Here is a 57,671-nt window from a genome sequence, read left to right on the forward strand (position 1 = left end):
GACGGTGAGCCGCCGGATGATGAGGACCTGCGTGCGGATGCGGCGGGCCTGCCGGTTGTCGGGAACGTCGATGCGGAACCGGTGGAGGCCGAGGTCCTCGAGGAAGATCGCGATCTGGCACGCCAGCCAGCAGCCCACCGCGATCGTGACGATGAGGAACCCGTGCACGACCTCGTCGCGCCACGGGTACGCGTCGGCTTCGCGCGGGACGCTCGAGGTGAACGCGATCCAGAGCAGGACCACGAGCAGGGTGGTTCGGAACGGGTGCTTCGCCCGGCGCGAGAGCACGCCGGCCCACCGTTCCCGTCGCGCGACCGTCCGCAGCACCAGGTGCAGGACGACCGCGGCGACGGCGGTGATGAGGAGGGCGAACCCGATCGCGACCAGGAGTCGGAGGAGGATGTCCATCCGTCCATGCAAGCAACGAAACGACAGTCGTCGTTCAGAAAACCGGCCCCGGACGCGACGGCGGCCCGGTGCGCACGACGCGCACCGGGCCTCCTGTCCGACCTGCTGACTACTTGCCGGACGTGAGCGAATCGACGAAGTCCTGGTGCTCGGAAGCCCACTTCTCGGTGATCGCGGGGTACTCGCTGGCCTTCGCGCCGCTGTTCACGAGCGCGTTCTCGAGCGAGTAGAGGGTGTCGGAGTCCATCGAGAAGTCCTCCATCCACTTCGACGCCTGCGGGAAGTCCTGCTCGAAGTCCTTCTTGGCGATCGTGTGGATCTCCTCGTTCTTGCCGAGCGCACCCTTCGGGTCCTTCAGGTCCTTGATCGGGAAGGCGTCGTACGCCCAGTGCGGACGCCACAGCGTCACGACGACGTCCTCCTTCTTCGCGATCGAGGCCTTGAGGTCAGCGAGCATCGCCGGCGTCGAACTCGTGATGAAGTCCATGCCGTCCAGGCCGTACTGCGGGATGACCTGCTCGGACACGACCTTCGTCTCACCGGCGGCGGGCTCGATGCCGATGATCTTGTTGCCGAAGTCGGACGCGTGCGCCTTGAGCTCGTCGATCGAGTCGATGTCCGAGTACTCCGGCACCGCCAGTTCCAGCGACGCCTGGTCGTTCCAGGCGCCGAGGTCCGTCAGGTCCTTGCCGTACGTGTCCATGTACTCCTTGTGCGTGTTCGGCAGCCAGGTGTCGAACACCACGTCGTAGTCGCCGGATGCCAGGCCCGTGTACGCGGGTGCGACGTCGGAGTTCGTGAGCTGGACGTCGTAGCCCTTCTGCTCCAACACGTGCTTCCAGAGGTAGCTGGCGGCGGTGTCCTCGTCCCAACCGTTGAAGACGACGACGTGCATCGACTTCTGGTCACCGTTGTCGACGGTGCCGGAGGCCCCGTAGTAGCCGGGCGGCATGCAGGCGGACAGGCCGACGGCGGTGGCGACGGCGAGCGCGGCCGCCGCGAGGGTGCGCTTGGTTCGCTTCATGATCTGTTCCTTCCTCACGCGTCGACGGTCTGGCGGTCGCTGACCGCTTCGGTGGTGGCGGCGGTCTGGGCGGTCGCCGCGTTCGGCGTCGCGGTCACGGTGGGCTTGCGCCCGCGCCTCCACGGCCGGGAGGCACTATTCGCGTCGCCGCCGAGCGCTGCGGTCAGGCGGTCCAGCAGGATCGCCAGGACCACGACCGACAGACCGGCTTCGGCCCCGAGACCGACGTCGATGCGGTTCAGGGAGGCGACGATCTGCTCGCCGAGCCCACCGGCGCCGACCATGCCGGCGATGACGACCATCGAGAGAGACAGCATGATGACCTGGTTGACGCCCGCCATGATGCTGGCCTTCGCGAGCGGCAGCTGGATCTGGCGGAGGATGCGCCACGGGCTCGACCCGAAGGCGGCACCGGCCTCGACGACCTCGCTCGGGACCCCGCGGATGCCGAGCTCGGTGAGGCGGACACCCGGAGCCATCGCGAACACGATCGTCGCGACGATGCCGGGCACGACGCCGACGCGGAACAGCAGCAGCGCCGGGATCAGGTAGACGAACGCCGGGGTCGTCTGCATGAAGTCCAGGACCGGGCGGATGATCCGGCTCGCGGCGTCGGACCGGGCGGCCCACACCCCGAGCGGGATGCTGAGGACGACGGCCAGGCCTGCGGCGACCACGACGAGCGCGAGCGTGTTCATCGCGTTCGTCCACTGCCCGACGCTGACGATGAACAGCAGACCGATCGCAGCGCCGAGCGCGAGCTTCCAGCCCTTCGCCAGGAACGCCAGCACGACGAGGACCGCGACGACGACCCAGAACGGCGGGGTGGACAGGAAGTACTCCATCCACGCGTCCATCCACGTGAACACGTAGCGGACGACGTCGAAGAAGCCGGACAGGTAGGTGGTGATCCAGTCGACGATCGCGGCGACCCAGGTGCCGAGGGGCAGGTGGAAGTCACCGAAGGAGTTGGTACCGGGGGTGATCATGCGTGGTCTCCTTCGGTGGCGGGCTCGCCGGTGCGGGCAGCCGTCTCGCCGGTGCGGGCAGGCGTCTCGCCGGTCGCGGCGAGGGTCGAGTCCATGTCGGAGTCGGAGATGCGGGTGACCGGTTCGAGCACCGGGATCGGCATCGTCGCGGTCGGCACGTTGCCGAGCGCGGCCAGCAGGGTGACGCGGGGGACGACGCCGAGCAGGCGCTGCTCGTCGTCGACGACGGCGATCGGCAGGGGCGACTCGACGGCGAGCTCGAACAGGTCGGTCAGCGCCGTGTCGGGGGCGACCCGGGCGTACTCGGTGTTCACGATCGCGTCGAGGTTCGTGTCGCCGGCCTTCACCTGGCGCATCACGTGCCGGTCGCGGACCCAGCCCTCGAGCTTCCGGCCACGACCGGTGACGAAGAGCGCGGCGGTCTGCAGGTCGCGCATGGTGCGCAGTGCACCACGAGGACCCACCGTCAGCGGGACGGTGGCGCGGGCCGGCTCCATGACGCTCGCGGCGGTGAGCACGCGGGCGCGGTCGACGTCCTGCACGAACTGGGCGACGTAGTCGTTCGCCGGGTCGGTGAGGATGTCCTCCGGCGACCCGATCTGCACGATCCGGCCGTCGCGCATCACGGCGATCCGGTCACCGAGGAACATCGCCTCGTTGAGGTCGTGCGTGATGAAGACGATCGTCTTGCCGAGCCCCTGCTGCAGGTCGACGAGCTGCTCCTGCATCTCACGGCGGATGAGCGGGTCGAGCGCGCTGAACGCCTCGTCCATGAGCAGGACGTCGGTCTCGGCGGCGAGCGCACGGGCGATGCCGACGCGCTGCTGCATGCCACCCGACAGCTCGTCGGGCTTCGCGTCCGCCCAGACGTCCAGGCCGACCAGGTCGATGACCTCGCGGGCCTTCGCGAGCCGCGTCGTCTTGTCGACACCGTTCACCTCGAGGCCGTACGCGACGTTCTCGAGCACGGTGCGGTGCGGCAGCAGGGCGAAGTGCTGGAACACCATCGACACACTGGACCGGCGGATGTCGCGGATCCCCTTCGGCGTCGCGCCGGTGACCGTGCGGCCGCCGATCTCGACGCTGCCGGCGGTGGGCTCGAGCAGGCCGTTGAGCATCCGGATGAGGGTCGACTTGCCGGAGCCGGACAGCCCCATGACGACGAAGATCTCGCCGGGTCGCACGTCGAAGGACGCGTCGATGACCGCGGCGGAACCCTGCTCGCGGACCTCGTCGCGAGTGGCACCGGCGGCGAGACGGCGGACGGCCTCGGCGGGTCGGCGGCCGAACACCTTGTAGACGTCGCGGACGCTGACCGCCGGCGACGTGGTGGGGTCCGGCGACGGGGTGTGCCGGCTCTGGGGTGGTGCGATGGACAACTGGGCTCCTCGCGTCGCCACGGCGGACGGAGCGCACGTGCGGCGACGGTGTGGTTGCGAACGGGTCGTCCGGGACGGTGCGCGCGGCCACGTCGAGCCCGCGCAACGGCGCAGGGCGAGCGATCACGCACGCGGGGACCACGCTCGGGGCGGTCCCGGTCCGGCCGACCGTACGGCTGCGGCGCTGCTGGCCGCGGACGCGTTCTGGTCGTCGTGCCCCCGGCCGTCGGGCCTGTGGGGACGTTCAAACCTAACGGTCTCCTGTCCCCCGATCACAATCGACGTCCGCCGGAATCCCGGCACCGCTGTACCCCGACGTCGGCGTGTCGCCCACGTACATGGGGATCGCGATCGTGACCGTCCTGTTACAGATCAGCCTCGTTCGGAGGTTTGTGTGCCGCCCCGGTTCCGTGCGCATGTAGGTTGGCGCGCATGACAGCGCAGAACGACACGGGCGTGAACCGTGCTCCGGCGAACGACTTCTCGCACGAGCAAGAGGGCTACCAGCACGGTCTGAAGCCCCGGCAGTTGCAGATGATCGCGATCGGTGGGGCCATCGGCACCGGACTCTTCCTCGGTGCGGGTGGACGACTCCACACCGCGGGCCCCGCGCTCGCGCTGACCTACCTGATCTGCGGCATCTTCGCGTTCTTCATCCTGCGCGCCCTCGGCGAGCTCGTGCTGCACCGTCCGTCGTCGGGGTCGTTCATCTCCTACGCGCGTGAGTTCTACGGCGAGAAGTTCGCCTACGCCGCCGGCTGGATGTACTTCCTGAACTGGGCGATGACCTCGATCGTCGACACCACCGCCGTCGCGATCTACCTGCAGTACTGGTCCGCGTTCACCGCCGCACCGCAGTGGCTCCTCGCGTTGATCGCCCTGATCGTCGTGCTCGCCGCCAACATGGTCGCGGTCAAGGTGTTCGGCGAACTCGAGTTCTGGTTCGCGCTCATCAAGGTCGCCGCTCTCGTCGCGTTCCTCGTCGTCGCGATCATCTGGCTCGTCTTCGCGTTCCCGGTCGAGGCCGGCGGCGAAGCCGTCCGCACGGGCTTCTCGATCTGGGGCGACAACGGCGGGCTGTTCCCGAACGGGCTGCTCCCCGCGGTCATCGTGATCCAGGGTGTCGTCTTCGCCTACGCGGCGATCGAGCTCGTCGGCACCGCGTCCGGTGAGACGCAGAACACCGAGAAGGTCATCCCCCGCGCGATCAACTCGGTCGTGTTCCGCATCGCCGTCTTCTACGTCGGGTCGATCATCCTGCTCTCCCTGCTCCTGCCGTACACGGCGTACAAGGAGGGTGAGAGCCCGTTCGTGACGTTCTTCTCGTCGCTCGGCAACCCGCAGGTCGGGTCGATCGTCGGCGGCATCATGAACTTCGTCGTGCTCACGGCCGCGCTGTCGTCGCTCAACGCCGGTCTGTACTCGACCGGTCGCGCCCTGCACTCGATGGGCATGAACGGTTCGGCACCGAAGTGGACCACCAAGATGTCGAAGGGCGGTGTGCCGTACGCCGGCATCCTGCTCACCGCCGGCTTCACCGTCGCCGGCGTCGTCCTGAACTACTTCGTGCCGAGCCAGGCGTTCGAGATCGCGCTGAACATCGCGAGCCTCGGCATCATCACGGCGTGGGGCACGATCATCCTCTGCCAGATGCGGCTCCGATCGTGGGCGAAGCAGGGACTGGCGAAGGAGCCGTCCTTCAAGCTGCCGGGGGCCCCGGTGACCGCGTGGCTCACCCTGGCGTTCCTGGCGTCGGTCATCGTGCTGATGGCGATCGACTACCCCGTCGGCACCTACACGATCGCGTCCCTCGTCATCGTGATCCCGCTGCTCGTCGTCGGCTGGTTCCTGCAGCGCGACCGCATCCTGCGGATCGCGTCGCTCCGACAGGGCGTCACCGGCCCGTACCCGATCGGCGTCCGTGACCCGGCGAACCAGGTCCGTCGCGACGGCGAGGACGGCAACGAGCACAAGGGGTCCGACGACACCGTCTGATCTGTCCCCGGAGCGCAGCACGTCGCGCGCCGAGTGCAGTGGGTCCGGCACCCGTCGGTACGATCGGCGGGTGCCGGACCGCTCTGTCTCCCCTGCGTCTGTTCCACCCACCCTCGATCTCCAGCTGAGCTGGCGAGGCGCGTACGGACGCCTGCGGGTGTTCCCCGACCGCCTCGAGGCCGAGACCGACTACGAGTGCGAGGCGCGGGTCTCCGTGCCGATGGACGCGGTGTCGGGGTGGCGCCTCGGACCGTGCGACGAGGACGCGGTCTGCGTCGAGTTCGTCACGGAGCAGGAGACCTTCCGCGTGCTGCTGGACACCTCGGACGAGCAGCTCGCCGCGCTGGCGATCCAGAAGGTGCTCGGGCCGCCGCTCACCACCGGCTGACGGTCGGGTCAGTCGTCGGTGTCGACCTGGTCGGTGACGACGTCGCCCGAGCCAGCGTCGATCCGGACGCTGTGCTTGGTGCCGGACCCGTCGACGACGTCACCCTCCCAGACCACCGTGCCGAGGTGGTCGTCGAGGCCGAGCTCGGTGATCGAACCGGCGTGCAGGTCCTCGAAGGCGCTGACGGCCTTGCTGACGTCGAGGTCGGCCGCTGCGACGAACCGGTCGTGCTCGGCACGGTCGTCGGCGTCGGCGGTCTCGGTCTGCGGGGTACCGGTCACCCCGGTGCCGGCGGCATCGGTGTGCAGCTCATGCTCGGTGCCGTCCTTCGTCACGACGAGGACCTCGTACGCGCTGCCGCGCTGCTCCTGCTCGACCGAGATGACGGTGCCGGAGCCGGAGCCGACGCTCCCCGCGCGGTCGCGACGGCGGCCAGCAGCGCGTCGTTCGACGTGGCCGAGGCGGCGGTCGCGGACGCGCCACCCGACGTGCCGGTGGTGGCGTCCGTCGCGGCCGACCCGTTCGAGGACGATGCCGCCGAGTCGGACGAGCCGTTGGTGGAGCAGCCGGTGAGGGCGAGCGCGGCCACGACCGGCAGGGCAGCGAGGGCGGCGATGCGGCGGGCTGAGGGCTTCTGGAGCTGGGTGCGGAAGGTCATGGGACGAGCATGTCGGCGGGGTGCTGAAGCAGACCTGAAGCCGCCTGTTCAGCCGCCGAGTGCGATGCGCACGACGAACCGCGCCCCGCCGAGCGGTGAGTCCGCCACCGTCGCCTCGCCGCCGTGCGCCCGGACGGCGTCCCGCACGATCGCCAGACCGAGGCCGGCACCACCGGCGTCGCGGCTGCGGGCCTCGTCGAGCCGGACGAACCGCTCGAACACCCGGTCACGCTCGGCCGCCGGGATCCCGGAGCCGTCGTCGTCGACGGTCAGCACCGCGGCGCCGTCCTGCTCGACGAGGGCCACCGCGACGCGCGACGTGGCGTGCCGGACGGCGTTGTCGACGAGGTTCCGGACAACGCCGGTGAGCAGCCGTTCGTCGCCGAGCACGCGTGCGGCGGAGATCCCGGAACCGTCGACCCGGATCGCACGGTCGCCGGTCGCGCCACCCGGCACCCGCGCCCGCGCCCGCGCGACGGCGTCGAGTACGAGGTCGTCGAGGTCCACGGGACGACGGACACCCGTGCCGCCCTCGTCGAGCCGTGACAGCTCGAGCAGCCCGGTGACGAGGTCCTGCAGGCGCACGGCCTCGGATCGCACGACGTCGGAGAACTCGGCGACGTCGGTCCGGTCCGGGTACGCGACGGCGACTTCGGCGTGCTGCCGGAGGGACGCGATCGGCGACCGCAGCTCGTGCGAGGCGTCGGACACGAACTGCCGCTGACCCGCCGCGGATCGGTCGAGCCGATCGAGCATGGCGTTCATGGTGGTCGCGAGCCGGGCGATCTCGTCGCCGGTGTCCGGCACGACCACGCGGGCATCGGGCTGCGCGGCACGGATCGTCTCGACCTCGGTACGCATCCGTTCCACCGGCCGCAACGACCGCCCGGTCACGGACCAGGTCACGATCCCGAGCACGAGGACGAGCACCGGCACCCCGACGGCGAGGAGCACCACGGCGGTCCGGATCGCGGTGTCGGTCTGCTCGAGGGAGACGCCGTACACCAGGGTCGCCTCACCCCCACCGGGCAGGTCGACGTCGTCGGCGACGAGCAGCCAGCGTTCGCCGTCGTGCGACCACCGGGACTCGTCGGCGGTCGGCAGGGCCGGCGCGTCGGCGTCCTCACCGTGCGCGAGGACCGAGCCACCGTCACCGACCACCTGCACGAGGACGTCCTCGTAGTCGGTCACCGCACCGGCACCGTCGGACTCGACCCGCGACGACACCTGTTCGAGTCCGGCCTCGGCGGACGTCCGCACCCCGTCGAGCAGCACCAGCCGGAGCACCACGACGAACCCCACGGCACCGACGACCAGGGCAGCGAGCACGACCAGGCCGGCGCCGAGCGTGGTCCGCGCGCGCACGGACCGGAAGCGGCGCGTGCGCCGCGCCCCCGGTCAGCCACCGTCGGCCGCCAGCCGGTAGCCCGCTCCGCGGACGGTCTCGAGCGACGTCCGTCCGAACGGCCGGTCGAGCTTGCGCCGGAGGTGCCCGACGTACACCTCGACGATGTTCGGGTCGCCCTCGAAGTCGACGTCCCAGACGTTCTCGATCACCTCGCGCTTCGAGCACACCTGCCCCGAACGCCTCGCGAGGTACTCGAGCACCGCGAACTCCCGGCTCGTCAGGTCGACGGGGGTCCCCGCACGCGTCACCGTCCGTGCAGCCGGGTCGACGACCAGGTCGCCGAGGGTCAGCACCGCCGGACGCTCCCGCGCACCCCGGCGGACGAGCGCACGCAGCCGGGCGACGAGGACCGGGTGCGAGAAGGGCTTCGTGACGTAGTCGTCGGCGCCGGCGTCAAGGGCCTCGACCTGGTCCCACTCGCCGTCCTTGGCGGTGAGCATGAGCACCGGCGTCCAGTCCTGGTCGGCACGGAGCTGGGCGCAGACCGCCCATCCGCTCATCCCCGGCATCATCAGGTCGAGGACGATCGCGTCGTAGCCGAACTCGCGGGCGTGCCACAGACCGTCGACGCCGTCGTGGGCGACGTCGACCGCCCACCCTCGGCCTCGAGACCGCGACGGACGCCGTCGGCGAGCCGCACCTCGTCATCGACCACCAGGACACGCATGGCGACGATCCTGCCGTGCCGCCCTGAAGCAGCGCTGAAGCGACGCCCGACGGCGAACGGCTCAGACCAGCAGCAGGATCCCGGCGACGACCGCGGCCACGGCGATGGCGAGCGCGATGAGCAGCAGCACGAGGTGCACCGTGTAGAACGTCGTCGGCTTGCCCGCGGCGTCCCGCGCGCGGGTGTCCTTCGCGACGCGCTGGAAGAAGCGCGGCCAGGTGACGACGTTGAAGACGGCACCGATGAACAGGACGACTGCAGCGAAGACGAGCACCGTCCGAGTCTAGACAACGAGTGTCGGTGGTGCTCGGCCGCCCCCAACGCGGCCGAGTCCCACCGACGAGCCACAGGATCTGTAGCACTTGCTACAAACCCTACACGGGCGTCGGCAGACCGTCGAGCCACCCCTTCGGGCTACGCGGAGTCGAGCGCTGATTCGGCCTCGGCGAGGACGGCTCGCTCGGCATCGGTCAACGGCGTGCGCGTCCGCCGGAGCCCGTCGTTGACCTCGACGATCGCGCGGCTCAACCGCGTGGCGGGGTCATCGGTCGACGGGTAGGCGTTGTCGGCACCGATCCGCGCGTGCAGCGGCGCGAGACGTCGCAGCGCCGCGTCGACCTGCCGCGTGCGCCGACGTCGCGAGACCCGGTGTCCGACGACGAGCAGCAGCATCCCCGTCGAGACGCAGATCACGGCGCCGGGCGTCGTGACGTCGTACGGCAGCGCGAGGGCGCGCATCCGGTCGAGGTCGCCCAGGACGTGCGCCAGGTCCATGACCACGACGACGACCATCCGGACGGCCCCCAGCACGCCGCCGAGCACCAGCACCCACAGCCCGACCAAGTCCGTCGTCGTCCGGGCCTCGCGCAGGCGGAGGACGCAGATGAGACCCGTCGCGCCGAGCGCCACCCCGAGGTACACGGTCTGTGCGATCGAGTAGACGGTCGCGGCCGGGTGCGATCCGGCATCGAGCATGAACGTCGTCGTGGTCGCGGGCTTGTCCAGCACCGCGAAGGCGACCACCACCACGACCACCACCGCGGCGCACGACACCACGATCGTGTTGCGGAGCCACGGCCGCGCAGCGCCGACCGCCTTCGCAACACCCCAGAGCAGCGTGCTCGTGCCGGCGACCATCAGGCAGTCGCTGACCACGGTGACCACGTTGGAGCCGCCGAGCAACGGGTCGAGCCACCGGTACAGCGGATCGACGTTCGTGACGATGGTGCCGGCGAAGAGCAGGAAGGTCACCGCCAGGGTCCGGTCCTGCCCGCGTTGCAGGACGAAGAGCGCGATCGTCCCGGCGATGAGCAGCACCGCCTGGACGACGGCGACGATCACCCGAAGACCCCGCGGAAGGCGCTCGGGCGGCCGCGGTGCCGCCGGATGAGCGTCGCGAGCGCGTCGGCGAAGACCTCGGCCTCGTGCTCGTACGCGTTCGAGAACATCCCCCGCGCCAGCGCCCGCTCGACCTTGTACTCGGGCAGGTCCGGGATGACGTCGCGGATGTAGGCCGACTGCGGCGCATGCTCCTGGTGCCGGTGCAGGACGTGTCCGAGCTCGTGGCCGATGACGAACGCCCGGAAGGTCGGCGACGCGGTCGGCGAGATCATGATCAGGTGGGCGTGCTCGAGCGTCGCGACGAAGCCGCACACGGGCTCCGTCGCCAGGAACGCCTCTTCGCGGACGACGATGGGCTTGTCCACGACGACGGCCGCGGCGGCGACGGCCTGGTCGACGTCGGACCACCCTCGACCGCACCGCGTGCCCAGAAGGACTCGAGCAGCGGGTCGGTCACGCCACGCTCCCGCGCTGTGATTCCTCCTCGAGCACCTCGGCGATGCGCCGCAGCGCCTCGGGTGAGAGCTCGCCGGGGAACGTGCGTGCAGCGAAACCGCTCACGCGGGCGGAGCGCAGGGAGCGGACGAGGGCGAGCTGGGCGCCGATGCGCTCGGGGACGTCGCTGTCCTCGAGCAGGAAGCGCTCGTCGACCTCGAAGTACCCGGCGAGGAGCCGCAGGAGCTCGGTGTCGCGGTTGCGTCGGCCGTCGCCCGAGAGCATGTAGGTCCACTTCGCCCGCGAGAGCGAACCGCCGCGGGCGGCGACGTACTCCTCGATCGAGGCGAACGGCACCGGGGCACCGCGCTGGGACTCCTCGAAGTCGAGGAGCAGGTTGATGCGCCGTGCGAGTTCGGCGGCGTCCAGGACCCCGCCCCTCGGATCACCGGTCTCCATGTCGGACTCCTCCCCAGCCGTGCGTGCACGACATCGTAGCGCGGCGGACACGGTGCACGCCGTTAGCCTCGTGGGCATGGCCCGCAGCTTCCCCGCCACGATCGCCGACCCGGTCGAGCACGAGATCGTCATCACGAAGTCGCGGTTCATCACCACGGTCGCGCCCGTGTCGGACGTCGCGGACGCCGAGCGGGTCGTCGCCGAGGTGAAGCGCCGCCACTGGGACGCCCGGCACAACTGCACCGCGATGGTCACCGGCACGCTCGGCGACCAGGCCCGGTCGTCGGACGACGGCGAGCCATCGGGCACGGCGGGCGTGCCGATGCTCGAGGTGCTCCGACGCCGCGACCTCACCGACGTGGTCGCCGTCGTGACGCGCTACTTCGGCGGCGTGAAGCTCGGCGCCGGCGGACTCGTCCGCGCCTACTCGACCTCGGTCTCCGAAGCCCTCGACACCGCCGCGCTCGTCCGGCGCGAAGCGCTCACGCAGGTCCGCTTCGACGCCCCGCACGCCGAGGCCGGCCGGCTCGACAACGTCCTGCGCGACTGGGTCCGGCACCACCACGCGACCCTCGGTGCGACGACGTACGGACGCGAAGCGACGTTCGAGGTCTGGGTGCCGGCCGATGCGCTCGCGACCCTGACCGCCGACCTCGCAGCGGCCTCGGCCGGCGCCGTCGACCTCGTGGTCGGCGTGGAACGGATCGTCGACGTCGCCGAGTGAATTCGACCGCCGGAAGCACCTCGGGCGTGTCTCGCTGGGAACTCGTGCACACCCCGGAACGCACGAAGGCCCCGACTCGATGAGTCGGGGCCTTCGTGCTTGTGGTGCACCCCTCGGACTTGAACCGAGAACCCACTGATTAAGAGTCAGTTGCTCTGCCAATTGAGCTAGAGGTGCATGTTCCGGCTTCCGTGCCGCAACGGGAATCAACAATAGCATGGGTTCTGCGCGCTCACGACCACTCGTGGGCACGGAGCGAACAGGAGCACCATGACCGACCGTCTCGCCGCCGGCGACACCGCCCCCGACTTCACGCTGCCGGACCAGGACGGCGTCGAACACTCGCTCGCCGCACTGCGGGGCAAGAAGGTCATCGTGTACTTCTACCCGGCCGCGTCCACCCCCGGCTGCACCACCGAGGCCTGCGACTTCCGCGACAACATGTCGTCGCTGCAGGCAGCCGGCTACGAGGTGCTCGGCGTCTCGAAGGACGAACAGGCGAAACTCAAGACCTTCCAGCACGAGCAGGCACTCACGTTCCCGCTGCTGAGCGACCCCGACCTGGCGGTGCACAAGGCCTACGCCGCGTGGGGCGAGAAGAACAACTACGGCAAGATCGTGACCGGCACGATCCGCTCCACGATCGTGGTCGACGAGGACGGCAGCGTGCAGCTGCCGCTCTACAACGTCAAGGCGACCGGACACGTGGCGAGCCTGCGGAAGAAGCTCGGCCTGGTCTGAGGACCGGACTACAAGGCGGACGGGCGCGCCCCGCTCTGCCGTGACGCGCCAGCGTCACGCGGGGCGCGCCGACCGAGCCTGCGAGGGGGGTGGCGGCGTCGCCACGGGCCTCCCGTCCGTCTTTCGGTCGCGTCTACTCGGCCGGACGCGCGAGGGCGGCCGTCACCGACCGCGACAGCACGAACGTGATGCCGAGCAGTGCGGGGATCAGCAGGACCCAGCCCACCGCCGGCTCACGGAAGACACCCTGGAACGCGCCGATCGCGATCGCACCCTGCAGGACCTGCCAGACGATGATCCCCGAGCGCACCCAGGCGCGACGCTTCCACAGGCCGTTCAGGAGCGCACCGAGCCAGAGCGCCGCGACGGCCGACAGGATCGTCAGCGCGATCCCGGACGCCAGGCTCGACGCCGGCGCGACGATCAGCTCGACGACCAGGACGACCGTGACCACGACGAGCGCCGCGAACTCGAGGCCGACCACCACCAGCAGGCCGATCAGCGCGCGTGAGCGTCGCTCAGGACGGTCGACCGCGGTCGGGTCGTCATCGTGCACAGTGATCCTCCAGCATCGGAACCCTTGATTTGCCCCTACCAGTATGGAACGATATTCGAGGTCGTTTGGACGGCACGATGTGGTGTGCGTCTCCCGTGGTTCGTCGCTCCTCCCCCGAGCGTCACGCGGGCGTCAGACTCGCTTCCAGCGGACTCCTCCCCACAGTTGTCCCCTCATGCCTCATGCATGGTCAGCGTTCCGATCCCCCGAACCCCGGCCCCGGCCTGCCGTTCGAGCATCGACATCAAGGAGCACCACACATGGACTGGCGTGACAAGGCAGCTTGCCTCACCGCGGACCCCGAGCTCTTCTTCCCCGTCGGGAACACCGGGCCCGCCGTCGATCAGATCGAGAAGGCCAAGTCGGTCTGTGCGCGCTGCACGGTCACCGAGATGTGCCTGCAGTACGCACTCGAGAACAACCAGGACTCCGGTGTCTGGGGTGGCCTCAGCGAGGACGAGCGTCGTGCGCTGAAGCGACGCGCCGCCCGCGCCCGCCGCGCTTCCTGACCCGGGCCGGTTCCCGCAGGACACACCGACGCCCGTCGTCCCTCCGGGGGCGGCGGGCGTCGTCGTGCGCGTGGGCGGCAGCGACCGGAGCGCGGGGCGACGGGCGTCGTCGTGCGCGTGGGCGGCAGCCGCTGCGCGGGGCGGGGCGGCACGCCGTGCGCTGGTCCTCGGGGTTCCACGACATGCCGCGCGCCGACCGTCGAGGTTCCACAACACGCGCGATCGCACGCCGAGATGCGCAGATCTCGGAACCTCACGAGCGGGCGCGAAGGCGGGTGCCTCGCAGAAGCGGGGTGCCCATGCGCGCCTCCGCAGGGGCATTGCGCCCCGAAGAGCCGGGGCGCAATGCCCGTGAGCGGGCGCGAACCCGACGCGCAACTCCCGCGGGCACGGCACGGCGCGGCGCAGGGGCTAGGCGGGAGCGGTCAGCCAGCGGAACGGGATGGTGATCGTCACCTCGGTGCCGCTGCCGGTCAGGGTGTGCCAGTCGATCGTGCCGCCGAGCTCACCCTGGATGAGCGTGCGGACGATCTGGGTGCCGAGACCCGAACCGACCTTCCCCTCCGGCAGGCCCACGCCGTTGTCACGGACCTCGATCTCCAGGTGGTCGTCGAACCGGCGGGCGACGATCTCGACCTCACCGTCGCGGCCGTCCAACCCGTGCTCGACGGCGTTCGTGACGAGCTCGGTGAGCCCGAGTGCGAGCGGCGTGGCAGCCTCGGACGGCAGCACCCCGAACTCACCGGTCTTCTTCGGGTGCACGGTCGTGTTGTGCGACGCGGCGACCTCGGTGACGAGCTTGAGCACCGAGTCGAAGACGTCGTCGAAGTCGACCGTCTGGCTCAGGCCGCTCGACAGCGTGTCGTGCACGACCGCGATGGCTGCCACCCGGCGCATGGCGTTCTGCAGCGAGGTCCGTGCCTCGTCGGAGTGCGTGCGACGAGCCTGGATGCGCAGCAACGACGCCACGGTCTGCAGGTTGTTCTTGACGCGGTGGTGGATCTCGCGGATCGTCGCGTCCTTGGTGATGAGCTCGCGCTCCTGGTGCCGGAGCTCCGACACGTCGCGGCAGAGCACGATCGCACCGATGCGGTCACCGTGGTCGCGGAGCGGGATCGACCGCAGCGACACCGTCACGCCCTTCGACTCGATGTCGGCCCGCCACGGAGCGCGACCGGTGACGACCAGGGGCAGTGACTCGTCGACGTCGAGCTGCGCACCGATGAGCTCGGTGGTGACCTCGGCGAGGGACTTCCGCTCGAGCTCCCCTCGAAGCCCATGCGGTTGAAGGCGCTCAGGCCGTTCGGGCTGGCGAACGTCACGATGCCGGCGGTGTCGAGTCGCAGCAGACCGTCGCTGGCGCGCGGCGCCCCGCGGCGCGGACCGGCCGGGGCACCGAGGTCCGGGAAGTCGCCCGTCGCGATCATGCCGAACAGGTCGTTCGCACTCGCGGTGAAGTTCAGTTCCTGACGGCTCGGCGTCCGCATCTCGTCCTGGTTGGAGTGCCGCGTGACGACGGCGATCGGCCGCTCGGTGGTCTCCGCGGTCTTGGCGCTGAGGCGCCGCAGCACCGGGATCGCACGGACCCGGGTGGGGGTGTCCTCGTACCAGTCGGGCTCGGCGGAGTCGACGACACGGGACCCGGCGAAGCTCTCGGTCACCTGGCCGCGCCACTCCTCGCGGATCTCCTGCCCGACGATGTCGCGGTAGAACAGCGTGGCCGCGGAGCTCGGACGGGCGTGTGCCACGGCGACGAACGAGCCGTCCTCGGCGGTGGGCACCCACAGGACCATGTCAGCGAAGGACAGGTCGGCGAGGAGCTGCCAGTCCCCCACGAGCAGGTGGAGCCACTCCACGTCGGCTTCGGAGGAACGGCCTTGCGCGAGGACGAGGTCACTGAGGGTCGACACCCAGCCAGTCTAGGTGCGCCGACTTGTGGAGAACGTCGTCCTCTCCACAGGCCCAATGCCTTCGTATTTCTCATGTTGCACGCCCCATACGCTCGCTCCAGCAACGGAAGGGGCAGGGGTGGCGGAGCAGGCACGCCGGATCGACCACACGACGACGACGGCGCACTCGCCGCCGCTCACGATCGTCGAACCAGAGCCGGTCGAGGAACCGGCGAGCGGTCCACCGGACCCAGCGGACACCGCACGCGCCCTGGGACTGTGCGTCGCCGAGGTCCTGACCGGGGCCCGCGAGGTCGACAGCATCGCCCGCTGGATCACCGACGACGTCCACCGACACCTGCAACAACGTGCAGCCGTGGCCGCGCACGCCCGATCGGTGCGCCGACGGTCACGGAGCCGCCCGGTGCTGCAGGTCGGCAGCGTGCTCGTCTGTCGGCCCGCCGATGGCGTCGCCGAGGCGACCGTCGTCGTGCACACGCGCTCTCACGCACGCGCCGTGGCGATGCGGTTGGAGACGCGGGACGGCAGGTGGCGGGCGACCGCGATCGGCATCCTGTAGGTGCCCGACGCGGACGGGAGGCCCGTGGCGACGTGGCCACGGGCCTCCCGTCCGCCGTCGGCGCGCTTGGCGCGCTTGGTGAGCAGCAATGGTCGGGTCCCGAGGCGAGACCCGACCATTGCTGCTCACGATGCGCTGTCGCGCACGCGGACTACTTCTTCGACGCCTGACGGCGCTCGGCACGGTTGCCGGCCGCGGCGGCCTGGCCGGAGGCCGTGGCCGCGTTGCCGAACGCGGAGCCCTGCTCAGGCTCGGCAGCCGCTTCGGCCTCGGCCTGGGCCTGCTGCGCGCGCGCCGTGGCGGCCTGCTCGAGGCGGCCCTTCTCGTCGCGCACCTCGACCTCACCATCGATCGACGGTGCCGAGTACTCGAGGCCGGAGACCTCGTCCTCGCCGAGACCCTTGGCCTCGATGACGGCGTTCTCGCCGTCGGACTGCACCTGGACCTCGAGGTTGAACAGGTAGCCGACCGACTCTTCGCGGATCTGGCCCATCATCGTCTGGAACAGCGCGTAGCCCTCGCGCTGGTACTCGACCAGCGGGTCACGCTGCGCCATCGCGCGGAGGCCGATGCCGTCCTTGAGGTAGTCCATCTCGTACAGGTGGTCGCGCCAGCGGCGGTCGATCACCGACAGGACCACACGACGCTCGAGCTCGCGCATTGCCTCGTCGCCGAGGAGCTCCTCACGCGTGGAGTACGCCAGCTTGGCGTCGGAGAGGATCTCGCGGCCGAGGAACTCACGCGACGCCTTGCCCTTCGAGCCGGCCTCGGTGATGACCTCGTCGATGGAGATCGAGATCGGGTAGAGCGTGCCGAGCTCGGTCCACATGGCATCGAGGTCCCAGTCGTCCGGCGAGCCCTCACCGGTGTGGGTGTCGATCACGTCGTCGATGACGGCCTTGAGGAACGACTGCGCGCGGTCGTGCAGGTCGTCGCCCTCGAGGATGTGGCGGCGGTCGCTGTAGATCGCCTCGCGCTGCCGGTTCAGGACGTCGTCGTACTTCAGGACGTTCTTGCGGATCTCGGCGTTCCGGCCCTCGACCTGTGCCTGGGCGGAACGGATCGCGCGACCGACGAGCTTGTTCTCGATGGCCAGGTCGTCCGGCACGTTCGAGCGACCCATGAGGCTCTCGGCGGCACCGGAGTTGAACAGGCGCATCAGGTCGTCGGTGAGCGACAGGTAGAACCGGCTCTCGCCCGGGTCACCCTGACGACCGGAACGACCGCGCAGCTGGTTGTCGATGCGGCGCGACTCGTGGCGCTCGGTGCCGAGGACGTAGAGCCCACCGGCCTCGCGGACCTTGTCGCCCTCGACCTCGACCTCGGCCTTGACGCGGGCGAAGACCTCGTCCCACTCGGCTTCGTACTCGTCGGGGGTCTCGGTCGGGGACAGGCCCTTGGCGTGCATCTCCTGCACCGCGAGGAACTCGGAGTTGCCGCCGAGCATGATGTCGGTGCCTCGGCCGGCCATGTTCGTCGCGACGGTGACGGCACCGAGGCGACCGGCCTGGGCGACGATCGCGGCTTCACGCGCGTGGTTCTTCGCGTTGAGGACCTCGTGCTTCACGCCCTTCTTGGCGAGGAGCTTCGACAGGTACTCGGACTTCTCGACGCTCGTGGTGCCGACGAGGACGGGCTGACCCTGCTCGTGGCGCTCGGCGATGTCCTCGGCGACCTGCTCGAACTTCGACTTCTCGTTCTTGTAGACCAGGTCGGTCTGGTCGATGCGCTGCATCGGCTTGTTCGTCGGGATCGGGACCACGCCGAGCTTGTAGGTCGACATGAACTCGGCCGCTTCGGTCTCAGCGGTACCGGTCATGCCGGAGAGCTTCTGGTACAGCCGGAAGTAGTTCTGCAGCGTGACCGTGGCGAGGGTCTGGTTCTCCGCCTTGACCTCGACGTTCTCCTTCGCCTCGATCGCCTGGTGGATGCCCTCGTTGTAGCGACGGCCCATCAGGATGCGGCCGGTGTGCTCGTCGACGATGAGCACCTCGCCGTTCATCACGACGTAGTCCTTGTCGCGCTTGAAGAGGGCGACGGCCTTGATGGAGTTGTTGAGGAACGAGATGAGCGGGGTGTTCGCCGACTCGTACAGGTTGTCGATGCCGAGGTAGTCCTCGACCTTCTCGATGCCGGGCTCGAGCACGCCGACGGTGCGCTTCTTCTCGTCGACCTCGTAGTCCTCGCCCGGGGTCAGGCGCTTGGCGATCGAGGCGAACTCCGTGAACCACCGGTTGGCCTCGCCCGAGGACGGGCCGGAGATGATGAGCGGCGTGCGGGCCTCGTCGATGAGGATCGAGTCGACCTCGTCGACCACGGCGAAGAAGTGGCCGCGCTGCACCATGTCGGAGGCCTGCCACGCCATGTTGTCGCGCAGGTAGTCGAAGCCGAACTCGTTGTTCGTGCCGTAGGTGATGTCCGCCGCGTACTGCTCGCGGCGCTCGGCCGGCGTCTGGTTCGCGATGATGCAGCCGGTCGTCATGCCGAGGGCGCGGAAGACCCGACCCATGATCTCGGACTGGTACGACGCCAGGTAGTCGTTGACCGTGATGACGTGCACGCCGCGCGACGGGATCGCGTTGAGGTAGGCCGCCGTGGTCGCGACGAGGGTCTTGCCCTCACCGGTCTTCATCTCGGCGATGTTGCCGAGGTGCAGGGCCGCCCCGCCCATGAGCTGCACGTCGAAGTGCCGCATGCCGAGGGTGCGCTTCGCCGCCTCCCGCACGGCGGCGAACGCCTCGGGGAGCAGGTCGTCGAGGGTCTCGCCGTTGGCGTACCGCTCGCGCAGCTCCTTCGTCTCGTCCTGGAGTTCCTCGTCGGTGAGGCTCGAGAAGTCGTCCTCGAGGTCGTTGATCGCCGAGGCGTACGCCTTCAGCCGGCGGACGGTGCGTCCTTCGCCGATGCGGAGGACCTTCTCCAGCACGTTTGCCACGTGAGCTCCTTACGGGGTCGTCGTGCGCGACCTGCGCGCCCGATCGACCAGTCATGCTAGCAACCCCCGGTACCGAGCGCTGTGAGGGGCGTCGGTGTGGGGGCAGCGGTGTGCGCGGCCCGCGAACGGACCGCGCACACCGGGTCGGACGGAGTCCGGAGCGATCGCGTCAGGCGAGCGCGGCGGCCGGCTCGGCGTCCGCCGCGGCCGTGACTCCGGTCTGGTCGTCGATGCCGATGACCCCGTAGTCCCAGCCCTTGCGTCGGTAGACGACGCTCGGGCGGCGGGTCTCGGCGTCCACGAACAGGTAGAAGTCGTGGCCGACGAGTTCCATGAAGTACAGGGCGTCGTCGACGGTCATCGGGGCGGCCTCGAAGACCTTGTGCCGGATGACCACGGGGCTGTAGACCTCGTCGTCCTCGTCCTCCGGTGCGTCGGCGTCGACGACCGGGACCGCGCCGGTGGCGACGTCCTCGATGAGTCGGCCGTCGGCGGGGACCACCCCCATGCCGTCGAAGCCACTGCCGGCTGCCTCGGCCACCGAGGTCGGGCGGTGACGACCGTGGTGCACCTTGCGCCGATCGCGAGCACGACGCAGCCGTTCCATGATGCGGGCGAAGGCGAGGTCGAAGGCCGCGTACTTGTCGGACGCGGCGGACTCCGCCCGCACGAGGGGCCCGGGACCGATGAGCGTCAGCTCGATGCGGTCCTCGCCCTGGCTGCCGCCGGACTTCTCGTGGTGGCGGCTGATGCGCACCTCGAAGGCGAGCGCACGGTCAGCGAGCACGTCGATCTTCTCGGACTTCTGTTCGACGTAGGTGCGGAATCGGTCGGTGACCCCGACGTTCCGGCCTGTGATCGTCACGTCCATGTCGCGGCTCCCATCGAGCTTCGGCGCGTCGCCTCCATCCGGCGAACCCGAACGCCTTGCCGCGAGGCTAGACCCGCCGCAGCTCCGGCGTCACGGTGCGTCGGCGAGTCCGCAGGACACCCACCGGACGCACAGCGGTCACCCGGTGTTCATCGATCCGTCAGTCCTCGACGCTCGCGACGGCCACGCACCGGACGACCCGGCCGCCCGCGGCGCGGACCGCCCGCACCCCTCGGCCATCGTGACGCCCGTCGTCACGACGTCGTCCACGAGCACCACGTCCCGCCCGTCGACCCCGCACGCCCGCAGCGTGCCGACGGTCGCGGCGACCCGTTCGATCGCCGTCCGCTCCTTCTGGCCCGGTCCACCGCTCGCCGCCCCGCCCCGGACCCGCACCCGCCGGAGCCGCCCGGTGCCGCGGACGCCACCGCGGGCGAGCAGCAGCACCACGGGGTCGAACCCCCGACGCCGTGCCCCCGCGCGCGACGGCGGGACCCGCAGCACGACGGTGCCGACGGGCGCCTCGGCGAGCGCGGCACGCACGAGCGAGCCGAAGCGGGCGCCGAGCGGTCGAGCGACGTCCACCCGGCCGCGGAGCTTCAGCTCGAGCAGCAGGGTGCGGACGAGTCCCTCGTACTCGAAGGCGGCGTCGAGCCGCACGCCCGCGACGAGTCGGACCCGACGCGGGCGTGCGGCCAGGGCGGCACGGCAGGTCCGGCAGAGCGCACGGTCGGGGCGTCCGCAGCCCAGGCACTCCACCGGCAGGAACAGACCGAGCACCGCGAGCGCCGCGTCACGCCACGGCGTGAGGGGGCCCGCGGTGAGCGGGTCCTCGGTGGGCGGGTCCTCGGTACGCATGCGACGAGTGTGGTGGCGACCGCACGGCGGGCGTGGGCCGACGGAGCGGACGGTGGGCGGGCCTCCCGGCCGGTGTGGGTGTGGAGGGGTGACCGCGTCGTCAGCGCTGGACGCCGAGCACGTCCGCGGTCACGCCGGTGGTGTCCCAACCGCCGCCGGTGGACTGCAGCACCGATCCGCTCGACATCCGGAGCAGCAGTGCGCCGCCGCTCCCACCGCTGATCGAGGTCGCGCGGCCGTCGGGCTTCGGCAGGGTGCTCGACTGCCCGCCGATGGTGGTCCGGACGACGTTCGGCCCGGCCGTGGTCTGCCCGACCGACGCCACGTCGGTGTCGCTCACCCACGTCGCCCCGACCGCGTCGCCGGTGGCCGCCTGCACGCGGACGGCTGCGCCGAACGACGTCGGGGACCGGTCGGACCCGCGGATGATCGCCATCACGTACAGGCCGGGACCGTCGGCGGTCTGGATCAGGGCGAGTGCCCGGGTCGAGTCGCGGGACACCTGGAACGACACGAGGTCGCCGCGCGGCAACGACGTCGCGACCTGGTGCGGGTCGCCGCCGAGGCCGTAGGCGGTGATCCGGCGGGTGTCCGACGATTGGCCGACCCAGACGAACCCGAGGTCGTCGATCGCGGGGGCGACCAGGTCCGCGCGGGCGTCGACGCGCAGGTGGTCGTCGCCGCGGACGACGACGGCACCGTCGCGATTGCCGACGGCGGCCGTGGTGCCGGAGGCGGAGAGCGAGATCGAGGTCGGGTCGAGGCCGGCCACGGTGTCGCCGACGCCGCCGCCGAGCTTGGAGACCTTGCCGGTGCCCGAGGCCGCGTAGCCGACCACACCGTCCTCGTCGACGAGGGGGCGGGGGTCGACGTCCGGGTTCTGCTGCGCGTTCGCCCCGCTCGAGTCGGGCACGGACAGGCTCGCACCCTCGATGGTCATCGACACCGACGAGATGGTGGCGACCGAGGCGAGCGACTTGCTCAGCTGCTCGCGCATCCGGACGCGGTCGACGGTGCTGGCGCGCAGGGCGTCGCTGGACAGGTCGACGAGTGCCGTGCCGCTGTCGATGGTGACCGCGTTCAGGGAGAGCTGGGTGCCCTCGGGGAACGACGAGACCACGGCGCCCTTCAGCCAGTCGGCGGGACCGGCCATCAGGGCGCTGGCGATGCGGGTGCTGGTGGACGAGCGGGCGAGGAACCATCGCTCGTCGGGCACGAGGAACCGGAACGTCGGGTCGTAGAAGTACAGGGCGTGCTGCTGGAAGACGGAGTCGAAGCTCACCGGGGACAGGATGATGCCGTCCGGGGCGTAGGCGATGCGCCACTCGCCGTCCTCGCGGGTGAACTGGAACGTCAGCGTGGACGAGGTCGGGCGGACCGCCTGGGTGTACTCCCCTCGGAGTCGACCGTCGCACTCGCGGTGAGCGTGTACGTCAGCTCGCGGTCGTCGGCGCGCTCGACGGTGCCGCTGCCGTCGCGGATCGTGACGCCCTGCCGCGGGTTCCACTGCTGCGAGAAGTCCGAGGCGAGGAACTGGCGGGCGATGGCGTAGTTGTCCTGCGCACCGGTGGCCGCCGCGATGAACCCGCGCAGGATCGCCGTCTGGTCGGAGCCCGTGATCGGCTTGTCCGGCCGGAAGTCGACGCCGGAGAGCGACTCGTCCTTGATCGTCTGCCCGGTGCGGACCGCACCGTCGACGGGGATGGCGGCGCAGGCGGTGATCGCCAGCACACTGACCGCCGCCAGTGCCGCGGCGACGACGTGCCGGAAGCGGGGACGGAGACGGGGGCGCATCAGGACTCCTCTCGCACGGCGCGGGGGCCGTCGTACGACTCGTCGAGCTCGGGCAGTGGGATCGCCGACGTCGCGGCGGTGACCTGTTCGTTGCGCGGCAGGGTGAGCACGAAGGTCGACCCCTGGCCGGGACGCGACCACACGTCGATCCGACCACCGTGCAGCTTCGCGTCGCCCAGGCTGATCGCGAGACCGAGGCCGGTGCCGCCGATGGTGCGCTTGCGGCTCGGGTCGGCACGCCAGAACCGGTCGAACACCCGTGCTGCGTCCTCCGGCGGCATGCCGATGCCCTGGTCGCGCACCGCGATGGCGACCGTGCGGGCGTCGCTGTCGACGACGACCTGGACGGGCTTGGCGTCACCGTGCTCGATCGCGTTGCCGACCAGGTTGCGCAGGATGCGGCGGACGCGCTTGGCGTCGAGCCGCATCGTGGTGTGGCCACCGGGTGTGGCGAGCTGCAGGTCGATGCCGGCGCGTTCGGCCAGGGGCGGAACTCCTCGACGATGTCCGCGGCGAGCGCCGCCGGCACCGACGGCTCGGTGTCGAGCTGCACCGCCTGCGCGTCGTAGCGGGAGATCTCGAGCAGGTCGGCGAGCAGCAGCTCGAACCGCTCCACCTGGGCGTGCAGGAGCTCGGCCGAGCGCCCGACCGACGGCTCGAACGCGTGCCGCGAGTCGAAGAGCATGTCGCCGGCGAGCCGGATGGTGGTGAGCGGCGTCCGCAGCTCGTGGGACACGTCGGACACGAAGCGCTGCTGCACGCGGGAGAGCTCGGCGAGCTGGGTGATCTGCCGGCTGACCGCCTCGGCCATGCCGTTGAAGCTCCGCGCGAGGGTCGCCAGGTCGTCCTGGCCGCGCACCGGGATGCGTTCGTCGAGGCGGCCGGCGGCGATCTTGCGGCTCGTCTCCGCCGCCTCGCGGATCGGGACGACGACCAACCGGACCACGAGTGACGTCACCAGGGCGATGAGCACCATGAGCGCGACGCCGCCGATCGAGAGCGTCTGCGACACGAAGTCGAGGGTCTGCTGGGCATCGGACAGGTCGTAGACCAGGTACAGCTCGTACTGGCCGGCGCTCGGGATCTGCAGCGTCGAGCCGACGGCCAGCCCGGGCACGCGGCGGCCGTCGTCGTCGAGCTGCACCGGCTGCAGGCTGAGCTTGCCGGTGTTCGCGCCGACCTCCTTGCGCAGGGCGTCCGTGATGACGGCGTCCGGGAAGTCCTGGCTCGCGATGGTCTGCAGCGTCTGCGGGGTGGACTGGTCCGGGCTCCGCTCGATCGCGATGCTCGTGCCGCCGGGGCTCGTCGTGTTCGACAGGATCGCCTGCTGCGCCTCGTTCTGCAGCGTCTCGAGCTCGGACTGGTTGTTGTCCTCGGCAGCGGTGGCGGCGTCGAAGATCCCCTGCGCGACGATGGTCGCGCGGGCCGACTCCGACTCGATCTGGTCGCGGCGCTGCGAGTAGACGTTCGTCGAGATGCTCACCATGACGGCCGTACCGATGATCCCGACCGCCAGTCCGGTCGTCATCACGGTGATGGCGACCGAGCGGAACATCAGGGACCGACGCCACACGTACGCGACGGGCCGCCAGCCACGACGGACCCAGCGGCGCATCCGTCGTCGGCCGCGGCCGACCACCCCGATCGACACGGTGGCCGTGCCGGGGGCGGCACCGGCTGCCGTGCCGGGAGCGGTGCCGGCGGGCGGGGCGGGCGGCACGGTGGTCAGGCTCCTCCGGCCCGGTACCCGACGCCGCGGACCGTGGTGACGGTCTTCGGGTTGTCCGGGTCGTGCTCGATCTTCGCGCGCAGGCGCTGGACGTGCACGTTCACCAGGCGGGTGTCGGCCTTGTAGTGGTAGCCCCAGACCTGCTCGAGCAGCATCTCGCGGGTGAAGACCTGGTTCGGCTTCTCGGCGAGCGCGCGGAGCAGGTCGAACTCGAGCGGGGTGAGCGCGATGACGGTGTCGCCGCGGCGGACCTCGTGCCCGGCGACGTCGACGGTCACGTCACCGACGTGCAGCACGGTGGCGTCGGTGGCGCTCGGCCGCAGCCGCGTGCGGATGCGGGCGACGAGCTCCTTCGGGTTGAACGGCTTGACGACGTAGTCGTCGGCACCGTTCTCGAGGCCGAGGACGACGTCGGCGGTGTCGCTCTTGGCGGTGAGCATGATGATCGGCGTGCCGCTCTCGGCACGGATGCGCTTGCAGACCTCGATGCCGTCGATGCCCGGGAGCATCACGTCGAGCAGGACGAGGTCCGGCTTCGTGCTGTGGAACGCGTCGACGGCGTCGTTGCCGTCAGCGCTGAACTCGGGTTCGTAGCCCTCCGAGCGGAGGACGATGCCGATCATCTCGGCGAGGGCCTGGTCGTCGTCGACGACGAGGATGCGCGGTGTCATGTGATGTGGACTCCGTGTGGCGTGCGGGTGGTGCCGGGTCGGCACGTGTCCCCACACGATAGCCGAGGCCCCGTCACGCGGCGTTTTCCGCCAGGATGGAGGTGGACCGCGCGTCGCAGCGCGGACCGACACGACGAAGGGGGCCGAGGTCATGTCCGATTGGCAGACGCCTGGCGGTGGTCAGCAGGGTGCCGGGCAGCAGGGTGCGTGGCAGGGACAGCCGGGAGGCCCGCCCCGGTTCTCCGCGCCGCCGCCGCCCACCCCGGGGCCGGGTCGACCCCCGGCGGTCGTCCGCCGTCCGGCTCGCGTCCGGTGATCCCCCTGCGCCCCCTCGGGTTCGGTGACGTGCTCGGCGGCGCCTTCACGGTCTTCCGCCGCAACGCCCGCGTCCTGCTGCTCTGGAGCGTGCTGCTGAGCGGCGTGCTCGGGCTGCTCTCCACCCTCGTCAGCACGTTCGGCCAGCAGGCGCTGCAGTCGCGGATGATGACGGCGTTCGACGGCAGCGGTGGTGGCGACACGATCGTCGCGGGCTCGGTGACGCTGTGGATCCTGCTGACGATCGGCCTGCCGTTCCTGGCGTACCTCGGTCGCGGCTTCCTGGTGGCACCGGTCGCCGCGGACACCGGCCAGCGGGTCCTCGGCCGTCGCGCGACCTTCCGGGGCCTGTGGGCGCTGCTCGCCGGGCGGCGGTGGCCGGTGGTCGCGTGGATGTTCGTGCAGATCGGCGCGGGGCTCGTCGTCGGCATCGTCGTCGCGGTGGTCTTCGTTGCGTTCTTCGCGGCGCTCGGCGCCGGGGACGCCGGCGCCGGGTGGTTCGTCCTCGCTGTCTTCGTGATGGTCCTCGGCCTCGGCGTGGTCCTGACCTGGCTCGGCATCCGCTTCGCTTTCACGGTGCCGACCATCGCGCTCGAGGGTCGACCGGTCTTCGCCGCCGCCGCGCAGTCGTGGCGGCTCACCCGCGGTGCGTTCTGGCGGACCTTCGGCGTCCTGCTGCTCGTACAGGTGGTGTTCGGCGTCGCGGCGTCGATCGCCACGGCACCGCTCACCATCGGGGCCGTGCTCGTCGGCGGGGTGTTCGACCCGCTCGGGCTGACCGACGCGTCCTCGGGCATCGGTGCCGGCGCCCTCGTCCTGATCGTCATCGGCAGCCTGCTCGCGATCGCGGTGCAGTGCGTCACCGACGTGCTGAGTGCGGCGGTCGTCACCTTCCTGACCATCGACCGGCGGATCCGGACCGAGGCCCTCGACCAGCGCATCGCGTCGCACCTCGACACCGGGCAGCCGGCCGACCCGTTCGCACCGTCCGCGCCGGTCGCCCGTCCGCCGTGGCCGCAGCAGCCGTGGGCGGGGCAGCAGCAGTGGCCCGGCCAGCCGGGGGCCAGCAGCAGTGGCCCGGCCAGCAGCAGCAGTGGCCCGGGCAGCAGCAGGGGCCTGGGCAGCAGCAGGGGCCTGGGCAGCAGCAGGGGCCTGGGCAGCAGCAGGGGCAGCACCGCCCGCCGGACGGGACCGCATGACCGCGGTCGACCCCGACGAGGCCCGCCGTCTGCTCGAACGCGAACTCGACCGGCCCACGTACGACGGCGCGCACGTGACGTGGTGGGACCGTGCGTCACGGACGTTCCTGGACTGGCTCGGGTCGCTCCGCGCCGACGGACTCGACTCCCCGTCGCGGCCCGCACGGCCCTGGTGATCGCGATCGTGGTGCTCGTCGCCGTCGTCGTGCTCGTCGTCGTGGCGCGCGGGCTCCCCGACGTCGTGCACGCAGCGATGCGGACGACACCGGCGGGGTGTTCGACGACGACGACCTCCGGTCCGCCCGCGAACTGCTCGACGCCGCACAGTCCGCGATCCGCCGGGGCGACTGGTCGGCCACGGTCCTCGACGGCTTCCGTGCGACCGCCCGCGGCCTCGGCGAGCGCGACCTGGTCCCCGACGTCCCCGGGGCGACCGCACGCACCATCGCCGCCCGCGCAGCCGCGCCCTTCCCCGCCGAGGCCGCGGCGCTCGACGACGCCGCGACGGCCTTCGACGCCGTCCGCTACCTCGGGCTCGACGCCGACGAGGCCACTGCTCGCCGGGTCCTCGACACCGAGCGTGCCGTTCGCCAGGCCCGTCCGGCCAGGTCCACGGGGCCGGTGGTGCCAGCATGAGCACCGCCACGGACGTGCCGCGCACGGCCGCACCCCGACCGGAGCAGCGCGAGAGCCGACGGTTCCGGTTCGGCTTCTGGATCGCCATCGTGCTCGTCGGGATCGTGCTCGCGGTGCTCACGGCCGTGGTGCAGGGTGCCCAGCCGCCGGAGCGACGCCCCTCGACCCGACCTCGACCACCGCGAGCGGGTCGGCCGCGCTGGTCCGGGTCCTGGAGCAGCACGGCACCTCCGTCCGGGTGACCGACCGTGCCGACGGGATCGACGGTGGCACGGTGTTCGTCGACGACTCCGACGGCGTCCTCGACCCAAGCGTCGGCGAGCGCATCGCCCGGACCGCCGAGCACGTGGTCCTGGTGGGCGTCGACTCGACCCCGTTCGCGTCGTTCGGCCTCGACGTCACCACGGCCACCGCTCCCGAGGGCGGCGACACCGTGTCCACCGCGTCCTGCGCGATCCCGGCCGCGGCGTCGGCTGCGCGCGTGTCCACCGACGGGTACGGCTACACGGTCGACGACCCCGACGCGGACCGCTGCGCGCCGTCCGGCAGCGGCGACGACCGAGCCTGGGGCCTCGTCCGCACGGCGACCACCGGCGGTGACGTCACCCTCGTCGGCACCACCTCGGCCTTCCGCAACGACACGATCACGACCGCCGGGAACGCCGCACTCGCCCTCGGCCTGCTCGGCTCGGACGACCGCCTCACGTGGTACACGCCGACCGTCGGCGCCCCCGACGCCGTCCCGACACTCGGCGAGCCTCGCACCGCCGTGGGTGCCGAGCGGCCTCGCGCTGCTCGCCCTGGTGGCCGTCGCCGCCGCGGTGTGGCGGGGCCGACGTCTCGGGCCGCTCGTCGTCGAGCGGATGCCCGTGGTGGTCCGCGCCGCCGAGACCACCGAGGGCCGGGCCCGGATGTACGCCCGCACCCACGACCGCACCCATGCCCTGGACACCCTCCGCGTCGCCGCGGTCCGTCGGATCGGCCGGCTGCTCGGACTCCCCGGTCCGCGCACGTCGACGACGTCGTCCGCGCAGCGGCCCGGGCCACCGGCATCCCGCACGACCGCGTCGGCGCCGTCCTCGTCGGCGGTCCGACCCCCGACGACCGCGCCCTCGTCGACGGCACGAGGGCGCTCGACGACCTCGAACGGGCCGTCCGACGATCCACGTCGGGCGACCGTCCCAGCACCGACCGAGACCGACCAGGAGCACGACCGTGACCGACCTGCCAGTTGCCCCCGACCCGCACGACCCCACACCGGCCGACCGCGCCCCGCACGACCGGAACGAGCACGACCCCGGGCTCCGCGACGCCTTCGGGCGGGTCCGGGCCGAGGTCGCCAAGGCCGTCGTCGGACAGGAGGGCGCGGTGTCCGGCATGATCGTCGGACTCCTGGCGCAGGGGCACGTGCTGCTCGAGGGGTGCCCGGCGTCGCCAAGACCCTGCTCGTCCGCAGCCTGGCCGCCGCGATGTCCCTCGACACGAAGCGGATCCAGTTCACGCCGGACCTGATGCCCGGCGACGTGACGGGTTCGCTCGTGTACGACGCCTCCACCGGCACGTTCCCGTTCCGCGAGGGCCCCGTCTTCACCAACGTGCTGCTCGCCGACGAGGTGAACCGCACACCCCCGAAGACCCAGTCCGCCCTGCTCGAGGCGATGGAGGAACGCCAGGTCAGCGTGGACGGCGACGCGCGGCTCCTGCCCGACCCGTTCTTCGTCGCCGCGACCATGAACCCGATCGAGTTCGAGGGCACCTACACGCTCCCCGAGGCGCAGCTCGACCGCTTCCTGATGAAGCTGACGCTCGACATCCCGCCGCGCGACGTCGAGTGGCAGGTCCTCCGCCGGCACGCCGACGGCTTCGTCCCGCGGGACGTCCGGTCAGCGGGCATCACCCCTGTGGTCGGCGTCGACGAGGTCCTCGCCGCGCAGCGCGCCGTCCGGGCCGTCGGTGCCCGTGACGACGTGCTGGCGTACATCGTCGACCTCGCCCGCGCCACCCGTCAGGCACCGTCCGTCCGGGTCGGGGTCAGCCCGCGCGGTGCGACGGCTCTGCTCGCCGCTGCGAAGGCCTGGGCGTGGCTCACCGGCTACGACGCCATCACGCCGGACCACGTGCAGGCGATGGCCCTGCCGGTCTGGCGCCACCGGCTCCGGGTGGCCGCCGACGCCGAGCTCGAGGGCGTCGGCGCCGACGGGGTGCTCCAGCAGGTGCTCGAGCAGGTGCGGGTGCCGATCTAGTGGCGGTCTCCGGCCGGTTCGTCGCGCTGCTCGCCGTCGCCATCGTGCCCACCGTGCTGCTCGCCAACGGGTGGGCCGGCCTGGCGTGGGTCGTGGTCGTGCTGCTCGCCGCGGCCATCGACGTGCTGCTCGCCGCCGACCTGGCACGCGTGCGGGTCGAGCGGCGGATGCCGCGACTGGCCCGTCGGGACAGCACCGCCGACGGCACGCTCGTGCTCGCGAACGACGGCGGGCGGGTGCTCCGGAGCATCGTCCGCGACATGTGGGAGCCCTCCGCCGGACACCGGCCGCGCCGGGTCCGGATGACGGTGCCCGCGGGCGAACGCCGGACCGCCCGCATGCGGTTCACCCCGTTCCGCCGCGGTCGACGCCGCACGGCCGGCGTCGCGGTCCGGGCGTTCGGTCCGCTCGGTCTCGCGGCCCGGCAACGGGTCGTCACGGCGCCGGGCGAACTCGTCGTCACCCCGCCGTTCCGCTCGCGACGGCACCTGCCGTCACGGCTGGCCCGGTTGCGCGAACTCGACGGTGAGACCACCCTGCAGCTCCGCGGCCACGGCACGGAGTTCGACTCGCTGCGCGACTACGTGCGGGGCGACGACGTCCGCTCGATCGACTGGCGAGCGACCGCCCGACGACAGGACCTCGTGGTCCGCACCTGGCGCCCGGAGCGCGACCGGCGGGTCGTGGTCGTCGTCGACGCCGGGCGTGCCGGCGCCGGACGGGTGGCCGACGAACCCCGCCTCGACACCTTCATCGAGTCCGCACTGCTCCTCGGCGCCCTCGCCGCGGCCGCCGGCGACCGGGTCGACCTGGCGGTCCTCGACGACACCGTCCACGACCGTGTGCACGGGGCGACCCGCACCGACGTGGTCCAGCGCTTCGGCGAGGCCCTCGCGATGGCGGAACCCGGACTCGCCGCGACCGACTGGTCCGCCGTGCCGGCGCTCGTCGACTCGATCACGACCTCACGGGCGCTCGTCGTGCTGGCGTCGAGTCTCGACTCGGTCGGTGCCTCCGGCGACCTGCTGGCGGTGCTGCCCCGGCTCACCCGGCGGCACGCCGTGGTGGTCACGAGCATCGAGGACCCGGCGGTGCAGCGGACCGCACGCGGCGGGGTGGACCCGGCCACGACGATCCGCACGGCGCGGGGCGGACGCGTGCCGGGCCTCCCCACCGGCGCGGAGCGCGACGTGTACCGGCGGGCCGCCGCCGAACGCACCCTGCTCGATGCCGACGGCGTCGCCGACGTCGCACGCCGGAGCGGCGCCGAGGTCGTCCGTGGCGCACCGGAGGACGTCCCACCGCTCGTGGCCGACGCCTACCTGCGCGCGAAGGCGACCGGCCGGCTCTGAAGCCGGGCGGACGCTACCCGGCGACCAGGGCGGACGTGCCGCGCTCGAACTCGTCGAGGTCGCCGCGCTCTCCGGCCCGGTGCGCACGACCGCCGAGCACCCACTGGTACGCCAGGACCGCGGCGAGCGCGATCGTCCCGATGCCGATCTTGACCGGCCACGGCCAGTCCTGACGGGTGACGATGCCCTCGACCAGGCCGGACAGCAGCAGCGTCAGCGTCAGGCCGACCGCGATCGTGATGAGGGCTCGGCCGTCCTCGGCGAGGGCCTGCGCGCGGGTCCGGTGCGGCCCCGGAGCGACCCACGACCAGAAGATCATCAGGCCCGCCCCGCCGGCGAGGAAGACCGAGTACAGCTCGAGCTGGCCGTGCGGGGCGATGTAGAGGAAGAAGTCGGCCAGGCGACCCTGCGAGTGCATGATCGCCGCGGAGACACCGAGCCCGACGGCGTTCTGCATGATCGAGAACGGCACGAAGACACCCGTGATGCCGAACGCGACCATGGTGGCCGCGATGAAGGCGTTGTTCGTCCACACCTGCGCCGTGAACGCGCCGAGGCCGTGGTCGGAGTAGTAGTCGACGAAGTCCTGCGTGGCGTACTGGCGCAGCGCCTCCGGCGTGCCGAAGGTCGCCGTCGCCCCCGGGGTCGTCGTGATCCAGACGGCCACGATCGCGCCGATCGCGACGGTGGCCAGCGCCACCCAGATCGTCACCCAGCGGATCCGGTACAGCGCCGCGGGCAGCTGTCGGGTGAAGAACAGGGCGACCGCGGTGAGCGGGTCGACCGGGGTGCCGGTGAAGCGCAGGCGGGCGCGGTACAGGGTGAGCGACAGTCGGTCGCCGGTCGCGGTGCGAGGTGCGGCGCCGCGGATGCGGGCGAGGTCCGTCGCGGCGGCCTGGTAGCCCGAGACGAGCTGGTCGACGTCGGCACCGGTGGTGTGCCGGGCGCGCGCGAGGCGGTCGAGCTCCTGCCACCGGTCGCGGTGCACCTCGGCGTAGGCGTCCAGGTCCACGTGTCCCCCTCGTGTCGGCCGACTTCCGACAGAATGATCCCATGTCGAAGCCCCGCACGCCGCGCGACCTCGCCGACGCTCGGTTCTCGCTCGCCCTGGACGAGACCGCCGACGAGCTCGTGGTCGGCGAGGCGGTCGCGCTCGACGTGCAGCCGGCCGGACTCGTCCTGCGGTTGGCGTCGGCGCTCCTCGACGGGGTGTGCCTGCTCGTCCTGTACCTGCTGCTGGTGTTCGGGGTGTCCCGGCTGTGGCCGAGCGGCCTCGACGAGGCGTGGGGCGCCGCGCTGGGCATCGCCCTGTTCGTCGCCGTGCTCGTGCTCGTGCCGGCCGCCGTCGAGACCGTGACCCGGGGCCGCAGCGTCGGCCGGTACGCCGTCGGCACGCGGGTCGTCCGGGTCGACGGCGGTGCGATCGGCTTCCGGCATGCCTTCACCCGCGCGCTCGTCGGGCTGTTCGAGCTGTGGACGACGTTCGGGTCGGTGGCGCTGCTCGTGGCGTTGTTCGGCAGTCGTCCGCGGCGCCTCGGGGACCTGCTCGCCGGCACCGTCGTGCAGCACGAGCGGCTGCCGAAGCAGCGCGACCCCCAGGTCGTGCTGCCACCCGAGCTGACGGCCTGGGCCACGGTCGCGGACGTCTCGGCGCTGCCGCAGCGACTCGAGAACCGGCTCGGCGCGTTCTTCCGCGGGGCTGCCGTGATGCGCCCCGAGCTCCGGGAGTCCGCCGCCCGCGCGCTGGCCGCGGACGTCGCGCCCTTCGCCCACCCGGTGCCGCCGGTGCCCGCCGAGGTGTTCCTCGCCGGGGTCGTCGTGCTGCGCCGTGGGCGGGACGTGCAGGCGCTGCGCTCCCGCGTCGGGCTGCTCACCGCGGCGGGGGCGTCGGCGTCGGCGCGGCCGCCGGGCTTCCCGCGCTAGCGCGGCGCCCGGCGCGCCTCGGCTCAGTACCGGTAGTGCTCCGGCTTGAAGGGGCCCTCGACCGGCACGCCGATGTACGCCGCCTGCTCCGGGCGCAGCGTCGTCAACTCCACCCCGAGGGCGCCGAGGTGCAGGCGAGCGACCTTCTCGTCCAGGTGCTTCGGCAGCACGTAGACCCCGGTCGGGTACTCGTCGCGACGGGTGTGCAGCTCGATCTGCGCCAGCACCTGGTTCGTGAACGAGTTGCTCATCACGAACGACGGGTGCCCGGTCGCGTTGCCGAGGTTCATCAGCCGCCCCTCGGACAGCACCAGGATCGAGCGGCCGGTCGGCAGGCGCCACTCGTGCACCTGCGGCTTGATCTCGACCTTCTCCACACCGGGCAGCGACTCGAGGCCGGCCATGTCGATCTCGTTGTCGAAGTGGCCGACGTTGGCGACGATCGCCAGGTGCTTCAGCCCGAGCATCTCGTCGACGCCCACGACGCCGAGGTTGCCCGTGCACGTGATGACCATGTCGACGGTCTCGATGACGTCGGCCAGACGGGCCACCTGGTAGCCGTCCATCGCGGCCTGCAGTGCGCAGATCGGGTCGACCTCGCTGACGATGACACGGGCGCCCTGGCCACGCAGGGCCTCCGCCGCACCCTTGCCGACGTCGCCGTACCCGACCACGAACGCGACCTTGCCGCCCATCAGGACGTCGGTCGCACGGTTCAGGCCGTCGGGCAGGGAGTGGCGGATGCCGTACTTGTTGTCGAACTTCGACTTCGTCACGGAGTCGTTCACGTTGATCGCGGGGAACCGCAGCTGTCCGTTCCGCGACAGCTCGTACAGGCGGTGTACGCCCGTGGTGGTCTCCTCGGTGACGCCCGCGATGTCCGCGGCGATGCGGGTCCAGCGGTCGGACGACGTCTCGAGCGACGCCGCGACGGTGTCGAGCACGATCTCCCACTCGGCACTCGCGTCGGCGCCGGCGTCCGGTGCAACACCAGCGGCTTCAGCGTCGGCTCCGGTGTGCACGAGCATGGTGGCGTCACCGCCGTCGTCCAGGATCAGGTTCGGACCGGCCCAGTCGGCTCCGACGGCAGCGGCTTCGGCGGTCCAGTCGAAGATGCGGCTGGTGCACCACCAGTACTCCTCGAGCGTCTCGCCCTTCCACGCGAACACGGGGACACCGGCAGGCTCGTCCGGCGTGCCGGTCGGGCCGACCGCGATCGCCGCGGCGGCCTCGTCCTGCGTGGAGAAGATGTTGCAGCTCGCCCACCGCACCTGCGCACCGAGGGCGACGAGCGTCTCGATCAGGACGGCCGTCTGCACCGTCATGTGCAGCGACCCGGCGATGCGCGCTCCGGCCAGCGGCTGCGACGCCGCGAACTCCTCGCGCAGGGCCATCAGGCCCGGCATCTCGTTCTCGGCGAGGCGGATCTGGTGGCGGCCCGCCTCGGCGAGCGAGAGGTCGGCGACGCGGTACGGTGCTGCGGTCTGGGCTTCGGTGGGCATGCCATCAGTCTTCCATGCCGGGAGGCACGGGTCCCCAGGCGACGTCGGTCACGTTCCACGGGCCTCCCGTGCACCGCCGCTGGTGCGTCGCGCAGGCGAGCCGTCAGTCGGTCTCGCGCTGCAGCGGCTCGCGCCGCACCACCTGCCAGCCGCGCGGGACGCGCAGGCCGGCGGCGTGCCGGGCGCAGAGGTCGTAGCCGTGCGGTTCGACCCGCGTGGAGAGCGGCCCGACGACGACCATGGAGTCTCCGTAGTCGTAGGTCAGGGTCGCCGAAGCGCTCGCGGCGCACGCGACCTTGCTGCAGATCCTCACGTCCATGTCGACACGGAGCCTAGCGGAGCGCCCGGGAGCACCCGGTGCGCGCGTACGATGTGGGGATGCGTCGCAAGCCCCGCCTCGTCACTCCCGTCGACCGCGGTCGAGGCCGGTCCCGGCACGGACGCGGCGGGCGGTCGAGCGTGACCGGTCCGGAACTCGCGCCGATCACGACCCGCGCCGAGGCCTTCGACCGCATCGTCGGCGACAGCGCCCACTACCTGATCGGGCTGTGGCCCGACGAACTGGCGGGCGTGGTGTTCCAGGTGGCCGACATGCCGACCGATGCCACCCTGCCCGACGCGATGCCCCGGTGGCGGATCGACCGCGACACCCGCAGGGTCACCGTGTTCCGGATCCCCGTCGAGCGGGTGAACCGCAGCCTTGAGAAGGACGACGCGGACCGGCGGATCATCATCGAGACGGCCGTGTTCCGGGCCGTCGGCGAGCTGATCGGCAAGGACCCGTGGGACCTGGCGCCGGACCGCTACCGCCACTGGTGACGCCGCGGCACCCGGGGGCGCCGCACCGTCCTCGGCGTCAGGGGTAGACCCGCACCGGCGTGGACACCTGGGTCGAGGGCCGCACCGGGAACCCCGCGATGCCGTCGTCCCCGAGGTAGGTCACACCGGCGACGACACCGTCCGTCCCGGAGAGCGACAACTGCTTCGCGGTCTGCACCGGGACGGTCGCCGTGGCGCCGGACAGCAGCTCGACCGTGCGCTTCTCGTCCCCGGAGCGGATCGTGACCGTCCGGTCCTCCTGCGTGGGGTTGACGAGGTTCAGGCGGACGCCCTCCCCGGCGCCACGGCCGTGATCACCCGGTCGCCGAGGGGCTCGGCCGAGGCGAACCAGCCGAGGTCGCTGCCGTCGTCCGCCGTCGGGGTGGTCGTCCGGGCACCGGCGACGACGGGCTGCGTCGAGGTGACGGTGAACGAGTACCGGCCGTCCGGGAAGTCGTCGAGCGCGACGTCGGTCACGACCCCGGGCTCGGCGGTGGCGTTGACGGTGGTACCGCCGCCGTCCGCCGTGGAGATGCCGAGGGTGACCCGAGCCGACTGCGTGCCGGGGACGAACAGCCGGACGACGGGAGCGGCGTCCGCGGTGTCGTCCCCGCGCTGTGCCTCCTGCGCACCGGCGAGCACGACGCCGGGGATGACCTGCGACCGCGACGGCGCGGCGCCGCCGGAGACGATGTCGTAGCCGCCGGGGGTCAGCGTGCGGACGACGGTCTCCTGCATGTGGGCCACGATCTGCCCGCCGGAGGACGACACGTGCACGACGGTCGATCCCTGGTCGGACACGAAGCCGGACAGCGGGACGACCTTCTGGGTGTTCGGGGCGACGACGATGCCCGTCGTGCCGGGGGCGCTGACAGTGCCGGCGCCGTCGTAGATCGCCAGGTCGACCGTGGCGTTCACGTCCGTCGGGTTCGACAGGGTGACGAGGCTGGTGCGCCCGGTCTCCGTCGAGCCGCCGACGAGCCAGGTCGACTGCGACGGGTCGTCGCACGACGCCGCGCCCGCTCCCACCAGGTCGCCGCTGGACACGCTCTGGTAGCTGCTGCCCGCGACCTGGGGCGTGCTGTCGCCCGCGGGGGCGGTCAGCAGGCGCGGGTCACTGCCGCCGGTCGACGACGGGTCGAGCGCGGACCGTTCGACGGTCGACCCGGTCGTCGCCGTGGACACGGTCGCCGACCCGACGGTGCTCGCCTGGGTGGCGTCGTTGCCGGAGTCGTCGGACAACCGCAGGGCGCTGCCGGCGCAGACGCGCTCGGCGTCGGCGGGCACCGGGGTGACGGTCCGGCCGGCCGGGCGACCTGGCTCGGCTGCGGTGCCGTAGGCGTGCGCAGCCGTGACGGCGCCGGCAGCGACGACGACGGCGATCGCGGTCGCGGTGCCGCGGACGACCCAGCGCCGGACGGAGCGGGTGGTGGTGCTCATTCGTCGCGCTCCTCGTCGAAGGTGGTCGCGGGTTCCTCGGCCTCGATGACGTTCGAGGTGGCCCGGCGGCGGCGCGGGGCCGTCGGCACGGCGAGCAGCGCCGCCGCCCCGAACACCACGCCGAGCACGACCAGGTAGAGGACGTGCGTGGCACGGGCGGCGGCCGAACCGGTGCTGGTCCGGTCGACGTCGCCCTCGTAGTGGAACAGCTGACCGTTCGTGGTCTCACCGATGCTCGTGAAGAGCGCGTTCTGCCCGATCGCGCCCGCGGCCCGGTCGTGCACCGTCTGCGCCTCGGGGTCGTCGCCGGCGTCGTCGAGCAGGACGAAGCTGATGCCGAGGTCCTGCAGCGCCGGCCGTGGGTCGTAGCCGCTGCGGCTCGCCAGGTTGCCGGCGAGCGTCGTGAGCCGGGCGCCGGACTCGCTCAACCGCAGGGCGGTGGCGTCGAGGGTCGACTGGTCGTCGAGGGTGGCGCCCTGTCCGCGTTCGAGCGCGACCGCGAGCGACCCGTCGTCCTGCGGCACCACCACGAGCGTGCCGACGTCGGGGTTGGCCTGCGCCTCGGCGTTCACGTACGCGCTGAGCACCCGGCCGGTGGTCGGCTGGATGGCGGCGTTGCCGAGGTAGAACGCTGCGAAGGCGGGGGCCACCGCCACACCGGCGAGCACCGTCGCGACGAGCCCCGTGACCGGCGCGGCCTTGGGCAGCACGTCGATCCCGATGCAGGCAGCGACGACGATCGCGAGCCAGTACACCGACAGCCCGCTGCCCGGCCACACGATGGTGGTGGTCGAGCCGACGCCGGTGACGGTCACGTGGGTGGCGGCGAACGCGGTCCCGAACCCGAGCAGCGCGACGACGAGCGCCGAGCCCGCGACGGCCCAACGGTGTCCGAGCATCGCGCCGATCGCAGCGGCGGCGATCGGGACGGCCAGGACGGCCATCACGATCGGGAGCCACGTGCCGACGGCGGCGAGCCCGGAGGTCGCGGGCAGCCACCCGCTCCAGTCGGGCAGCGGCTGGCCGATCGCCAGTTGCAGCGCGGACGGAGCTCGGGTGGCCGAGGGGACGCCGGGGTCGGCGAAGACGGCGAGGACGTTGCCGCGGGCCACCTGGGCGAGGACGAGCGGCAGGAAGAGCACCGCGGTCGGCACCGGGATGAAGACCCGACGGTGTGCACGGCGCCACCCGACGACGAGCGCGACGAGCCACCCGACCAGCAGGACGGGCAGCAGCGACGGTGCCGAGGCCGCCGCGACCGCGAACAGCAGCGAGGCGCCGGAGGCCCACGCCCACGAGCGGTGCGCCTCGAGCACGGCCACGAACAGCCACGGCAGCACCAGGTGCGCGATGACCGCGCCGAGGTGCCCCGTCGTGACCGCGCCGACGAGCGAGGGCGCGATGGCGTAGAGCGCGGCGCCGATCACCGGCACCCACGTGCGGGTTGTCACCTTGCGGACCGCGAACCAGGCGCCGAGGGCGGAGACCGGGAACGCGACGAGCATCACGAGCACGACGGACGTCGAGGGCGACCAGAACACGATCGAACCGAGGACCGCCAGCACGGCGGCGAACGGGTCGGACGGACCGGTGAACCCGGTGCCGAGCGAGTGCCAGCCGTACCCGACGTTCTGCCAGAGCTGCCCGACGCTCGTGCTGAGGGGCAGCAGGCCGCCGCCGGTCAGCGCCGGTGAGCCGAGCAGGGGTAGAGCGTGACGACGCTCAGGACGGCCGCGGCCAGCACGACCCAGATCCCGCCGTCGCCGAGGAACGACGCCCGCGCGATCGGGGCGTCCTCCACCCGGGCGAGTTCGACGTCGCGCGAGGTGGTGCGGTGCTCGTGCACCCGACGCCAGCTGACCCGGAGCGGTTCGACGGCGGCCCAACCGAGCTTCTTCGTGCGGGCGAGGTTCCTGCGCGCGCGACCGGTGCCTCCGCCGAAGGCCACCGCGAACGCCGCGGCGAGCTCGGGGACGACGGCCGCGGGGTGCTTGGCGACGAGGTGGCCGATCGCCCGGCCGAGTGCGAAGGGGACGAGGGTGAGCCAGTGCAGCCAGAGCAGTCCGAGCGGCGCGTAGGTCATCCGGCGGTGCAGCTGCGCCTGCCGGTGCATGCGGACGCGGCGGGCCTCGGACACGCGCTTGCGGCCGAACTCCTCGACCGGACCGGCGGTGGTGACCTTCGCCTCGGGGACCACTGCGACGCGGTGCCCGGCCAGGCGGACCCGGACGCAGAAGTCGAGGGCGGCGTCGACGTCGGGCAGCGCCGGGTCGAAGCCGGCGAGCTCGGTCCACACCGAGCGGCGAACGAGCATGCCACCGGCGGCGACGCCGAGCACGTCGGTGTGCCGGTCGTGCTGGCCCTGGTCGAGCTCGTCCTGCACGAGACCGATCGAGCGGCCGAAGCGCGTCATGCTCTCGCCGAACGCGCGGATGAGCGAGGGGTCCTCGTCGGCGACGAGCTTCGGACCGGCTACGACCACGGACGGTGCGATCTCGACGGCGGAGAGCAGGTCGGCGAGCGCAGTCGGCGACGGCGCGTTGTCGTGCCCGAGCAGCCACAGCCACTCGTCGACGGGCTCGTCCACGACGGCGGGCGGCGCCTCGCGCTCCCCGCGGGCGACGGCTTCGCCGAAGGGGCGTCCGGCCGGCAGGCGCAGGAGCTCGGCGGACCCGCCGAAGGACAGGCCGGCGGTGGAGCCGTCGGTCGATCCGACGTCGACGACCACCAGGTTCTCGGGGTGGCGGGTCTGGGCCGCGAGTGCGTCCAGGGTCCGGTCGAGGTGGGCCGCTCCGTTGGCGGCGACGAGGATCGCGGTGACTCTGGGCTGCATGACGGGCGTCACTCTACGGTCTGGAGGCACGGCGTCCGCTGCGGACGGCGGCGCGCCGTGAACCTGCGCGGCCGAACGGGCACTGCGCGCCAGCGCCGTGTGAGGGCGCGCCGAGGAGCCTGCGACGAGGTTTCATGGGTCGCACGGTGTGCGCCGGACGCGCACCGTGCCTCCCGGCAGACGGGGTGCGCTCCTACGCCCGCTTCCTGAGCTTGCGGCGCTCGCGCTCGGACAGGCCGCCCCAGATGCCGAAGCGTTCGTCGTTCTCGAGTGCGTACTCGAGGCACTGCGCGCGGACCTCGCACGACGTGCAGATCTTCTTCGCTTCGCGCGTGGAGCCGCCCTTCTCGGGGAAGAACGCCTCCGGGTCGGTCTGTGCGCACAACGAGTCGACCTGCCACGCGAGCGGGTTCTCCTCGTCGTCCGTCTCCGGCCGTCGAACACCCGGGACGCCGAGCGCCACGGGGTCGACGTGCCAGTCCTCCGGAACTCCGGCGTGGAAGTCGGAACCGTTCACCCTGATCACCCCTGACGTCTCGATAACGGGACCACAACGATTGAAGTCGTTGCCTGTAATTACAGCGGTGTCATTCGTCTGAGTCAAGTCGCGGATCATAGAAGGCACTGACCGCTTCGGCGTGTCATGTCCCCCGTCTGGGCGTGTCGCGCCCGGTCTGTCGGGGTTTCGGGGGACAACTGACACGTCCTCAGCCGCTACGAGGCGCTGCGGCGGGCCTCCCACGCACTCGTGACCATCTCGTCCAGGGTGTGGCGCATCGCCCAGTCGAGGTCGCGCGTGGCGGCCTCGCCGGTGGCCACGATGCGCGCCGGGTCACCGGGGCGGCGCGGCGCGATCTCCGGGTCGAAGGCGATCCCGGTGCCCTTCGCCATGGCGTCCATGATCTGCCGGACGCTCACACCGTCGCCGCTGCCGAGGTTGTACGCCTGCTCGAGCGGCTCCCCGCCTCGAGCTTCTGCGCCGCGACGGCGTGCGAGTGCGCGAGGTCGGCGACGTGGATGTAGTCGCGGACGCAGGTGCCGTCCTCGGTGGCGTAGTCGTCGCCGTTGATGCGTGGAGTTCGGCCGGCCAGCAGTGCGTCGAACACGAGCGGGAACAGGTTGTGCGGGCTGGCGTCGTACAGGTCGGGCTCACCCGACCCGACGACGTTGAAGTAGCGGAGCGAGGTCGTCGTGAAGCCGGCGGCGACCTCCATGTCGCGCAGCAGCCACTCGCCGATGAGCTTCGACTCGCCGTACGGAGACTCGGGCGCCTTCGGGGTCGACTCCACGACGACGTCGACGTCCGGGGTGCCGTACACCGCGGCGCTCGACGAGAAGACGGCCTTCGTGACGCCGTTCTCGGCCATCGCACGGAGCAGCGTGGCCATGCCGGTGACGTTCTGCTCGTAGGTGTGCAGCGGACGCTCGACCGAGACGCCGGCGTACTTGAAGCCCGCGACGTGCACCACGCCGGTGACGTCGTGCTCCCGCAGGGTGCGGGCGACCAGCTCGCCGTCCAGGATCGTGCCCTCGACGAACGGCACGTCGTCCGGCACGAACGCGCGGAAACCGCTCGAGAGGTCGTCGAACGCGACCGTGTCGATGCCGGCCGAGCGCAGTGCTCGGACGACGTGGGACCCGATGTACCCGGCACCGCCGGTGACCAGCCAACTCATGGTCGCCACGCTAGCGGACGGACGAGACGCCCCGGCGGCGGCGTGCGGGACCGCGCCAGCGCGTGCGGCTCCGCGCTACCGACCGGTGGCGATGAAGACCGTCGACGTGACGCCGTTCGACGAGTCGGCCTCGACGGTCACGTCGCCCTCGTCGGGGGTGATGAAGCACGACTCGCCCTTGCGCAGCAGGGTCGCCGACTGCGCACCGACGAGCGTGACGACGCCCTCGGTGCAGATCGCGATCGACGGTCCCGACAGCGGCGCGACCCTCCGGTGCTCAACCCGACCGGTCGCCCGTCGCCGGTCACCCGCAGGAGCGCGAAGCCGACACCGGCCGGGGCGAACCGGTCGACACCGGGAGCGACCCGTTCGGGCTCGAGGACCGGCGCCGGGTACGCGGTGAAGTCGAGGACGTGCAACAGCTCCGGCACGTCGACGTGCTTCGGCGTCAGCCCGCCGCGCAGCACGTTGTCCGACGGTGCCATCAGCTCGATGCCGAGGCCGTCCAGGTAGGCGTGGATGTTGCCGGCGGGCAGGTACATCGCCTGTCCCGCGGCGAGCGTCACCCGGTGCATGAGCAGGGAGACCACGATGCCGGGGTCGCCCGGCCAGCTCGTCGCCAGGTCGCGGACCGTCGCGGTGTTCGGCGTGAGCAGGTCGTCGTCGAGTGCCACCGCGAGGTCGCTCGCCGCCTGCACGACGGCGAGCACGGACGCGTCGGCCGTCTCGAGCCAGCGCACGGTGTCCTCGAGACCGTGCTGCAGGTGCACCTCGAGCGGGCCGAGCCGACCGCTGCCGGCATCGAGCACGCGGACCTCGGCCAGGGTCTCCTCGACGGGGCGGAAGCCGCTCAGGGCCTCGAACCGCTCGCTCAGGGCGACGACGAGCTCGGGCTTCGGGAACGGGTCCTTGTAGTTGCGCGCCGGGTCGTCGATCGCGATGCCCTCGCGCTCCTCGCGCGCGAACCCGGCCTCGGCCTGCTCCGGTGTCGGGTGCGCCTGCAGCGAGAGGGCGCCGCCGCCGCGAGCACCTTCAGCAGGAACGGCAGCCCGGTGCGGTCAGCGCCCAGGGCGTCCTGCGGCTCCGCCTCGATCCAGTCGCGCAGGGTGTCGGCGCCGCCGACCATCGCCGGGTTGACGACCACGCTCGGGCTGCCGGCGTGCGCACCGAGCCAGAGCTCGGCCTGCGGGGCGCCGGTGACGGTGCGCCCGAGGAGCTCCGGGATCGCGGTGACCGAGCCCCAGGCGTAGTCGCGGGGGTGTTCGTGATGCCGAGGAACATGGGCCAGAGCCTACCGGCGCGACGCGCGACACTAGAATCTCCGCGATGTCTGCACGCACGGTGGAGTCGCCGACCCGAGGGTCCCTCCGCACCTCCTCCCCCGCACGACCGACCCGACCCGATGGGACATCCAGGGCCTCCGCGCGTTCGCGGTGCTCGCCGTCGTGCTCTACCACCTCTGGCCGAGCAGGCTCCCCGGTGGGTTCGTCGGGGTGGACGTGTTCTTCGTCATCTCCGGCTTCCTCATCACAGGTCACCTGCTGCGCGAGCTGACCGCCACCGGACGGATCGGTCTCGCCGGCTTCTGGGCCCGACGTGCGAAGCGACTGCTCCCCGGGGCGTTCCTGACGATCGCCGCGACGGGGACCGCCGTGCTGATCTGGGTGCCCAGCGCACTGTGGGGCCAGTACGGACGCGAGCTCATCGCCTCGACGGTCTACGTGCAGAACTGGCAGCTGGCCGCCGACTCGGTGGACTACCTGGCGCAGGGCAACCAGGCGTCCCCGTTCCAGCACTTCTGGTCGCTGTCCGTCGAGGAGCAGTTCTACATCGTCCTCCCGCTGCTGCTGCTCGCCGCCCTGTGGAGCGCCCGCCGTCTCCGCCGTGGCGGGGCCTCCCCGGTCGTGGTCGCGCAGGTGCTCCTCGGCGCCGTGGTGGTGCTGTCCCTGGCGTGGAGCGTCGTCCAGACCGAGACCGCATCCGGGGTCGCCTACTTCTCGACGGCGACCCGGGCGTGGGAGTTCGCGCTCGGCGGTCTGGCCGCGATGATCCCGCTGGCCGCGCCCCGCACCGGCCCGGCCCGGTCCCTCCGGGTCGTCGGCGCGTGGCTCGGCGCTGCCGGCCTTGTGACGTCGCTGTTCGTGATCACGGCGGCGACCCCGTTCCCCGGCATCGCGGCCGCGCTCCCCGTCGTGTCCGCCACGCTGGTCGTGCTGTTCGGCGGCCACTCCGGGTTGCAGCGGATCGGACGGATCACCCCGATCGGGTTCCTGGGGCGCATCTCCTACGCCGTGTACCTGTGGCACTGGCCCGCCGTCGTCCTGCTGCCGATCGTGCTCCGGCACGAGCTCACGACCAAGGACAAGGTCGCGATCTTCGTCGGCGCGGTGGTCGTCGCCTCGGTCACGACGCTGTGCATCGAGGAGCCCCTCCGCTTCTCCGGCTGGGTGCGCGCACTCCGCCCGCGCCGGGTCGCTCTGTACGGCGCCCTCAGCACCGTGCTCGTCGTCGCGCTCGGCGCCGCGTCCCTCACCGCGCTCCACGTGCAGCAGGTGCAGGCGGCCGAGTTCCAGCAGCGTCTGAGCACCGGGGACGTCCGGTGCTTCGGTGCCGCCGCACTGATCTCGTCGGCCGACCCCTGTGTCAACCCCGCCCTCGCGGACGTCCGGGTGCCGGCCGCCTCGAACGCCCTCGACGACGACTCGAACCGGCCGGCGTGCTGGTCGAACGACTCGAGCGCGTTCAACGTCTGCGCCCTCGGTCCGAAGACCGGGTACACGGAACACCTGATCGCGATCGGCGATTCGCACAACAACGTCTTCGTGGACACCTACGAGAAGATCGCGAAGGCCCGGAACTGGCGCATCGACGTCGCAGGGCACCAGAGCTGCTACCTCACCACCGCGGTGCAGAAGGCGAACACGGAGAAGCAGGTCGACGACTGCGCCGCCTGGAAGCAGAACGCGATGGCGTACCTCCGCTCGCACGGCGACCTGGACGGCGTGATCGTCACGCACTCGACCGGCAACGGACCCGTCGTGCCCGCCGCGGGACAGTCGGACGCCGATGCCGTCGTCGACGGCATGGTGGCGGCCTGGCAGGCTCCGGCCGACGCCGGCATCCCGATCCTGGCCCTCCGCGACAACCCGACGGCACGCCCGGACGTGGTGGCCTGCGTCGGCCAGATGTCCGGTCCCACGACGAGCGAGTGCGACTCGAGTCGCTCGGTGGGCTTCAGCCTGTTCGAGGGCTCGGAGCAGGCGGCGGCCCGGATGCCCGGGAAGGCGCGCGTGATCGACCTGTCGCGCTACTACTGCACCGACACGATCTGCCCGGCGGTCATCGGCGGGGTGCTCGTGCACCGGGACCGCACCCACCTGACGAACACCTTCGCGACGACCCTGGCGCCGTACCTCGGCGACGAGATCGCCAGCACGCTCGCGGCCTTCCGGGAGTAGCGGCCGCCGATGAGCACGTACCCTGGCGTCGTGACGAACACCTGGCCGCTGTCGCGCGGGACCGTACCCGAGCGCGAGGCGTTCGCGTTCGGTGCGACGCTCCTCTTCGTCCTGTTCGCCGGGGACGCCTTCCCCAACACCCTGACCTGGTTCGGCGCAGCGGCGGTCTGGGCACTCGTCGCCGCGTGGGGCGTCACGATCCTGGTCCGCGCGAAGCCGCCGCTCGTCCGGACACCGTGGGCGCTCTGGTTCTTCCTCGCCTGGTGCCTGGTGTCGGTCGTCTGGTCGCACTGGCGCCCGGCGACGCTGGCGAGCATGGCCGCGCAGGTGATCTGTGCCGCGATGGCGTTGGCGGTCGCGTCGACCCTGACCTGGCGTCGCATCCTCGACGCGATGAGCCTTGCCTTCCGCTGGGTGGTGATGGGCTCGCTCCTGTTCGAGGCCGTGGTGGCGGTCGTCGTGCGGCACCCGATCGTGCCGGTCTGGACGGACTACGGCGACCGGGACATCCCGGACGCGTTCTACTTCTCGCGCGCGGAGCTCCTGACCGGCGGTCGCATCCAGGGGCTGCCCGGCAACGCGAACCTGCTCGCGATGGTCGCGCTGCTCGCGGCGATCGCCGTGGCGGTGCAGTTCGCCGAGGGGCGGATGCGTCGCAACCGTGCCGTCGCCTGGCTGGTCGTCGTCGGCGCCGTCCTCGTGCTGACCCGCTCGTCGACCGTGCTCGCCGCCGCGGTCGTGGTGGCGGTCGTGCTCCTGGTCGCCCTCTGGATCCGGCGGGTCCCGACCGAACGTCGGACCCCGCGCTACCTGGTCGTGTTGGTCGGCGCGGTCGTCGCCGCAGGCGGAGCGTTCGTGGCGCGAGGGACGGTGTCGGAGCTGCTCGGCAAGGGCGCGGACGCGACGGGCCGCGGGGACATCTGGCAGCGCGTGCTCGAGCTGATCGGCCAGCATCCGGTCGTCGGCTGGGGCTGGATCGGGTACTGGTGGCCGGACATCCCGACGCTCGCCGACCTCGCGCACCGCAAGGGCGTGACGTACCTGCAGGCGCACGACGCGTACCTCGACGTGTGGATGCAGACCGGCATCATCGGGCTCGTCCTGTTCGCGCTGTACGTCGTCACCACGCTGGACCGCTCGTGGTCGTCGGCCACCCGGATCGGGTACGACGCCACGCAGTCGCCCCGGCCGTTCGACCCGGTGTCGCTCCTGCCGTTGCTCGTCGTCGTCGCCCTCGTCGTGCAGTCCGTCGCCGAGTCACGCCTGCTGTACCAGGGCAACTGGGTGTTGTTCGCCCTGGTCGCGATCAAGACCCGGATCGTCCTGGTCGGCGAGGAGCCGCTCTCCGCCGGCGACGGCCCTCGCACTCCGTCCGCACGACGCGAGTTCCGGCTGCCGACCGTGCGCTGACGCCTGCTGTCAGTGCTCGAGCAACCGGGCGCACGGCACCTGCGCGGACCACGGCACCTTGCGGATCGCAACGCTCCGTGTCGGGTCCCCTGCGCACGCCTCGATCGCGGCGGGCACCTGCGTCGCCCACACCGGGCCGTCGCTGCGCCGCGTCGGGCCGGGTGCGACGTTGCCCAGCGTCGCGACGACCACGACCGCGACCACGCACCAACCGGCCAGTGCCCGCGCGGAGCGAGCTGGGCCTCCTGACCGGGGTCCACCGTGCGCCGGCCGTGCGCCGTCCCCCGCGCCGTCGGTCGCGCCGCGCCCCGGACCGAGCAGGACGCTCGCTGCGACCACCGCCGCGGCGAGCAGGAGCAGCCCGGAGGCCGCCGCGTACCGCAGTGGCGGCACGGCGGCCAGCCCCTGCGTGGGGTGTGCCCACGCCTGCACCTCGCCGGCGTTGGCGACGAGCGCCGCCCACCAGACGCCACCGGAGGCCACCGCGAGCACCAGGACCGTCCAGCGTGCACGCCAGGACCCGACCACGACCGCGGCGACCAGCGCCGCGGCGACCAGGAGCACGGGGACGAGCACGACGCCCCAGCCGTGCGTGACGACGACCCGAACGACCGCGCCGACGTCCGGCGACCAGATGCCCGCGACCGGCTGCAGCAGCCACCCGGCGACCACGTCGGCGAACCCCGTGGCCTCCGGGGCGCGCGACCGCTGGTCGGTGACGGCGGTGACGATCTGCGCAGCGCCGCCCGCGAGGGCGACGAGCGTCACCGGGACGGCGCGGGGCCACGCCCGGACGCCGGACGCGTCGCGCAGCGGGAACCACGCGAGGAGCAGCATCGGCAGGAACAGCACGGTCTGCAGCTCCGTGAGGACGACGAAGCCGGTCAGGACGGCCACGACGCCCGACGCCCACCACGACCGCGCCCGGTGCGCGAACAACCAGGGGCATGCGAACAACAGGAACCAGTGCAGGTTCGCGACGTTCCCGCTGATCTCGTGGGGCGCGAGCGGCAGCAGGGCCGGCACCGCGGCGAGCAGTGCCCGGAGCGGCCACTGCGGCACGACGTCGCGCGCGAGCAGGAACACCGTGAGGGCCACCGCGCCGACCACCAGGCACGCAGCGGCGGACAGCGCACGCGCGTACTCCTCGACGGGCAGTGCCCACGCGGCGTCGACGAGCAGGCGCGGCACGAGGTGCAGGTACCCGGCGTAGGGGTGCAGGAGGGAGTCCACGGGCCCGAGCGCGAGCCGCTCGCGCAGGAAGACGCCGCCGTCCTCCGCCCACGCGGTGCCGCGCGTCACCGGGCCGAGACGCCACCAGGCGAGCGACGTCGTCGCCAGGCCGACGAGGACCGCCGCAGCCGCCGCACGGAGCGTGCCGGAACGGCGGAGGGTCGTGGTCACGGCACGCTGCATCGTGCGACGACGCTAGTCGAGTCATCGCGTATCAGCCATATCGACGCTCCGCGATGACCCCGCGTCGAGGTCCGTGCACCAAGATGGACTCGTGACCGATGGACGGCTGACGCACCACGTGCTCGCGCGCCGCTACCTCTCCGCCTGGATCGGGTTCTCCGCCGGCGGGCGGTTCAGCCAGGCCCTCGCCACGGTCATCGTCCTGTTCGCGTTCGGGCAGCCGACGGTGGGGGCCCTGGTCGGGCGTGCCGGCGTCTGGGCGGTGCTCGTCAGCCTGTTCGTCCTGGCCGGTCTGAGCCTGCTCGGGCAGCGCTACCGGATCGAGTGGCACGGTGTCCTGCCGCTCTCGCTCCTGGCGTTCGTCGGGTACTGCGCGCTCAGCGTCCTGTGGAGCGAGTACTCCTGGGTGGCGCTCCGCGGGTTCGTCGCCACCGTGTGCTTCACCGGCCTCGGCCTGTACCTGGCGCTCGGCCGCGACCTCGTGCAGCTCATCCGCGCATCCGGTGACGCCTTCCGCATCCTGCTCGTCGCCGCGCTCGGCCTCGAGGTCCTCTCCGGCCTGGTCCTCGACCTGCCGATCCCCGCGTTCGGCATCCAGGGCAACATCGCGTACGGCGGTCCGATCCAGGGCATCGGCGGCACCCGCAACTTCATGGGCTTCATCGCGGCGATGGCACTCGTCACCTTCGTCGTCGAGTTCCTGACCCGGTCGGTGACGCGGTGGCGCGCGATCGGCTCCACCGCCCTCGCCGTCATCGCGCTCATGCTCGTGCAGTCCCCCATCACCGGCCTCGCGATGATCGCCCTCGCCGTGACCGCACTCGCCCTGTGGTCCCTCCGGCACGCCCGACCGACGACGCGGCCGGTGGTGAACGGCGTGCTCGGTGGGACGGTGCTCCTGATGCTCGTGGTGGGCGTGCTCGCCCGGCACCGCGTGCTGGCGGAGATCGGGGCAGCCGGCGGGACGGCAACCCGCCTGGACCTGTGGTCGCAGATCCGCGTGTTCGTCGGGCAGTTCCCGATCCAGGGGTGGGGGTGGGTCGGGACGTGGCCGCACGAGGCCGTGGTCCCGTACGTGACCTTCATCGACCCCGCCGGGCACCGGTTCACCTCGGGGCTGAACGCGTTCATCGATGCCTGGCTGCAGATCGGGCTCGCCGGCACGATCCTGCTGGGCGTGACGGCGCTGCTCGCCTTCGCCCGCGCCTGGGTGACGGCGACGACGTTCCCCGGCGTGGCCTACGTGTGGCCCGCCGCGGTCCTGGTGCTCCTGGCGGTCACGAGCACGGCCGAGAGCTACCTGCTGCACGGCGCCGGGCTGATGGTCTTCGTGGCCGTGCTGGTGATCGCCGCGCGACGTCGGTCGTGGCGGCGGCACCTGCCGCGCGGCTGAGTCCGCGCGGCGTGTGTCCATCGGCACACCGCACCCGTGTGCCCTCCCCGGAGTTGCACCGTGCACCTAGACTGCCGGAGACCGTCAGGGGGACGGTCCACGAAGTTGGGAACCACCACATGCGTCTGCACCGTCGCCTCGCACTCGCCCTGACCACCGCGCTCGTCGCCACCGCCGTCGCCGTGGTCGTCCCGGTCTCGACCGCACAGGCCGCGGCACCGACGACCGGTCGGTACACGCCGATCGACACGACCAGGGTCTGGTCGGGTGGGCTCACGACGACGCCGAAGGTCGTCCGGATCGCCGGGAACGCCGGGGTCCCCGCGAACGCCACGGCCGTCGTCGTCAACGTCGAGGTCGCGAAGCCGACCGCCGCCGGGTACGTGCGCGTGACCCCCGCCGGCAAGGACGCCACCGTCGCGACGCAGGACTTCGCCGCCGGGCAGACGATCGCCAACCTGGTGACCGTGCGGCTGGTGAACGGATCGATCCAGGCGAGAGCTGTCCGCCGGCACCGCGAACGGCTACTTCGACGTCGCCGGCTACTACGCCGACGGCTCCGGCGCGACGTACACCCCGCTCGACGCGGCGCGGGTGTTCAGCGGCACCGTCGGCACGACACCGGTTCCGGTCCCCCTCGCCGGCCTCGCCGGCGTCCCCACGGACGCCACGGCCGTCGCCGTCAACGTCGAGGTGAGCGGCCCCACGGCGGCGGGCTACGTCCGGGTGACGCCCGCCGGCCAGGACCCGCAGGTCGTCACGCAGTTGTACTCGGCGGGGCAGTCGCTGTCGAACCTCGCCATCGTCAAGCTCGTCGACGGTGCCGCGCAGGTCAAGCTCTCGAAGGGCACCGGCACGGTCTACATGGACGTCGCCGGGTACTACTCGAACGCGTCGACCGGCTCGGTGTTCGTGCCGATCGACACCACCCGCGCCTTCGCCGGTGCCGTGTCGACGACCGCCGGCACCATCCGGCTCTCCGGCACAGCCGGCGTCCCGGGCACGGCGACAGCGGTCGTCGCGAACGCCGAGGTCACCAAGCCGACGACCGACGCCTACCTGCGCGTCACCCCGGCCGGCCAGGACCCGCAGGTCGCGACCCAGCTCTTCGGTGCCGGGTCGCCCGTCGCGAACCTCGTGATGGCCAAGGTCACCGGGTCGAGCACCGACCGCCGGGTGCAGGCGAAGGTCTCGAGGGGCTCGGCGCAGCTGCACCTCGACGTCGCCGGCTACTTCCTGGACGGCTCGAGCGGCACCGGGTTCGGTGCCGACGTGTCCTGGCCGCAAGGGGGCTCGTCGTCGAACTACCCGGTGGGGCAGGCCTTCGGCATCGTCGGTGTGAACCACGGTCTCGCGAACAACACCAACGACTTCCTCGCGCAACAACTCGCGTGGGCCGGTGGCTCGGTGGGCGGCACGTCGCAGCCGAAGACGCAGCTGTACGTCAACACCGCCAACCCGGGTCAGTACTTCAAGGACCACCCGTCGAACTCCCGCGCCTCGTGGCCGACGAACAACGTCGACCCGAGCGGCGCGACGGCGCGGAATCCGTACGGCACCTGCGTGCCGGGCGACGCTGCGCTCACATCCACCCAGTGCTCGTGGATGTACGGCTGGAACCGCGCCTACGACGATGCGCAGAGTCGAGGCGTCGCATCGCCCGGCTCCTACCGGTGGTGGCTCGATGCCGAGACCGACGGCTCGTGGCAGAAGACGGCGGCGCTCAACCGCGCGACCCTCGAGGGCATGACCGCGTACTTCGTGAGCATCGGCGCGACCGCCGGTGTCTACTCGTCGCCGTCCGAGTGGAGCACGCTCTTCGGCACCGTACCGAGCAGCAGCACGCTCTACCGACTGCCGAGCTGGATCGCCGTCGGCGCGGACGGCGTCGCAGCCGCCCAGAAGGCCTGCTCGGCCGGTGGCCTCACGGCCGGCAGCCAGGTGCGGATGGCCCAGTACGTCGTCGGGAACCAGGACTACGACGTCAGCTGCGTCTGAGACGCGACCGGTGACGGACAGGAGGCGCGGTGCCAGCTGGCACCGCGCCTCCTGTCCGTCGCACCGGATGCGTCAGCGACGCGAGCCGCGACGGCGACCGAACCGACGCTGCAGTCCCCACCCGGTGACGCGGACCACGGCCTCGATGACGACGGGGCGGCTCATCTTCGAGGTCCCGTGCACGCGGTCCCGGAAGCGGATCGGCACCTCGACGATCCGGCCGCCCAGTCGGCGACCCGCAGCGTCATGTCGACCTGGAAGCAGTAGCCGTTCGAGTCGACCGAGCCGAGGTCCATCCGCGCGACCGTGGCCGCTCGGTAGGCGCGGAACCCCGCCGTGACGTCACGCACGTCGACCCCGAGCACGATCCGCGCGTCGGCGTTCGCACCGCGGCTCAACGCCAGGCGCCGCAGCGGCCAGTCGACCACCGATCCGCCCGGCACCCACCGCGAGCCGATCGCCAGCGCGACCGTCTCGTCGGCACGGACCGCGTCGAGCAGCGCCGGGAGCCGGTCGGCGGGGTGCGACCCGTCGGCGTCCATCTCGACCAGGACCGGGTACCCGCGCTGGAGACCCCAGCGGAACCCGGCCACGTACGCGGTGCCGAGACCGAGACCGAGACCGAGCTTGCCGCTGCGCTCGAGCAGGTGCACGCGCGCGTCGGCACCGGCGACGCCGCGGACGACGTTAGCGGTGCCGTTCGGGACTGCCGTCGTCGACCACCAGGACGTGCTCGGTCGGCACCGCGCCGAGCACGGCCGCGATCACGGCACGGACGTTCTCGGCCTCGTCGTACGTCGGGATGACGACGAGGGCCGCGGCGTCCGCAGCGGTCACCGGTTCTGCAGGCGGCGCTTGATCTTGCCCGCGACACTGCGCGGGCCCTCGGTGCGGAAGTAGTGCACCGCGCGGCCGACGTCGTACCGGACACCCGAGAGCTTCTTGCGCTCCGGCACGCGGACGCGCATCTGGTGCGCCTCGACCACGGCGACCGTGTCCCGCACCGACTTGTCGGCGGCGCGGACGGGGTTCCGGCAGAAGTCGACGAGCGGCGCCAGCACGTTCTCCCACGTGAACTGCTCACGGATGCGGTCGACGTTGCCGATGAACTCGGCGCGCGCCTTCTTGTCGAAGAGCGCCGTCTCGAGGGCGTCGGCGAGGCTGTCGACGTCCTGCTCGTGCACGGCGACACCGAGCTTCTCGGCAGCGACGAGGTCGCCGAAGGAGTCGCCGGCGGTCGTCACGATGGGCAGGCGTGCCCACAGGTAGTCGAGGATCCGGGTGCGGAACGAGAACGTCGTCTCGAGGTGCTCGTAGTGCGTCGAGACGCCGGCGTCGGCCTCGAGCAGGTAGGCGCCGCGCTCCTCGTACGGGATCCAGGCGTCGTTGAAGAACACGTTCTTGCCGGTGAGTCCGAGGGCGTCCGCTTCGGCGCGCACCTTGGCGACGATGTCCATCTCGGGGACGTCGGGGTTCGGGTGCTGCACGCCCATGAAGAACAGCTTGACGTTCGGCTTCCGCTCGGCGAGCTGACCGATCGAGCGCACGAGGGTGATCGGGTCGAACCAGTCGTAGATGCCGCCGCCCCAGACGACGAGCTTGTCGTTCTTACCGATGCCCGGCACGACGCCCTTGACCCGCGGCTGGTCGTGGACCGGCGGGGTCGAGGACAGGCCGAACGGCACGACGCCGATGAGCGAGCGCAGATCGGGGTCGCGCGAGTAGGTCCGGGCGTTCACCCGGCCGGAGCCCGCGAGCTGCCCGAGCCAGAACATCCGCTGGCGCTCGGACGCGCAGATGAAGTAGTCGCCGAGCTCGAGCTGGTGGTTCAGGGTGTCCGAGGCGTCGAGGATCTGCCGGTTCCACTGGTCGACGTCGTCGCTGCGGCCCTGCTCGAGCTGCTCGAGGTGCAGCGGGTCGTAGACGTCGACCACGAGGATCTTGCGGGTCGACTCGAGGACCGGGAACAGCCGCAGCGCGTGCCCCTGGACGATGATGACGTCGGCCCAGGCCTCGTGCTCGACCATCTGCCGCGGGTGGCGGTGCGGGACCGTGACGACGTCGTACGACGGGTCGATCGGTGACGAGCGGGTCAGGCTGATGACCCGCACGTCGTGTTCGTTCGCCAGCTGCTTCGCCATCTGCGTGGCGCGGATCGCCGGGCCGGCCATCTTCTCGCCGATGGAGTCCCCGGTGATGATGAGGATGCGACGACGGGTGCCGACGTCGAGCACGCCGAGGGAGTGCACGATCTTGTCGTAGCCGGCCAGGTAGTTCTCGATCGGGTACGCGGGCTCGTCGCGGTTGCCGAACAGGCGGAGGAGCTCGCGGTCGCTGCGGACCCGGCTCGCCTGGATCTCGCGGCGCGACTCGGTCATCGACGGCAGCTGCTCGACGAACTGGTCGACGCCGTAGATGCCGGCCATGCTCGTCTTCGGGACCGGGATGGTCGGGACGCTGTCGTCGCCGGGGTTCCGCAGGTCGAGCGACGTGGAGTCGAGCTCGCCGCGGCCCACGGCTCGGCGGACCGCGAGCGCCAGCGACCCGGGCAGGGCCGCGGCGAGCTGCTCGTCGCCGAGGTTCTTGTAGAGCGTGAAGAGGGCGTTGCGCTCGAGCAGGTAGGTCTCACGGAAGTCGCCGAACTTGTTCATCGACGCGTGGTGCTTGTGGAACGCCACCGACTTCGGCTGGTACCGGAAACGCCAGCCGAGCAGGTTGAGGCGCCACCCGAGGTCGACGTCCTCGTAGAACATGAAGTAGCGGTCGTCGAAGCCACCCAGTTGCTCGAAGAGCTCGGCGCGGATGAACATCGCGGCGCCGGTGCCGAACAGGACGTCGGTCTCGCTCTCCCACCGGCCGGTGTCCGGCGATCCGGCGAACGGCTTGTACCCCATGCCGTACCAGGTCATCGCGGCCTCGGTGAAGTCGATGTTCACGCCCTCCCAGTCGAGGACCTTCGACGCCACGGCACCGATGTCGGCGCCGGACGCGAACGTGGCCATCGCCTCGCGCACCCAGCCGGTGTCCGGGCGGGCGTCGTTGTTCAGGAACGCCACGATCTCGCCCGAGGAGTGCTCGACGCCCAGGTTGCAGCCGCCGGTGAAGCCGAGGTTCTGGCCGGAGTCGACGAAGGTGAAGTCGAGGTCGGAGGCCTTCAACCGCCCGACGTGCTCAGCGCCGGAGCCGTTGTCGACGACGATCACCTCGAGCCGGTCCTGCGGCCAATCCTGCTTGCGGAGCTCGGCGATGCTCGTCAGTGTGTCGTCCGTGCCCTTGTAGTTCACGAGGACGACGGACACGACTCCTGGCTTGCGCTCTGTCACGGCGAGTTCCTCCAGTTGCTGCCGCGCCTGTGGCACGGTTCGGTGATCCGGCCGTCGGGGATGCCCGGCAGCCGACAACACCCTACAAGGCGCAGCACGGCGCTCGGCCGAGGCGGGCTACGCTTCGGGCACAATGGCACGGTGATGCACCCCGCGATCCCGTCCTCCCCGTCCCGTCCCCCCTGGCCGCCGAGTACGCGGCGATCGCCCGTGGCGACCACGCGTCGGGGACGAGGGGGACGATCCGCTTCGCGGTGTCGACCGACGACACCACCGAGGGCAAGGGCGACCTGTTCGTCGCGCTCGGGCTGGCCCGGGCGCTGCTGGCCGAGGGCTGGGGGTCGACCTCTGGCCGATCCACCGGTGGGCCGAGGACGTCCCCGAGGACACGGCGGTGCTCGTGAGCATGATCGAGTCGTTCGTCCCCGGACTCGTGCCGGCGCGGACCGCCACCGTGGCCTGGGTGCGGAACTGGACGGCGCAGTGGGCCAGCGCGCCGTACACCGCCGGGTTCGACGCGGTGTGGACGTCGTCGTCCATCGCGCGCGACGCACTCGCCCGGGTCGTGGACGTGCCGGTCGAGGTGGTCCCGATCGGCGTCGACCTGGACCTCTTCACCACCGACGCGGACGGGACGATGCCGCCGCGGACCGACCGCACCGTCACGACGGTCAACTTCTGGGGAGCGCGCCGCGGTGTGCAGGACGTGCTGCAGCAGGTCGCCCCGCCCGAGCCGATCGTCTGGTTCGCCGCGAACGTCGAGCACGTCGACGCTGCCCCCGGTGTGGAGCTCCGACCGGCGGTGTCGTACTTCGCGCTGCCCGAGGTCTACCGCGCTGCCGCGTTCGTCGTCGACGACGTCATCGCACCCGCCGCGGAGTTCGGCACGCTCAACTCGCGGCTCTACGAGTCGCTGGCGTGTGGGGCACTGCCCGTCACCTCGTGCGCCCTCGGCCTCGACGAACTCGGACTGGCCGACGTCCCCGTCTTCACCGACGCCCCGTCGCTGGAACGTGCGATCGCGATGCCGACCGCCGAACGGGACGCCCTGGTCGCACGGCTCCGCGCCGTCGTGCTGGCGCGGCACTCCTACGCGGCCCGCGCCGAGCAGGTCGGCCCGTCGCTCGACGCGGCGATCGCGCGCGCCGCGGCACGGACCGGTGCCGGCGATCCCCTGCTCCGCTGGGCCGCGCAGCAGCGCGAGGTGCTCCGCGCGACCGAGCAGGAGCGCGACGTGCACCGCGCGGGGGTCGAGGACATCAACCGGCGACTCATCGTGTCGGAAGAGGCGGTCGCCGTCCTCGACCGGGCACGCAAGGACGCCGAACGGGCGCAGCACGACGCCGAGGCCGAACGCGACGCGATCGCGACCCGGTACGACGCGCTGACGCACTCCGCCGAGTTCCGGGTCCTCGACCGCCTCGGCGGGGTCGCCCGCGCGCTCCGCCGACGCGCCTGACCACGCCGCACCGGCGCAGGGACCGGGCGCGCGCCCGAGACGGCGGCACGGACGGACAGGAGGCGCGGTGCCAGCTGGCACCTGGGCCCACGCCGGCCGGTCCCGGACCGACGCGCCAGCGGCGGACCGGCCGTGCCCGGTGGGGAGCCTCCCGTCCGTCTGGTGGCCCCGCTACGAGACGGTGACCGTCTTCGTCCCGAAGTCCTCGTAGGCACTGCCCGGGAGCTCCTGGTACCAGACCCGCACGGTGTGCTTGCCCGGCTTCACGCCGGTGAGCGTGACCGCGAGTCCGACGTCGGAGCCCCAGCCCGGGTGCACCTTCTCGACGTCGGCACGGACCGCGTTCGCACTGCCCGCTGCCACGCCGGCACCGTCGAGGTGGATCTTGTACTTGACCGGGTTGAACGTGTCGGGGTCGATGGCCCAGCCCTTCACGGCGACGGTCCCCTTGCCCCCGGTCGCGGCGTCGTACGCCCCGTACACGGCCCCGGTCTTGCCCGTCGCCGCCGGTACGGCGTCCTTGACCGTCACCGACTTGGTGCCGAAGCTGACGTAGTTCCCACCGGGCAGGTCCTGGTACCAGACGGTGACCGTGTGGTTCCCGGCCTTCACGCCCGTCAGCGTGACCGCGAGCCCGACGTCGTCGCCCCAGCCGGGCTTCGCCGCGCCGATGTCCGTGCGGACCGCGCTCGCGCTGCCCGCCGTGGCACCGACGCCGTCGAGGTGGATCTTGTACTTGACCGGGTCGTACCGGTCCGGGTCGATCGCCCATCCCGTGACGGCGACGGTGTTCGGTCCGGCGGTCGCCTTCTCGAACGCACCGGTGACGGCGCCGGTCTTCCCGGTGGCGCCGCTCGACGGCGGGGCGGCCACGGTCACGGTCTTCGTACCGGCACTGACGTAGGTGCCGCTCGGCAGGTCCTGCCACCAGACGGTGACCGTGTGCTTGCCGGGCTCGATGTTCCCCAGGGTGGTGGCGAGCCCGTGCGACGCGCCCCACTTCGGGTAGTCCTTCGCCACGTCGCTGCGCGCCGCGCTCGCACTGCCGGCCGCCACGCCGACGCCGTCGACGTGGACCTTGTACTTCACCGGTGCGTAGGTGTCCGGGTCGATCGCCCAGCCCTTCACGGCGACGGTGCGGACACCGCCGGTGACCGACTCGAAGCCACCCTTCACCGCTCCGGAGGTCCCGGTCGCCGCCGTGACGGTCGTCACCTTCTGGGCGACCTTGACCCAGGTCGCGCCCGGCTTGTCCTGGGTCCAGAGCGAGACCGTGCGGGATCCGGCGGCGACCTTCTGGATCGTCCTGGAGAACCCGACGGTGGAGCTGGCACCCGGGTACTTCGCGGCGATGTCGCTGCGCGTGACGTCGGCGGTCGCGGCGATCGCGCCGACCCCGTCGACCTGCACCTTGTAGGCGGTCGCGGCGGACGAGTCGCGGTCGAGCGCCCAGCCGCTCACGGCGATGGTGCTGGTCCCGCCGGTCACGGTCTCGAGGCTGCCGACCGGGGCCGAGGCGGGTACGGTCACGTCGCCGCAGTTGAGCAGGGTGTTCGCCCCCGCGCCGACGTTGATGCCGAACACGCACACGGTGTGCTTGCCGGGCGTCATGCCGGTGAGCGTCGTCTGGAAGCCGTGCCGGGTGTTGTTCGCCCCGAGCCGCGAGGCCAGGTCGGTCCGGTTGGCGTTCGCCAGGACCGAGGCCTTGCCCACGCCGTCCACGTAGAACTGCGCCTTGATCGGGTCGGTCGTGTCCGGGTCGGCGGTCCAGCCGCGGACCGCGATGGTGCCGCCGACGCCGCCGCTCTGGGAGTCGATGTAGCCGATCGGCGAGGATCCGCCGGTGGGCGAGCCGAACCAGTCGGTGTACATGCGCCAGAAGTTGCGGTTGCCGTAGGCCGAGCACGAGTCGCCGGAACCGTAGAGGTTCGACATCGCTGCGGCGTTCGGGGTGTACGGCGTGTAGATGTACAGGGCCGCGGTCGCCTGGTTCTTGATGTTGACCGTCTTGCGGCCGCACGCGGCGTTCGGGTTGTACAGGATCGCGTTGTTGCGGCCCGCCTGGTACGCCCACGACGTCGGCGAGGCCTGGTAGCGCTTGAACTGCAACGCCGCGGCGTACACCTGCTGTCCGAACCCGAAGTACGCGGGGTCGCACGGTGCGGTGTCCGGGCACGCGAAGCCCGTGGCGTGCAGGTACATGTAGCTCGTCGGCGAGTTCGTCGCGACGATCCCCTGCTCCTTCTGCAGCAGGACGAGCAGGACCTTCTG

At 71.8% G+C, this 57,671-nt stretch carries 48 protein-coding genes, 1 tRNA gene and 10 pseudogenes (2 of these 59 only partly in view); 21 read left to right on the plus strand and 38 right to left on the minus strand.

The features are described 5' to 3' along the window. The 4 genes and pseudogenes from JN350_RS21090 to JN350_RS14770 form a co-directional block, all read right to left on the minus strand. Positions 1 to 408, minus strand: a pseudogene (locus JN350_RS21090) (mechanosensitive ion channel domain-containing protein) (its annotated part extends 267 nt beyond the left edge of the window); the annotation flags it as partial. A 109-nt stretch (positions 409 to 517) separates the two neighbouring features. Beyond that, complete coding sequence (locus tag JN350_RS14760) at positions 518 to 1,432, minus strand: glycine betaine ABC transporter substrate-binding protein (protein ID WP_205462654.1); 915 nt, start codon at positions 1,430 to 1,432, stop codon at positions 518 to 520. A gap of 14 nt (positions 1,433 to 1,446) precedes the next feature. Further along, positions 1,447 to 2,421, minus strand: a complete 975-nt coding sequence (locus JN350_RS14765; protein WP_205462655.1) for an ABC transporter permease — start codon at positions 2,419 to 2,421, stop codon at positions 1,447 to 1,449. Beyond that, positions 2,418 to 3,794: a quaternary amine ABC transporter ATP-binding protein gene (locus JN350_RS14770; RefSeq protein ID WP_205464478.1), complete on the minus strand. Its 1,377-nt coding sequence runs from the start codon at positions 3,792 to 3,794 to the stop codon at positions 2,418 to 2,420. Before JN350_RS14770 ends, JN350_RS14765 begins: the two co-directional genes overlap by 4 nt. Positions 3,795 to 4,232: 438 nt before the next feature. Here JN350_RS14770 and JN350_RS14775 point away from each other — a divergent pair, with 438 nt between their 5' ends. Beyond that, positions 4,233 to 5,795, plus strand: a complete 1,563-nt coding sequence (locus tag JN350_RS14775) for an amino acid permease (protein WP_205462656.1) — start codon at positions 4,233 to 4,235, stop codon at positions 5,793 to 5,795. A gap of 70 nt (positions 5,796 to 5,865) precedes the next feature. Continuing rightward, positions 5,866 to 6,183, plus strand: coding sequence for a hypothetical protein (locus JN350_RS14780; RefSeq protein WP_205462657.1), 318 nt, complete (start codon positions 5,866 to 5,868; stop codon positions 6,181 to 6,183). 8 nt (positions 6,184 to 6,191) lie between these two features. Here JN350_RS14780 and JN350_RS14785 read toward each other — a convergent pair whose 3' ends face one another. From JN350_RS14785 to JN350_RS14820, 8 genes and pseudogenes are all read right to left on the minus strand, one after another. Next, positions 6,192 to 6,518 carry a PepSY domain-containing protein gene (locus JN350_RS14785; protein ID WP_205462658.1) on the minus strand — a complete coding sequence of 109 codons (327 nt, stop codon included), beginning with the start codon at positions 6,516 to 6,518 and terminating at the stop codon, positions 6,192 to 6,194. Further along, entirely contained in the window at positions 6,515 to 6,841 is a 327-nt protein-coding gene (locus JN350_RS14790; protein ID WP_205462659.1) for a hypothetical protein, read from the minus strand. The genes JN350_RS14785 and JN350_RS14790 overlap by 4 nt, the downstream gene beginning before the upstream one ends. 48 nt (positions 6,842 to 6,889) lie before the next feature. Next, on the minus strand, positions 6,890 to 8,206 hold the full coding sequence (locus JN350_RS14795) for a sensor histidine kinase (protein WP_205462660.1): 1,317 nt from the start codon (positions 8,204 to 8,206) through the stop codon (positions 6,890 to 6,892). 33 nt (positions 8,207 to 8,239) lie between these two features. Then, positions 8,240 to 8,916, minus strand: a pseudogene (locus tag JN350_RS14800) (response regulator transcription factor). A gap of 61 nt (positions 8,917 to 8,977) precedes the next feature. Continuing rightward, positions 8,978 to 9,190, minus strand: a complete 213-nt coding sequence (locus tag JN350_RS14805) for an SCO4848 family membrane protein (RefSeq protein WP_111085956.1) — start codon at positions 9,188 to 9,190, stop codon at positions 8,978 to 8,980. 140 nt (positions 9,191 to 9,330) lie between these two features. Continuing rightward, positions 9,331 to 10,257 (minus strand): hypothetical protein, encoded by a 927-nt coding sequence (locus tag JN350_RS14810; protein WP_205462661.1) that lies wholly within the window; start codon positions 10,255 to 10,257, stop codon positions 9,331 to 9,333. After that, positions 10,254 to 10,622, minus strand: coding sequence for an ImmA/IrrE family metallo-endopeptidase (locus JN350_RS14815; protein ID WP_205462662.1), 369 nt, complete (start codon positions 10,620 to 10,622; stop codon positions 10,254 to 10,256). The genes JN350_RS14810 and JN350_RS14815 overlap by 4 nt, the downstream gene beginning before the upstream one ends. Positions 10,623 to 10,710: 88 nt before the next feature. Beyond that, positions 10,711 to 11,151, minus strand: coding sequence for a hypothetical protein (locus JN350_RS14820; protein ID WP_205462663.1), 441 nt, complete (start codon positions 11,149 to 11,151; stop codon positions 10,711 to 10,713). Positions 11,152 to 11,227: 76 nt separating this feature from the next. On the opposite strand from JN350_RS14820, the gene JN350_RS14825 reads away from it, so the two are divergent. Next, positions 11,228 to 11,875 carry a YigZ family protein gene (locus JN350_RS14825; RefSeq protein ID WP_461963125.1) on the plus strand — a complete coding sequence of 216 codons (648 nt, stop codon included), beginning with the start codon at positions 11,228 to 11,230 and terminating at the stop codon, positions 11,873 to 11,875. 102 nt (positions 11,876 to 11,977) lie between these two features. Here JN350_RS14825 and JN350_RS14830 read toward each other — a convergent pair. Beyond that, positions 11,978 to 12,052, minus strand: a tRNA-Lys gene (locus tag JN350_RS14830). A gap of 93 nt (positions 12,053 to 12,145) precedes the next feature. Between JN350_RS14830 and bcp the strand changes: the two genes are divergently transcribed. Further along, positions 12,146 to 12,616 carry a thioredoxin-dependent thiol peroxidase gene (gene bcp, locus JN350_RS14835; protein ID WP_123672221.1) on the plus strand — a complete coding sequence of 157 codons (471 nt, stop codon included), beginning with the start codon at positions 12,146 to 12,148 and terminating at the stop codon, positions 12,614 to 12,616. Between the two features lie 133 nt (positions 12,617 to 12,749). On the opposite strand, the gene JN350_RS14840 is transcribed toward bcp, so the two are convergent. Then, positions 12,750 to 13,172 (minus strand): hypothetical protein, encoded by a 423-nt coding sequence (locus JN350_RS14840; RefSeq protein ID WP_131881465.1) that lies wholly within the window; start codon positions 13,170 to 13,172, stop codon positions 12,750 to 12,752. Between the two features lie 260 nt (positions 13,173 to 13,432). On the opposite strand from JN350_RS14840, the gene JN350_RS14845 reads away from it, so the two are divergent. Next, entirely contained in the window at positions 13,433 to 13,681 is a 249-nt protein-coding gene (locus JN350_RS14845; protein WP_017888820.1) for a WhiB family transcriptional regulator, read from the plus strand. A 411-nt stretch (positions 13,682 to 14,092) separates the two neighbouring features. Here JN350_RS14845 and JN350_RS14850 read toward each other — a convergent pair. Continuing rightward, positions 14,093 to 15,591 (minus strand): annotated as a pseudogene (locus JN350_RS14850) (sensor histidine kinase). 118 nt (positions 15,592 to 15,709) lie between these two features. On the opposite strand from JN350_RS14850, the gene JN350_RS14855 reads away from it, so the two are divergent. After that, positions 15,710 to 16,150: an Rv3235 family protein gene (locus JN350_RS14855; protein ID WP_205462664.1), complete on the plus strand. Its 441-nt coding sequence runs from the start codon at positions 15,710 to 15,712 to the stop codon at positions 16,148 to 16,150. A gap of 151 nt (positions 16,151 to 16,301) precedes the next feature. On the opposite strand, the gene secA is transcribed toward JN350_RS14855, so the two are convergent. The 6 genes from secA to JN350_RS19700 form a co-directional block, all read right to left on the minus strand. Next, entirely contained in the window at positions 16,302 to 19,082 is a 2,781-nt protein-coding gene (gene secA, locus JN350_RS14860) for a preprotein translocase subunit SecA (RefSeq protein WP_205462665.1), read from the minus strand. A gap of 169 nt (positions 19,083 to 19,251) precedes the next feature. Further along, positions 19,252 to 19,953 (minus strand): ribosome hibernation-promoting factor, HPF/YfiA family, encoded by a 702-nt coding sequence (hpf, locus tag JN350_RS14865; RefSeq protein ID WP_205462666.1) that lies wholly within the window; start codon positions 19,951 to 19,953, stop codon positions 19,252 to 19,254. A 138-nt stretch (positions 19,954 to 20,091) separates the two neighbouring features. Next, positions 20,092 to 20,811 (minus strand): ComF family protein, encoded by a 720-nt coding sequence (locus JN350_RS14870; RefSeq protein ID WP_205462667.1) that lies wholly within the window; start codon positions 20,809 to 20,811, stop codon positions 20,092 to 20,094. Positions 20,812 to 20,911: 100 nt separating this feature from the next. Continuing rightward, entirely contained in the window at positions 20,912 to 22,093 is a 1,182-nt protein-coding gene (locus JN350_RS14875) for a GerMN domain-containing protein (RefSeq protein ID WP_205462668.1), read from the minus strand. Positions 22,094 to 22,164: 71 nt separating this feature from the next. Continuing rightward, positions 22,165 to 22,605, minus strand: a complete 441-nt coding sequence (locus JN350_RS14880; RefSeq protein ID WP_205462669.1) for a hypothetical protein — start codon at positions 22,603 to 22,605, stop codon at positions 22,165 to 22,167. Further along, positions 22,605 to 23,033: an ATP-binding protein gene (locus tag JN350_RS19700; RefSeq protein ID WP_240347745.1), complete on the minus strand. Its 429-nt coding sequence runs from the start codon at positions 23,031 to 23,033 to the stop codon at positions 22,605 to 22,607. Before JN350_RS19700 ends, JN350_RS14880 begins: the two co-directional genes overlap by 1 nt. A gap of 6 nt (positions 23,034 to 23,039) precedes the next feature. Between JN350_RS19700 and JN350_RS20305 the strand changes: the two genes are divergently transcribed. Next, positions 23,040 to 23,174, plus strand: a complete 135-nt coding sequence (locus JN350_RS20305; RefSeq protein WP_275898049.1) for a hypothetical protein — start codon at positions 23,040 to 23,042, stop codon at positions 23,172 to 23,174. A gap of 50 nt (positions 23,175 to 23,224) precedes the next feature. Here the strand turns inward: JN350_RS20305 and JN350_RS19705 are convergent. Next, positions 23,225 to 23,581, minus strand: a pseudogene (locus JN350_RS19705) (HAMP domain-containing protein); the annotation flags it as partial. 226 nt (positions 23,582 to 23,807) lie between these two features. Here JN350_RS19705 and JN350_RS19710 point away from each other — a divergent pair. Beyond that, a complete protein-coding gene (locus tag JN350_RS19710) occupies positions 23,808 to 24,068 on the plus strand; it encodes a hypothetical protein (protein ID WP_240347760.1) in 261 nt (86 codons plus the stop codon). Positions 24,069 to 24,330: 262 nt separating this feature from the next. On the opposite strand, the gene mtrA is transcribed toward JN350_RS19710, so the two are convergent. After that, a complete protein-coding gene (mtrA, locus tag JN350_RS14890) occupies positions 24,331 to 25,005 on the minus strand; it encodes an MtrAB system response regulator MtrA (protein WP_123292246.1) in 675 nt (224 codons plus the stop codon). Positions 25,006 to 25,839: 834 nt separating this feature from the next. On the opposite strand from mtrA, the pseudogene JN350_RS21095 reads away from it, so the two are divergent. From JN350_RS21095 to JN350_RS14905, 5 genes and pseudogenes are all read left to right on the plus strand, one after another. Then, a pseudogene (locus JN350_RS21095) lies at positions 25,840 to 26,169 on the plus strand (glycerophosphoryl diester phosphodiesterase membrane domain-containing protein); the annotation flags it as partial. A gap of 623 nt (positions 26,170 to 26,792) precedes the next feature. Beyond that, the gene (locus JN350_RS21100; RefSeq protein WP_461964466.1) at positions 26,793 to 27,155 is read left to right on the plus strand and encodes a DUF4129 domain-containing protein; all 363 of its coding nucleotides are present in this window, start codon (positions 26,793 to 26,795) and stop codon (positions 27,153 to 27,155) included. Positions 27,156 to 27,336: 181 nt separating this feature from the next. Continuing rightward, positions 27,337 to 28,374: pseudogene (locus JN350_RS21105) on the plus strand (DUF4350 domain-containing protein); the annotation flags it as partial. Beyond that, a pseudogene (locus tag JN350_RS14900) lies at positions 28,371 to 29,398 on the plus strand (AAA family ATPase). The pseudogenes JN350_RS21105 and JN350_RS14900, both read left to right, overlap by 4 nt. Beyond that, complete coding sequence (locus JN350_RS14905; RefSeq protein ID WP_205462671.1) at positions 29,398 to 30,750, plus strand: DUF58 domain-containing protein; 1,353 nt, start codon at positions 29,398 to 29,400, stop codon at positions 30,748 to 30,750. Before JN350_RS14900 ends, JN350_RS14905 begins: the two are co-directional and overlap by 1 nt. Before the next feature lie 13 nt (positions 30,751 to 30,763). On the opposite strand, the gene JN350_RS14910 is transcribed toward JN350_RS14905, so the two are convergent. Further along, complete coding sequence (locus tag JN350_RS14910) at positions 30,764 to 31,762, minus strand: stage II sporulation protein M (RefSeq protein ID WP_205462672.1); 999 nt, start codon at positions 31,760 to 31,762, stop codon at positions 30,764 to 30,766. Positions 31,763 to 31,803: 41 nt separating this feature from the next. Between JN350_RS14910 and JN350_RS14915 the strand changes: the two genes are divergently transcribed. Beyond that, positions 31,804 to 32,673 (plus strand): RDD family protein, encoded by an 870-nt coding sequence (locus tag JN350_RS14915; RefSeq protein WP_205462673.1) that lies wholly within the window; start codon positions 31,804 to 31,806, stop codon positions 32,671 to 32,673. A gap of 23 nt (positions 32,674 to 32,696) precedes the next feature. Here the strand turns inward: JN350_RS14915 and ahcY are convergent, their stop codons facing one another. Together ahcY and JN350_RS14925 are read right to left on the minus strand one after the other, a co-directional pair. Beyond that, on the minus strand, positions 32,697 to 34,175 hold the full coding sequence (gene ahcY, locus JN350_RS14920; RefSeq protein WP_205462674.1) for an adenosylhomocysteinase: 1,479 nt from the start codon (positions 34,173 to 34,175) through the stop codon (positions 32,697 to 32,699). 103 nt (positions 34,176 to 34,278) lie between these two features. Next, complete coding sequence (locus JN350_RS14925; RefSeq protein WP_111085977.1) at positions 34,279 to 34,494, minus strand: DUF3499 family protein; 216 nt, start codon at positions 34,492 to 34,494, stop codon at positions 34,279 to 34,281. Between the two features lie 59 nt (positions 34,495 to 34,553). On the opposite strand from JN350_RS14925, the gene JN350_RS14930 reads away from it, so the two are divergent. Further along, complete coding sequence (locus tag JN350_RS14930; RefSeq protein ID WP_205462675.1) at positions 34,554 to 34,994, plus strand: metallopeptidase family protein; 441 nt, start codon at positions 34,554 to 34,556, stop codon at positions 34,992 to 34,994. 37 nt (positions 34,995 to 35,031) lie between these two features. Here the strand turns inward: JN350_RS14930 and JN350_RS14935 are convergent, their stop codons facing one another. The 8 genes and pseudogenes from JN350_RS14935 to JN350_RS21110 all read right to left on the minus strand — a co-directional run. Continuing rightward, positions 35,032 to 35,172, minus strand: coding sequence for a hypothetical protein (locus JN350_RS14935; RefSeq protein WP_205462676.1), 141 nt, complete (start codon positions 35,170 to 35,172; stop codon positions 35,032 to 35,034). Positions 35,173 to 35,273: 101 nt separating this feature from the next. Then, positions 35,274 to 36,434, minus strand: a complete 1,161-nt coding sequence (locus tag JN350_RS14940) for a DUF5719 family protein (protein WP_205462677.1) — start codon at positions 36,432 to 36,434, stop codon at positions 35,274 to 35,276. After that, on the minus strand, positions 36,431 to 37,999 hold the full coding sequence (locus JN350_RS14945; RefSeq protein ID WP_205462678.1) for a hypothetical protein: 1,569 nt from the start codon (positions 37,997 to 37,999) through the stop codon (positions 36,431 to 36,433). The genes JN350_RS14940 and JN350_RS14945 overlap by 4 nt, the downstream gene beginning before the upstream one ends. A 116-nt stretch (positions 38,000 to 38,115) precedes the next feature. Then, positions 38,116 to 39,267 carry a glycosyltransferase family 2 protein gene (locus tag JN350_RS14950; protein ID WP_205462679.1) on the minus strand — a complete coding sequence of 384 codons (1,152 nt, stop codon included), beginning with the start codon at positions 39,265 to 39,267 and terminating at the stop codon, positions 38,116 to 38,118. A gap of 193 nt (positions 39,268 to 39,460) precedes the next feature. Then, a complete protein-coding gene (locus JN350_RS14955; protein ID WP_374114433.1) occupies positions 39,461 to 39,793 on the minus strand; it encodes a WhiB family transcriptional regulator in 333 nt (110 codons plus the stop codon). Between the two features lie 188 nt (positions 39,794 to 39,981). Then, a pseudogene (gene galE / locus JN350_RS14960) lies at positions 39,982 to 40,943 on the minus strand (UDP-glucose 4-epimerase GalE). 137 nt (positions 40,944 to 41,080) lie between these two features. After that, entirely contained in the window at positions 41,081 to 41,752 is a 672-nt protein-coding gene (locus JN350_RS14965; RefSeq protein WP_205462680.1) for a cupin domain-containing protein, read from the minus strand. A gap of 84 nt (positions 41,753 to 41,836) precedes the next feature. Further along, positions 41,837 to 42,231 (minus strand): annotated as a pseudogene (locus tag JN350_RS21110) (type I phosphomannose isomerase catalytic subunit); the annotation flags it as partial. 121 nt (positions 42,232 to 42,352) lie between these two features. Here JN350_RS21110 and JN350_RS14975 point away from each other — a divergent pair. Together JN350_RS14975 and JN350_RS14980 are read left to right on the plus strand one after the other, a co-directional pair. Further along, entirely contained in the window at positions 42,353 to 44,401 is a 2,049-nt protein-coding gene (locus JN350_RS14975; protein ID WP_275898045.1) for an acyltransferase family protein, read from the plus strand. A 9-nt stretch (positions 44,402 to 44,410) separates the two neighbouring features. Further along, positions 44,411 to 45,811 (plus strand): O-antigen ligase family protein, encoded by a 1,401-nt coding sequence (locus JN350_RS14980; RefSeq protein ID WP_205462682.1) that lies wholly within the window; start codon positions 44,411 to 44,413, stop codon positions 45,809 to 45,811. A gap of 9 nt (positions 45,812 to 45,820) precedes the next feature. Here JN350_RS14980 and JN350_RS14985 read toward each other — a convergent pair whose 3' ends face one another. Then, positions 45,821 to 47,215: a hypothetical protein gene (locus JN350_RS14985; protein ID WP_205462683.1), complete on the minus strand. Its 1,395-nt coding sequence runs from the start codon at positions 47,213 to 47,215 to the stop codon at positions 45,821 to 45,823. Between the two features lie 103 nt (positions 47,216 to 47,318). Here JN350_RS14985 and JN350_RS14990 point away from each other — a divergent pair, with 103 nt between their 5' ends. Together JN350_RS14990 and JN350_RS14995 are read left to right on the plus strand one after the other, a co-directional pair. Beyond that, the gene (locus JN350_RS14990; RefSeq protein WP_205462684.1) at positions 47,319 to 48,620 is read left to right on the plus strand and encodes an O-antigen ligase family protein; all 1,302 of its coding nucleotides are present in this window, start codon (positions 47,319 to 47,321) and stop codon (positions 48,618 to 48,620) included. Positions 48,621 to 49,214: 594 nt separating this feature from the next. Then, complete coding sequence (locus JN350_RS14995; RefSeq protein ID WP_205462685.1) at positions 49,215 to 50,618, plus strand: glycoside hydrolase family 25 domain-containing protein; 1,404 nt, start codon at positions 49,215 to 49,217, stop codon at positions 50,616 to 50,618. 72 nt (positions 50,619 to 50,690) lie between these two features. Here the strand turns inward: JN350_RS14995 and JN350_RS15000 are convergent. Together JN350_RS15000 and JN350_RS15005 are read right to left on the minus strand one after the other, a co-directional pair. Continuing rightward, positions 50,691 to 51,455, minus strand: a pseudogene (locus JN350_RS15000) (polyprenol monophosphomannose synthase). Continuing rightward, on the minus strand, positions 51,452 to 54,022 hold the full coding sequence (locus tag JN350_RS15005) for a glycosyltransferase (RefSeq protein WP_461963135.1): 2,571 nt from the start codon (positions 54,020 to 54,022) through the stop codon (positions 51,452 to 51,454). Before JN350_RS15005 ends, JN350_RS15000 begins: the two are co-directional and overlap by 4 nt. A gap of 173 nt (positions 54,023 to 54,195) precedes the next feature. Here JN350_RS15005 and JN350_RS15010 point away from each other — a divergent pair, with 173 nt between their 5' ends. After that, positions 54,196 to 54,345 (plus strand): hypothetical protein, encoded by a 150-nt coding sequence (locus JN350_RS15010; RefSeq protein ID WP_205462687.1) that lies wholly within the window; start codon positions 54,196 to 54,198, stop codon positions 54,343 to 54,345. Further along, entirely contained in the window at positions 54,336 to 55,400 is a 1,065-nt protein-coding gene (locus JN350_RS15015) for a glycosyltransferase family protein (protein ID WP_205462688.1), read from the plus strand. Before JN350_RS15010 ends, JN350_RS15015 begins: the two co-directional genes overlap by 10 nt. Before the next feature lie 171 nt (positions 55,401 to 55,571). Here JN350_RS15015 and JN350_RS15020 read toward each other — a convergent pair whose 3' ends face one another. After that, positions 55,572 to 57,671, minus strand: partial view of a hypothetical protein gene (locus tag JN350_RS15020; RefSeq protein WP_205462689.1) — the 3' portion only. Its footprint extends 414 nt past the window's final position; 2,100 of the gene's 2,514 nt are visible here — the last part of the coding sequence; its start codon lies beyond the right edge, outside the window; the stop codon is at positions 55,572 to 55,574.

Source organism: Curtobacterium sp. 24E2 (assembly GCF_016925595.1).
Lineage (GTDB): Bacteria > Actinomycetota > Actinomycetes > Actinomycetales > Microbacteriaceae > Curtobacterium.

Coding starts and splice junctions, on each gene's coding strand:
- hpf (WP_205462666.1), bottom strand. CDS start 19,953: ATGGACGTGACGATCACAGGCCGGAACGTCGGGGTCACCGACCGATTC.
- JN350_RS14825 (WP_461963125.1), top strand. CDS start 11,228: ATGGCCCGCAGCTTCCCCGCCACGATCGCCGACCCGGTCGAGCACGAG.
- bcp (WP_123672221.1), top strand. CDS start 12,146: ATGACCGACCGTCTCGCCGCCGGCGACACCGCCCCCGACTTCACGCTG.
- JN350_RS14845 (WP_017888820.1), top strand. CDS start 13,433: ATGGACTGGCGTGACAAGGCAGCTTGCCTCACCGCGGACCCCGAGCTC.
- JN350_RS14925 (WP_111085977.1), bottom strand. CDS start 34,494: ATGGACGTGAGGATCTGCAGCAAGGTCGCGTGCGCCGCGAGCGCTTCG.
- JN350_RS14930 (WP_205462675.1), top strand. CDS start 34,554: ATGCGTCGCAAGCCCCGCCTCGTCACTCCCGTCGACCGCGGTCGAGGC.
- JN350_RS14915 (WP_205462673.1), top strand. CDS start 31,804: ATGTCGAAGCCCCGCACGCCGCGCGACCTCGCCGACGCTCGGTTCTCG.
- JN350_RS14980 (WP_205462682.1), top strand. CDS start 44,411: ATGAGCACGTACCCTGGCGTCGTGACGAACACCTGGCCGCTGTCGCGC.
- JN350_RS14820 (WP_205462663.1), bottom strand. CDS start 11,151: ATGGAGACCGGTGATCCGAGGGGCGGGGTCCTGGACGCCGCCGAACTC.
- JN350_RS19710 (WP_240347760.1), top strand. CDS start 23,808: ATGACGGCGTCCGGGAAGTCCTGGCTCGCGATGGTCTGCAGCGTCTGC.
- JN350_RS14940 (WP_205462677.1), bottom strand. CDS start 36,434: ATGAGCACCACCACCCGCTCCGTCCGGCGCTGGGTCGTCCGCGGCACC.
- JN350_RS14870 (WP_205462667.1), bottom strand. CDS start 20,811: ATGCGTACCGAGGACCCGCCCACCGAGGACCCGCTCACCGCGGGCCCC.
- JN350_RS14775 (WP_205462656.1), top strand. CDS start 4,233: ATGACAGCGCAGAACGACACGGGCGTGAACCGTGCTCCGGCGAACGAC.
- JN350_RS14790 (WP_205462659.1), bottom strand. CDS start 6,841: ATGACCTTCCGCACCCAGCTCCAGAAGCCCTCAGCCCGCCGCATCGCC.
- JN350_RS14950 (WP_205462679.1), bottom strand. CDS start 39,267: ATGCAGCCCAGAGTCACCGCGATCCTCGTCGCCGCCAACGGAGCGGCC.
- JN350_RS14760 (WP_205462654.1), bottom strand. CDS start 1,432: ATGAAGCGAACCAAGCGCACCCTCGCGGCGGCCGCGCTCGCCGTCGCC.
- JN350_RS19700 (WP_240347745.1), bottom strand. CDS start 23,033: ATGCGGCTCGACGCCAAGCGCGTCCGCCGCATCCTGCGCAACCTGGTC.
- ahcY (WP_205462674.1), bottom strand. CDS start 34,175: ATGCCCACCGAAGCCCAGACCGCAGCACCGTACCGCGTCGCCGACCTC.
- JN350_RS14765 (WP_205462655.1), bottom strand. CDS start 2,421: ATGATCACCCCCGGTACCAACTCCTTCGGTGACTTCCACCTGCCCCTC.
- mtrA (WP_123292246.1), bottom strand. CDS start 25,005: ATGACACCGCGCATCCTCGTCGTCGACGACGACCAGGCCCTCGCCGAG.
- JN350_RS14880 (WP_205462669.1), bottom strand. CDS start 22,605: ATGCGCCCCCGTCTCCGTCCCCGCTTCCGGCACGTCGTCGCCGCGGCA.